Source organism: Stenotrophomonas sp. BIO128-Bstrain (assembly GCF_030128875.1).
Taxonomy (GTDB): domain Bacteria; phylum Pseudomonadota; class Gammaproteobacteria; order Xanthomonadales; family Xanthomonadaceae; genus Stenotrophomonas; species Stenotrophomonas bentonitica_A.
In genome coordinates this window covers 1094094-1151764 of sequence record NZ_CP124620.1, presented here as the reverse complement: position 1 = coordinate 1151764, position 57671 = coordinate 1094094, and the positions used below count along the sequence as shown (strand labels likewise).

At 60.2% G+C, this 57671-nt stretch carries 47 protein-coding genes and 1 pseudogene (2 of these 48 cut by a window edge); 27 read left to right on the top strand and 21 right to left on the bottom strand.

Annotated elements, in window-relative coordinates:
- A protein-coding gene (locus POS15_RS05150) for a hypothetical protein (protein WP_284129141.1) crosses the window boundary here: on the bottom strand, positions 1-496 show its 5' portion. Its footprint begins 371 nt before the window's first position; only the first 496 of its 867 coding nucleotides appear in the window; the start codon lies at positions 494-496; the stop codon falls past the left edge of the window.
- Positions 497-947: 451 nt separating this feature from the next.
- A complete protein-coding gene (locus POS15_RS05145; RefSeq protein ID WP_152663745.1) occupies positions 948-1295 on the bottom strand; it encodes a hypothetical protein in 348 nt (115 codons plus the stop codon).
- A 422-nt stretch (positions 1296-1717) separates the two neighbouring features.
- Here POS15_RS05145 and POS15_RS05140 point away from each other — a divergent pair, with 422 nt between their 5' ends.
- Entirely contained in the window at positions 1718-2584 is an 867-nt protein-coding gene (locus POS15_RS05140; protein ID WP_284129140.1) for an HNH endonuclease, read from the top strand.
- Between the two features lie 309 nt (positions 2585-2893).
- Entirely contained in the window at positions 2894-4099 is a 1206-nt protein-coding gene (locus POS15_RS05135) for a tyrosine-type recombinase/integrase (protein WP_284129139.1), read from the top strand.
- Between the two features lie 1119 nt (positions 4100-5218).
- On the opposite strand, the gene POS15_RS05130 is transcribed toward POS15_RS05135, so the two are convergent.
- The 7 genes from POS15_RS05130 to POS15_RS05100 all read right to left on the bottom strand — a co-directional run bounded on the left by POS15_RS05130 (position 5219) and on the right by POS15_RS05100 (position 14167).
- A complete protein-coding gene (locus tag POS15_RS05130; protein WP_284129138.1) occupies positions 5219-5878 on the bottom strand; it encodes a competence protein CoiA family protein in 660 nt (219 codons plus the stop codon).
- A gap of 43 nt (positions 5879-5921) precedes the next feature.
- Positions 5922-7721: an ATP-dependent helicase gene (locus POS15_RS05125; protein WP_284129137.1), complete on the bottom strand. Its 1800-nt coding sequence runs from the start codon at positions 7719-7721 to the stop codon at positions 5922-5924.
- 2 nt (positions 7722-7723) lie between these two features.
- Positions 7724-9862 carry an AAA family ATPase gene (locus POS15_RS05120; protein ID WP_284129136.1) on the bottom strand — a complete coding sequence of 713 codons (2139 nt, stop codon included), beginning with the start codon at positions 9860-9862 and terminating at the stop codon, positions 7724-7726.
- A 247-nt stretch (positions 9863-10109) separates the two neighbouring features.
- A complete protein-coding gene (locus tag POS15_RS05115) occupies positions 10110-10919 on the bottom strand; it encodes a hypothetical protein (RefSeq protein WP_284129135.1) in 810 nt (269 codons plus the stop codon).
- Positions 10920-11107: 188 nt separating this feature from the next.
- A complete protein-coding gene (locus tag POS15_RS05110) occupies positions 11108-11947 on the bottom strand; it encodes a hypothetical protein (RefSeq protein WP_284129134.1) in 840 nt (279 codons plus the stop codon).
- Positions 11944-13512, bottom strand: coding sequence for an AAA family ATPase (locus POS15_RS05105; RefSeq protein ID WP_284129133.1), 1569 nt, complete (start codon positions 13510-13512; stop codon positions 11944-11946). Before POS15_RS05105 ends, POS15_RS05110 begins: the two co-directional genes overlap by 4 nt.
- Positions 13513-13900: 388 nt before the next feature.
- Positions 13901-14167 (bottom strand): hypothetical protein, encoded by a 267-nt coding sequence (locus POS15_RS05100; RefSeq protein WP_284129132.1) that lies wholly within the window; start codon positions 14165-14167, stop codon positions 13901-13903.
- A 959-nt stretch (positions 14168-15126) separates the two neighbouring features.
- On the opposite strand from POS15_RS05100, the gene POS15_RS05095 reads away from it, so the two are divergent.
- A complete protein-coding gene (locus POS15_RS05095; RefSeq protein WP_049399710.1) occupies positions 15127-16026 on the top strand; it encodes a hypothetical protein in 900 nt (299 codons plus the stop codon).
- Positions 16027-16611: 585 nt separating this feature from the next.
- Here POS15_RS05095 and POS15_RS05090 read toward each other — a convergent pair.
- Both POS15_RS05090 and idi read right to left on the bottom strand, forming a co-directional pair.
- On the bottom strand, positions 16612-17700 hold the full coding sequence (locus tag POS15_RS05090) for a zinc-dependent alcohol dehydrogenase family protein (RefSeq protein WP_049399708.1): 1089 nt from the start codon (positions 17698-17700) through the stop codon (positions 16612-16614).
- Positions 17701-18152: 452 nt separating this feature from the next.
- Positions 18153-18725 (bottom strand): isopentenyl-diphosphate Delta-isomerase, encoded by a 573-nt coding sequence (gene idi, locus POS15_RS05085; RefSeq protein ID WP_049399707.1) that lies wholly within the window; start codon positions 18723-18725, stop codon positions 18153-18155.
- A gap of 104 nt (positions 18726-18829) precedes the next feature.
- Between idi and POS15_RS05080 the strand changes: the two genes are divergently transcribed.
- The 10 genes from POS15_RS05080 (at position 18830) to aroD (ending at position 28980) form a co-directional block, all read left to right on the top strand.
- Positions 18830-19543, top strand: a complete 714-nt coding sequence (locus POS15_RS05080) for a response regulator transcription factor (RefSeq protein ID WP_049399706.1) — start codon at positions 18830-18832, stop codon at positions 19541-19543.
- Positions 19544-19599: 56 nt separating this feature from the next.
- A complete protein-coding gene (locus POS15_RS05075) occupies positions 19600-20907 on the top strand; it encodes an ATP-binding protein (RefSeq protein ID WP_160314663.1) in 1308 nt (435 codons plus the stop codon).
- Between the two features lie 241 nt (positions 20908-21148).
- Positions 21149-22642 carry a UbiD family decarboxylase gene (locus POS15_RS05070; RefSeq protein ID WP_049399704.1) on the top strand — a complete coding sequence of 498 codons (1494 nt, stop codon included), beginning with the start codon at positions 21149-21151 and terminating at the stop codon, positions 22640-22642.
- A 12-nt stretch (positions 22643-22654) separates the two neighbouring features.
- A complete protein-coding gene (locus tag POS15_RS05065; protein WP_049399703.1) occupies positions 22655-23254 on the top strand; it encodes a UbiX family flavin prenyltransferase in 600 nt (199 codons plus the stop codon).
- Positions 23251-23967 carry a DUF554 domain-containing protein gene (locus POS15_RS05060; RefSeq protein WP_049399702.1) on the top strand — a complete coding sequence of 239 codons (717 nt, stop codon included), beginning with the start codon at positions 23251-23253 and terminating at the stop codon, positions 23965-23967. The genes POS15_RS05065 and POS15_RS05060 overlap by 4 nt, the downstream gene beginning before the upstream one ends.
- Before the next feature lie 15 nt (positions 23968-23982).
- Positions 23983-24489: a pyridoxamine 5'-phosphate oxidase family protein gene (locus tag POS15_RS05055; RefSeq protein ID WP_049399701.1), complete on the top strand. Its 507-nt coding sequence runs from the start codon at positions 23983-23985 to the stop codon at positions 24487-24489.
- Positions 24486-26051 carry a NosD domain-containing protein gene (locus POS15_RS05050; protein WP_284129131.1) on the top strand — a complete coding sequence of 522 codons (1566 nt, stop codon included), beginning with the start codon at positions 24486-24488 and terminating at the stop codon, positions 26049-26051. Before POS15_RS05055 ends, POS15_RS05050 begins: the two co-directional genes overlap by 4 nt.
- Before the next feature lie 64 nt (positions 26052-26115).
- Positions 26116-26655, top strand: a complete 540-nt coding sequence (locus POS15_RS05045; RefSeq protein WP_284129130.1) for a disulfide bond formation protein B — start codon at positions 26116-26118, stop codon at positions 26653-26655.
- A 131-nt stretch (positions 26656-26786) separates the two neighbouring features.
- The gene (locus POS15_RS05040) at positions 26787-28040 is read left to right on the top strand and encodes a carbohydrate porin (RefSeq protein ID WP_284129129.1); all 1254 of its coding nucleotides are present in this window, start codon (positions 26787-26789) and stop codon (positions 28038-28040) included.
- 31 nt (positions 28041-28071) lie between these two features.
- Positions 28072-28980 carry a type I 3-dehydroquinate dehydratase gene (gene aroD / locus POS15_RS05035; protein ID WP_284129128.1) on the top strand — a complete coding sequence of 303 codons (909 nt, stop codon included), beginning with the start codon at positions 28072-28074 and terminating at the stop codon, positions 28978-28980.
- 509 nt (positions 28981-29489) lie between these two features.
- On the opposite strand, the gene POS15_RS05030 is transcribed toward aroD, so the two are convergent.
- Together POS15_RS05030 and POS15_RS05025 are read right to left on the bottom strand one after the other, a co-directional pair.
- The gene (locus tag POS15_RS05030) at positions 29490-30440 is read right to left on the bottom strand and encodes a DUF429 domain-containing protein (protein WP_284129127.1); all 951 of its coding nucleotides are present in this window, start codon (positions 30438-30440) and stop codon (positions 29490-29492) included.
- A 470-nt stretch (positions 30441-30910) separates the two neighbouring features.
- Positions 30911-31852, bottom strand: a complete 942-nt coding sequence (locus POS15_RS05025; protein WP_284129126.1) for an SDR family NAD(P)-dependent oxidoreductase — start codon at positions 31850-31852, stop codon at positions 30911-30913.
- A gap of 372 nt (positions 31853-32224) precedes the next feature.
- Between POS15_RS05025 and POS15_RS05020 the strand changes: the two genes are divergently transcribed.
- Complete coding sequence (locus POS15_RS05020; protein ID WP_284129125.1) at positions 32225-32854, top strand: TetR/AcrR family transcriptional regulator; 630 nt, start codon at positions 32225-32227, stop codon at positions 32852-32854.
- Between the two features lie 632 nt (positions 32855-33486).
- On the opposite strand, the gene POS15_RS05015 is transcribed toward POS15_RS05020, so the two are convergent.
- Positions 33487-34071: a TetR family transcriptional regulator gene (locus POS15_RS05015; protein WP_284129124.1), complete on the bottom strand. Its 585-nt coding sequence runs from the start codon at positions 34069-34071 to the stop codon at positions 33487-33489.
- Positions 34072-34155: 84 nt separating this feature from the next.
- Here POS15_RS05015 and POS15_RS05010 point away from each other — a divergent pair, with 84 nt between their 5' ends.
- The 11 genes from POS15_RS05010 to POS15_RS04960 all read left to right on the top strand — a co-directional run bounded on the left by POS15_RS05010 (position 34156) and on the right by POS15_RS04960 (position 44789).
- Positions 34156-35049: an alpha/beta hydrolase gene (locus POS15_RS05010; protein ID WP_284129123.1), complete on the top strand. Its 894-nt coding sequence runs from the start codon at positions 34156-34158 to the stop codon at positions 35047-35049.
- A gap of 51 nt (positions 35050-35100) precedes the next feature.
- Positions 35101-36195 carry an alkene reductase gene (locus POS15_RS05005; protein ID WP_284129122.1) on the top strand — a complete coding sequence of 365 codons (1095 nt, stop codon included), beginning with the start codon at positions 35101-35103 and terminating at the stop codon, positions 36193-36195.
- Between the two features lie 61 nt (positions 36196-36256).
- Positions 36257-37045 carry an SDR family oxidoreductase gene (locus tag POS15_RS05000; protein ID WP_284129121.1) on the top strand — a complete coding sequence of 263 codons (789 nt, stop codon included), beginning with the start codon at positions 36257-36259 and terminating at the stop codon, positions 37043-37045.
- Positions 37046-37135: 90 nt separating this feature from the next.
- Entirely contained in the window at positions 37136-37981 is an 846-nt protein-coding gene (locus tag POS15_RS04995; protein ID WP_284129120.1) for an alpha/beta hydrolase, read from the top strand.
- 55 nt (positions 37982-38036) lie between these two features.
- Complete coding sequence (locus tag POS15_RS04990) at positions 38037-38435, top strand: hypothetical protein (protein WP_284129119.1); 399 nt, start codon at positions 38037-38039, stop codon at positions 38433-38435.
- On the top strand, positions 38416-39693 hold the full coding sequence (locus tag POS15_RS04985; protein WP_284129118.1) for an NADH:flavin oxidoreductase/NADH oxidase family protein: 1278 nt from the start codon (positions 38416-38418) through the stop codon (positions 39691-39693). Before POS15_RS04990 ends, POS15_RS04985 begins: the two co-directional genes overlap by 20 nt.
- Positions 39694-39794: 101 nt before the next feature.
- Positions 39795-40781, top strand: coding sequence for an MDR family oxidoreductase (locus tag POS15_RS04980; RefSeq protein ID WP_345782489.1), 987 nt, complete (start codon positions 39795-39797; stop codon positions 40779-40781).
- A gap of 77 nt (positions 40782-40858) precedes the next feature.
- Positions 40859-41689 carry an alpha/beta hydrolase gene (locus tag POS15_RS04975; RefSeq protein WP_284129116.1) on the top strand — a complete coding sequence of 277 codons (831 nt, stop codon included), beginning with the start codon at positions 40859-40861 and terminating at the stop codon, positions 41687-41689.
- 63 nt (positions 41690-41752) lie between these two features.
- Entirely contained in the window at positions 41753-42754 is a 1002-nt protein-coding gene (locus POS15_RS04970; protein ID WP_284129115.1) for an NADP-dependent oxidoreductase, read from the top strand.
- 192 nt (positions 42755-42946) lie between these two features.
- On the top strand, positions 42947-44089 hold the full coding sequence (gene dinB / locus POS15_RS04965) for a DNA polymerase IV (protein ID WP_284129114.1): 1143 nt from the start codon (positions 42947-42949) through the stop codon (positions 44087-44089).
- A gap of 13 nt (positions 44090-44102) precedes the next feature.
- Entirely contained in the window at positions 44103-44789 is a 687-nt protein-coding gene (locus tag POS15_RS04960; protein ID WP_284129113.1) for a DUF2461 domain-containing protein, read from the top strand.
- Positions 44790-44915: 126 nt separating this feature from the next.
- Here POS15_RS04960 and POS15_RS04955 read toward each other — a convergent pair whose 3' ends face one another.
- The 4 genes from POS15_RS04955 to POS15_RS04940 all read right to left on the bottom strand — a co-directional run bounded on the left by POS15_RS04955 (position 44916) and on the right by POS15_RS04940 (position 51574).
- Positions 44916-45761 carry a universal stress protein gene (locus POS15_RS04955; RefSeq protein WP_284129112.1) on the bottom strand — a complete coding sequence of 282 codons (846 nt, stop codon included), beginning with the start codon at positions 45759-45761 and terminating at the stop codon, positions 44916-44918.
- Complete coding sequence (locus tag POS15_RS04950) at positions 45758-47248, bottom strand: TolC family protein (protein WP_284129111.1); 1491 nt, start codon at positions 47246-47248, stop codon at positions 45758-45760. Before POS15_RS04950 ends, POS15_RS04955 begins: the two co-directional genes overlap by 4 nt.
- Positions 47249-47420: 172 nt before the next feature.
- Positions 47421-50549 carry an efflux RND transporter permease subunit gene (locus POS15_RS04945; RefSeq protein WP_284129110.1) on the bottom strand — a complete coding sequence of 1043 codons (3129 nt, stop codon included), beginning with the start codon at positions 50547-50549 and terminating at the stop codon, positions 47421-47423.
- Positions 50550-50560: 11 nt separating this feature from the next.
- A complete protein-coding gene (locus POS15_RS04940; protein ID WP_284129109.1) occupies positions 50561-51574 on the bottom strand; it encodes an efflux RND transporter periplasmic adaptor subunit in 1014 nt (337 codons plus the stop codon).
- Between the two features lie 297 nt (positions 51575-51871).
- Between POS15_RS04940 and POS15_RS04935 the strand changes: the two genes are divergently transcribed.
- The gene (locus tag POS15_RS04935) at positions 51872-52456 is read left to right on the top strand and encodes a TetR/AcrR family transcriptional regulator (protein ID WP_345782481.1); all 585 of its coding nucleotides are present in this window, start codon (positions 51872-51874) and stop codon (positions 52454-52456) included.
- Positions 52457-53593: 1137 nt separating this feature from the next.
- Here the strand turns inward: POS15_RS04935 and POS15_RS04930 are convergent.
- On the bottom strand, positions 53594-54625 hold the full coding sequence (locus tag POS15_RS04930) for an NAD(P)-dependent alcohol dehydrogenase (RefSeq protein ID WP_284129108.1): 1032 nt from the start codon (positions 54623-54625) through the stop codon (positions 53594-53596).
- Positions 54626-54743: 118 nt separating this feature from the next.
- Between POS15_RS04930 and POS15_RS04925 the strand changes: the two genes are divergently transcribed.
- Entirely contained in the window at positions 54744-55715 is a 972-nt protein-coding gene (locus POS15_RS04925; RefSeq protein ID WP_284129107.1) for a LysR family transcriptional regulator, read from the top strand.
- A 101-nt stretch (positions 55716-55816) separates the two neighbouring features.
- Here the strand turns inward: POS15_RS04925 and POS15_RS04920 are convergent, their stop codons facing one another.
- Both POS15_RS04920 and POS15_RS04915 read right to left on the bottom strand, forming a co-directional pair.
- Positions 55817-56722 carry a LysR family transcriptional regulator gene (locus POS15_RS04920; RefSeq protein WP_284129106.1) on the bottom strand — a complete coding sequence of 302 codons (906 nt, stop codon included), beginning with the start codon at positions 56720-56722 and terminating at the stop codon, positions 55817-55819.
- A gap of 55 nt (positions 56723-56777) precedes the next feature.
- Positions 56778-57671, bottom strand: a pseudogene (locus tag POS15_RS04915) (low temperature requirement protein A) (it continues 293 nt past the right edge of the window).

Here is a 57671-nt window from a genome sequence, read left to right as displayed (position 1 = left end):
TGGCGATGGGCGGATTGTCGAGAAACGCTTGTTTGCGTTGCTCCTTACGCTCTGCCTCTGCCTTCGCGCGAAGGTGGTTGTTAATTGTGCCATTGACATTTGCACGCATGCGGTTGATGTCACTTTTGCTGGCAAGCACTTGGAAGTCCGAATCACCAGACTCCACTTGGCGCACCTCGTAGTCCATCTGCAGACTTACTTCCCTGTCTTCCGACACAGGAATGGTGACCTTGGCGTTGCAGACGAAGGCGCCTGTGCTCTTATTCTTTTCTAGAGTCACGATCTCGGTGACCGTTCCCGCGGCAAACGCCTGAAGTGACTCAGCCGTTGGCCCGACGCCGAAGGCGTTTTCCACCATGCTCTCCATCCCCGAGGTATCGCCGGCCAGCAAGCTCAGCAGTGTCTCATGGACATCACCTGAGTTGCAGTCATGGCTGCCGCAACCAGTAAGCCCGATGGCGAACACAGCGACTAGCGCAAATCTTCCTTTTGACATATCCCGCTCCTGATGTTTCCGATGTCTGTTGTGTGCCGCCTTACTGACGAGGGGCAGTCGCCATAGCGCGGCTAAGCTCGTTAACGGCGGAGGAGGATTTAACTTTAGCTACTTCTAGGCCGGCCCGGAGCCATTCTTCGATTCGCCGCACACCGATCGAGACTCGTTGACCTGCCGCGCCCACGCCGCTCGAATCAGTTTGACTGACCGTCCCAAACGCATGCCCATGTCAACGCTTGGCAAACGCCAACGGAAGCAGAAGTAAGCGCTCACCTGCCCCGTTTGATAGGACTTTGCCAATGACACCTGATATCTATTCGGGCCCGGACTTGCTAGCCGAGACCGCGTTTCTTTCCTCTGGACTGCCGCTAAAAAAGGAGCAGATCCGCGAACTGATCGCAGCCGTCCATGGCTATCGCTCCCTTGCAGCGATGCAGGCCGAGGAACCCTTTCACGGACCGATCAAGCCCGCCACACCTTGGTGTTGATCGACAAGCGCTCGGCTTTGTTGAGAAGCGCATACCTGCTTCCTGACCATGATGCCGATCGCATCGTTGGGACCCTCATTGAGGTGCTTCAGCGCCACGCCACCCCCGAGTATTTTTACTTGCGGCACAAGGCTGACATGCCAGATGCACTCGTCGCGTCGGGAAGGATCTGCGCTTTGGCTGACCCTGCCATGGCTGGAGTAGTTCATCACTTGGAGGAACGGATCGGTGCCTCCATCGAGCAGTGGCGGCCAAGTGGCATGGGCAGTGGCTGTCCCGGCGAGGAGATCCTGCGGAAGATGCAGGGCCAACAGAGGGCCGGTCCGCATTCTTGAGAGCCAGGTGGATGATGACGTGGCCGGATTACCCGTGCGGCTTTCTGGCACGTATGCCCCATGAGAGTGGAGTGATCGATGTCCACCTTGTGTTCAAGCAGCGAACCATGCACGTGTTTGACCGCGTCACCGCTGGATCATAGTTCACGCTTGGTCGCAGTCACTGGATGGATATGGATGCCCACACTCCGGGGCTGGTCGGGCAGTGACTTCCAACGATGCAATAGCTTTTTAAGCGTGGACCCAGAACCACGGCCATAAGTGCTTTCGGAAAGTTGCTGCACCTTCTCGCGAGAGACTTCAGTCTTTCGCAGCCGAGCCGCTAACGCATTAGACAATGTCGGCGATGACCGCCTTCTCACTGAAGCTGTACGAATTGCATAGGGACGCGAAAAGCGATGGGAATCAAGGAAGAGTTCAAGAAGCATGGCGCGAAGCTGGACAACATGCGCTGGTCTGTCTCAGCAATTGCGACGAAGCCTCGGCAGGCCGTGATTACCGTCTGGGAAGACCGCTTTCCCAAGAAGGGGAACAAACGGACTTACCGCATTGACACCTCTGGGTGGACGAATCGCGCCGGACGCACTGGGACCCTCACCCATCTCGCAACTGCTTCCGAGAAGGGGCTTCCTGTCCGTATGGTGATGGTGCGGTGGGCGGACAAGCAAAAAAAGCGCAAGGTCTTCGAGGCCCGCACTGAGTGGACCGGCTACGTTCAAGAAGTGAACGAGAGCATCTTCTCCGTCGTCTTTGAGAAAACTGACGCAGAGTCCGGCGAGCCCACAATAGAGGAACGGCTTGTCTTAGCAGCCGAGGCAGGCGCTGAGTTCCTCACGCCTCCAATCGACTCGAGCGAAGATGCCCGCCAGTGGGCCCTGACCACCATCGCAATGCGCCGCGGCCAAGCTGGGTTCCGAACGAAGTTGCTCAAGGCCTATGGCGGTAGGTGCGCGATCACAGGCTGCGACGTTACGGCAACATTGGAAGCAGCGCACATCCTGCCATTCCGTGGCGACCATACGTATACCGTCAACAACGGCTTGTTGCTCCGTGCTGACATACACACCCTTTTCGATCTTGGCTTGATCTGGATTGACGCCGATATCAAGACGCAGGTCGCGACCTCGCTGATCGGCACCAGCTACGCGGATCTTCGTGGTCGAGGGCTCTCAGCGCCTGTCAAGAAGTCCAATGCCCCTCGTCAGCAGTATTTGGCAGAACATGCAGAAGCTGCGCAGGCAAAACATCCCCGTAAGTCTCTGTAGGGCATCACGCCATCCGGCGACAGCCGCATAGGGGATGCGCATGCGAGCGTTTCCTCGACATGCTTCCTGCCTTCCCGTAAACCCAAATCAGGATTTCAATTTCAAATCAATGATTTAAGGGTCATTGGCGGAGAGAGTGTCGTCCATGTATCGGTCCATAGCAGTCCGGGAAAGACTTCGATCCCGTCATTTATCCCGCTTCGTCAACACCTTACGCCCGCATGGCATCCAGTACCATCCACGCACGTGCGCGCGCGGCGGCGTACAAATGGCATACTGAATGGCATACTGAAACCACCCAAGGGCCTCATGGCACTCCTCACAGATCTCAAAGCCAGAGGCATCGCCCCCGGTAGCCATCCGGTTCCCCACGGCGGCGTAACTGGCCTGACGCTGCTCCCCTCGAAGAAGCAAAAAGGCAGCGGCAAGTGGGTACTCCGCTACGTAAGCCCCGTTAGCGGCAAGCGACGCAATGCAGGGCTGGGCGCCTACCCCGAAGTCGGAATCGCCACGGCTGCAAAGATCGGCCGCGAGATGCGTGAGCAGATCGCAAATGGGCAAGACCCACTGACTGAGAAGGAGGCCCAGGAACAGAGACAGGCAGTCCCAACCTTCCAAGGGGCTGCGATCCAAGTACACGAAGAGCTGAGGCCCGGCTGGAAGAACGCCAAACATGCTCAGCAATGGATCAACACGTTGACTGAATACGCCTTCCCCAGGATCGGCGCTATCCAGATCGATCAGCTCACTCCGCGCCATGTGGCCGACGTACTAAGACCTATCTGGCTGGAGAAGGCGGAGACAGCCTCGAGGGTCAGACAGCGGATTCATGCTGTGATGGCATGGGGATGGGCCCATGGGTTCAACAACGCGAACCCCGTCGACGTAGTGGGCCATCTTCTTCCCGGACAGCCGAGCCTAAGCATCCGACGGGAGCACCAGCCCGCCATGCCATGGCAATCACTGCCAGCGTTTGCCGCCTCAGAGCTTGACAGCGCTGCGGATCTGGACGTCACAAGGCGAGCGATGCTCTTTCTTATCCTCACTGCCGCCCGTTCCGGGGAGGTCCGCGGGATGACCTGGGATGAGGTGGATCTCCAGGGCGCAGTCTGGACTATTCCGGCTGGCCGGATGAAGGCGAAACAAGCACATCGAGTACCCCTCTCGAGGCAAGCGCTGCTCCTGCTCCAACAGCAGTTCGGCCAGCACCATCAGCTGCCCTTCCCGTCTGTTCGCGCGAGAACCGTAATGTCTGATATGACCCTAACGGCACTCTTGCGGCGGCTAGAGGCTCCCAGCGACTCAAATAGTCGAGTGGCCACCGCACACGGCTTTCGCTCCAGTTTTCGGGACTGGTGTAGCGAGCACGGATATGCCAGAGATCTTGCAGAACGTGCACTGGCCCATACTGTTAAGAGCCAAGTGGAAGCGGCCTACCATCGCACCGACCTGCTGGAGCAGCGTCGACCAATGATGCAGGCATGGAGTGATTACGTACTACCTAACTATGGGTGAGGCAAGACCCCGGGGCCAACCTCGCCGGCATCTGTGTCTTACCGGGTCGTCGACCACAACCGCGACGGGCCTTACATGGCCGGCATCCCCGATCTTGGAGCAGCGCCGGCGACCGTTGCCATTCCGGAGAACGGAGGCAACTTTCGGTGAGGGACAGACAGCACTTGCCGCCCGACTGTGGACCCAAGACGGCAAACGCTGGAGATTTCGACGAAGCAACTTTCATCTAGATCAGGTGCTAGCAGTCTTCGATCAGAAGTGGGCGTCAGCCCCAAGTGCTAAAGCCAATGCACAAGGCTGGAGCTGTCCAGGTGCCATCTGCATGCGACTACGATAGGGTACACACCCCACTCCATCATCAACAGGCCACCCAAACCCGCATGGTTAAAGGACTTGGCTGTGATCGACATGGGTCTATACCGTCGCTTTTACCGTCAGAAGCGCAGATCTTTTGCTAGCGCGGGAGATGGAGCGATTCGTGAGGAAGCGACGTCTTCGACATCATCATCAATCAGCCCTAAGGATACTGGATTCCCCTCTGGACGTCAGCTGGAGGCAGAGACAACCCTTTCACAGAGAACAGCCTACGGATGGCCCTCTGTTCGCTCTTCTTCCCAGAAGCGCTGCATTGCCTCCAATGCTCTTCGCTCGGCCTCTTGAACTCGTGTCAGATCGGCAGACTCAGGCACGGGCCGGAAGCTTGAGGAGACCTGCTCAACTTCTCTTCGAGCGGTCAGCCACGCTTGAAGCAACGGTTGCCACTGACGATCCCAGTGGGCGAACGGCCGAGAGTCCGGCGACGATACCTTGCGTAGCACGTGATGCGCGACTGCTCCCGCAGTCCGCTTCGGATCATCCCACTTGACCGGAACACTCCAACCAGCGTCGCGGACGCCACTGACGCTCCGGGAATCCGGACCGACCATCGCTACGGGTGCGCCGGCAACTGTGCCGAACCCGAACAGCTTGTGATCAATGCGGTCCCCTTCTTCAAATGGGCAGTTAGGCAGCGCCATCAATCTCTCCTATTGTGCAAATCTCGATGGGGTGCCGACTGTTCCGTAGCGCCGCCCCTCTCCACTCGCGACAAAGTCGCCACACAGTGGCCTCAATAGTTCTTCAAAGTGGCGAGGCTGGGCCACCTTGACCGCTGAAATCCGTCGAACCAGAGCCAGCGATGCGGACGAATGCTTCTTTGTCGACAATTAATGCAACCCCGCGTTTAGTCTTTGGGTTGTAGTGCGCTATACGCCAGAACCCGGCCTTGCCGAAATCGATAAAAACAGGCTTCTCGGTGTGCCAACGCTCGAAGAGCTTACTTCGACCGAACACCGCGAACTGAGCGAGCCCGTGCTCGTTAGGCTGGCTTCTCCAGTTGCTGAAATTTATCGGATCGAACTCATTCTTGCATCCGTCTATTACCCAGATCATCTTCGCGTAGTAGGCTTGACGCGCGAGAACTTCGTCAGGGTGGATGGTTGAGCGTTGGAATTCAATGACCAAACCAGCCGGCGTGCGTATGTCCGCGACATGGCGCTCGCCGGTTGAGCTTTGATGCGGGATTTCCTGCCATTCTTGCGGAAAGCGGTCCTTCCAGCTGCGGTGCCACTCTCCTTCCGACTCCCACCAAGGATCACAGTGCTCACGCGTTTTGTGCGCCCAGTGCCAGATCTTGTAGTTCCCGCACTTTGCCATTACAGGAGCACCGCAACTAGGACATTGGCCTTGCAGGCCTGGCGCAGGCGCGCGTCTCTGCCCTTCAAATAGTGCAAGCTTCATTCGATGGCCTAAATCTGAATATTAGGGGACACAGAATTTTCTCCTATGGAATATCGTCATAGCCAAAAATGCACTCAGCAAGCTTACGGGTGACTTGATATTCATCACCTGAATACTGACGAACACGATCCCGTTCCGAGATCAGGTGCAGATTTTTTCTAGCGCGCGATCCGATAACATACAGCAATTTCATCGCACTTTCTTGGCCATTCGGATCATTGAAATGCGGCACCATATCTTCCAACAAAGCATAGGCGATTACCGCATCGAACTCCGCACCCTTCACGCCGTGGATTGTGGAAATCGTAATCCCAGTTCGGTGCTGAAAAACCTTCCTGAACGTCCCAATGTCTCCTATGAATTCGCTGCCTTCACTCTTCAGCCGATCGACCCTTGCTTGCGAGCTTTCGAAGAACGCAACGTGATGTTCCTGAAGCAATGTGAAAAGGCGAAAGTCGATGCCCAGATTCACGAACAACAGCTCGAAGAATGCGCGAAGGTAGGCCAGCCCATCTGTTTCATCGATCTCGATCGCGTTGCACTCCCTCAGCAATGACTTCCGCGTGAGTTTCGACACACTCGCGCCAGCCGCCTCCAAGTCATTAAGAATCTCTCCGGCCCAGCGGAGTCTGCGCACATACATACCCGGCGATGCCTGCGTAAGTGCGATCTTCGAAAGCCTGTACCAAAAATTCTCAGGGTCTCTCGCGAAAGGAACCATGCCGGGACCATCGAATGAATACTCAGGCATGCTGGCGACTAGGCGTCGAGTCATGCTTGCCAAATGCGTCCATTGGGGCGCCAGCACGCATACCTCGTGGGGCGCAATGCCAATGGTCTCGATGTTGAACCGAATAAGCCGGATCAGTTCCGCCTCCAGGTCCGCCTTGCCTACTGTCTCGTTGAATGAAACGAGGCTTGGATACGCCTTGTCGTCGGATGCGGCTTCGATGGTAGTGGCGTGGACGTTGAAGTTTCCGAAGTAATCGATGATGCGCTCGGAGGAGCGGTAGTTCCTCGAAAGTTCGAGCTCTGCAAGGTCAATGCCCGCCATCGCCTTGAAATCCTCGAAGGCAATCGGGTATCCGCCGAGCGACTGGTAAATTGCCTGATTGGGATCTCCAACAATGAAGGCCTTAGTCGCACCTTGGCCGGACTTCAAGATGGCCGTGATGATCGAATATTGAATTCTCTTGGTATCCTGATATTCATCGACCAACACAAAAGAGAACAACTGCCCAAGGAGCTCGCTGATTGCAGGACGACTCGCAATCAGTTGGTACGCATAGTAGAGGATGAGTTCAAAGTCGATTTGCCGACTCTCACGCAACCGCTCAAAATACTGCCCAAGTATGGCGTGCAGCCCGGTATGCTTCCAATTTTGGGGGCAAGAAAGCACATAACCAGTTTCGGTGAAATAGAACTCGCAATCCCAGAATGTTATTTTTGGCTTCTGGTATGGCTTGCATAGCGCCTCCAAGATCTTCTCGCGCTCATGCTGATCAATCACGCGAAATCCGCGAGCCAACTCCTGGTGATAGATGCCGTAGGGCTTTAATATCCATTCAAGACAAAATGAATGGATCGTTCCTATCCATAGCCGGGATGTGTCCACCCCCAGACTCTCGATGCGCTCATGAATCTCGTCGGCGGCACGGTGCGTATATGTGATCGCGACAACAAACTGCTTGTTCGATTTCAGTCTGGACAGCTCATAAGCAATCTTGTAGGTCAGCGTGCGGGTCTTCCCACTGCCGGGACAAGCGATGAGAAAAACACTCCCGGGCTCCAGAATGGCGACCTCCTGCTCCGGATTCAGGTCGTCTTTGTCCCACATGAACATGATTAGAAGACCTCAAGGACGTCGTTGATGCGGTCGTCGGGGAATGTGGCAAGCATCTCGTTCCGGATGCCTACGAAGTCGATGTCTCCATTTCTGAAGGCCAGCAGCTTGGCCCTGAAATCTGCGAAGACTGCGGCCGCAGTGACGAAATCCTCTGCATCGATGTAGTTCACGCGGTAGCTCAGTACGTTGAACCAAACTTCCTTTGTGACTACGGGGTGCGCAAAAGCGATGGCGTCCAGGATGTACTTCGGGATGGCGGTCTGCGGATCGATCTTCTTTCCCAGCAAGATGGCAAACCATCCTTTCCCATAGTTGTCCGCCATGGTGAGAGCGCGTTGGCCGTATAGCGCGATGTCCGCGGCCTCAAGCTCTGCCTTGGCCTTCGCAATGGTTGGGCCATCCTTGTAGACATCAGGAAGGATGCCGACCACCTTGCGAGCATTGCCGGCAGCAACGAAGTCGACCTCAAAGGTGTGAGGGGCAAAGAAAGGAGAGACCCAGGGGTTTTCTTTGAAGGTGTCTTCCAGCAGCGTTTTCCTGGCGATCCCTTTTTCTTGGGATGTCTGGTACTTGCTCTTGCGCCTGAGCAGCCCTTCGGAGTCTCCCGCCGCCGGCGTTGTGTCAATGATCGACTTGTCGAGATCCGTCACGACGCTGCATCGCTTCCGGATTCGGTCATCGTGGAAGAGAACCGCGACGTTCTGAAAACCGGTGCTGCGGATATTGATTAGGCTGATGCCGAGTTCATCAAGGCTGATGCCCAGCACGTTTTTGACCAGGATCGGGACGAGAATTTCTTCGGCATCGCCCTCCACCAGAATGACGCTCTTGGCAAACAACAGATTGCTGCGGACAGCATCCAGATAGCGTTGGATGTTGCCGATCTCTTCTGGGTTAAGGCCCACGGCAGGTTGGTAGGCCTCACATCGGTCGCGCTCCCTGCCCAGAATGTTCACGTTCTGAACATTGCTGACCTCGGAGATATGCGTCGAATGGGTCGAATAGATGATCTGAGTGTCGTCGTACTTGAGCCTGTCGAACAGCGTCTTCTGGATGTGCGTGTGGATGTGGGCTTCCGGCTCCTCGATCAACAGGAAGTTGGCAATCGATTGCTTGGCCTTCTGATACTTGAATTCGAGCAGTTTCAGGGTGAGGAATATCAGGTTCGCTCCGCCCAGGCTCAGCTCGTGGATCGGCCCTTCGTGATCCTCTCCCGATTCGCCGACAAACAGCTTGAGCGACTGAAATAACTTGTCAGCTTCGTCCGGGAGGTCGGACTTGATGGAAAGGGACGCCGGAGAGTACGCCTCGCCAGCTGCGTCCTTGATGGTGTCTCGGATATCCGTCCGGACGACCTGCACGTCTGGCAACGCCTCAATGGAGTCATTCAACGCCTTTACTCCGTCGGTGATGGCCTTGAACGCCACGGGGTCGATATCGCCACTCTTGCCCTTTAGCAGCGAAAAGAGCGGATTGGTTCGGTTGTTGTGGAATTCCGAAACAACGTCTCGCAGAGCCTGGACGAAGGTGAAGGAAATCTCCTTGGAGACGGACAGCACGTTCGGAATTTTGGCGCCGATTGCGGGGAACTCGACTTCTTCGCAGAATCGGACATTCTCGAAGTCACCGACCACCTCTTTGTAGAAGGCTGCGTCGTTGAAGTCGGCCTCACTACGACCCGTGAAGAGGGTCTCATAGTCATCGAGAGTGACTGGATTCAGGATCGCATCGAGGCCAGCTTGGTCGCCATCGTCCAACTGAGAAAGTCGTAGCCTGATTTCCTTCTTGGGACGAAAAATGAGGTTGTAGGTGGCCTTGCCGTTGGCCTCTTCGTCGATGACGCCTGTCCCATGCCGGAACAAGGCCTGTACGGCCTCGTCTGCCGAGATTTCCTCGAACTCAAGACTGATGATGATCCAATGTCCCTGCCAGCGCCCGAGGCCGCGATGAAAATCTGTTTGCTCCAGTCTGTAGGCAGAGCGGATCATATTGTCATCGAGCAGCAGCCTGATCGCTCGAAACAGGTTGGTTTTACCGGACCCGTTCTCGCCGATGATGGTGTTGATGCCTTTTTGGAACAGCAACTTCGTATTGGCGAAGTTTCTGTAGTTGATCAGGCTGAGCTTGGAGATATGCATGGAAGGCCTTGTTTTCTTGTCGACGCAGACTCTGCTCTAGTGCCGAGTCGTCCCCTGGAACAGATACTATGTTACAAGGTGTTCGTTGGGAATCGGTCTTGTTCGGATCTTCGGCATTCCTCCAGGGGAAGGGCTGGGATGTCCGTCCCCGTTGCGCGTTGCTTGGCGCCCCCCAAAAAAAAGAAAGCCTCCGACCAGGCTGCGCCTGATCGGCCCTAAACGAAGTCACCGAAAGGCCCGTCGGTGACTACTTAGCTCCATCGCGTTCACGCTGACGGAGCCGCTTCACGTAAGGGCCATCGACCAAGTCTTCGGCGCCCAAGTCCAACACGCAACTCGCCAAGGAAGCGAGCGTGTTGTCGGTGACTTTGAAGTCGTTAGGCAGTTGGCCGTGGTTGCGCTCGCTGTTCTCGTCGATCGCTGCGAGCAGCGCCTTGATGAAATCGGCCCGGGACGGACGCGAGGCCACGGTGGCGGCCGCAGTCAAGGGGTCTGTGGCTTCCATGACCGCGTCCTCGGCATCGGAGGCCAGTTCTAGCAGGAAGTCGCTCAGCGACGGCCAATACTTCAGGTCGAACTGGCCATGAAGAGCATCGAGGCGTTCCTGGACGTACGACGTGAAAAGGTGGTTGCTCTTGGCCGCCGCCTCGATCACTTCGCACACGTGGTAGTGGGTGTCGGCGCTGAAGCCAGAGGTGTTGTGCAGATCGGAACGCTGCTGCAGCAGACCGGCGAGTTCTGCCGCCTTCTTCGCAATCTGCTGGTTGACGGTGCCGAGATCGCCGCGTGCGGCACGCGCCCGCGCGATCTTCTCCGGGCTCCAGAACGCGGCGGTGCTCAGGACAAGCCCTAGAAAGACCTGCTGCGCATGCGGATGCGCGTGGAGCTTGTCGTGCAGTTCATCGTAGGCCTCGGTCAGCTCAATGCCACGAGCAAGCAGCCGATCGGCTAAAGCGTTTTCGCTGGGCAGGATGCGGTGCTCGATGTTGTAGCGCCTCCCCCCGATGAGGATGTTTTCGCAGATCTGCTTGGGGTGATCGGATCGGAGTGCATTCATGGCCTGTCTTTGGTGGTGAAGATGCCTGGCAGCGTATTTGACCAAGCCCGGTCTGTCGGTACCTCAGTGACCGCCAACGAATCGGTGCCCAGGTACCTGCATGCCGATTCGGGTTGGGCGTCCCCGACCAGAAACGCCGCCGGTCGCGTGGTGGTGCCGCGCATCGAGCCGCCTGCGGGACGCCACACTCAACCGAATCCGCCGTTGCAAAACCACGCGCTCTCCGCGAAAGCCTCGAAAGTGATCGTCCGCCAGCCGTTAATGCGGACCGCGCTGGAACTCTGGCGACGCTCCTCCATCTCGACACGGATCATCGCGGCGCCACCAGCAGCGTGGATGATCTGGAGTTGATGGCGGATATTGAGTAGTTCATCGGCCGCTTCAGAGGCATAGAGCTTAGCCAGCCCCAGCGTACGGAAATGCAGACCAACCCGTGCGGTGAGGACTGCACCCCAGTGCGCCGGAGCATTGACGAAGAAGCGAAGCGCAGCCGGATCCTCCTCGACCACCTCGGCGTACAGCCAGCGATCGCCGGTAATATCGTCGAAGTAGGGATGCAGAGTCTCTTCGCTGGCGGTGGCAGGCAGGTTAGCCAGCTTGGCCTTGTTGCAGTCGCCGCAGGCCGGCACCAGATTGAGAGGCGCGACGGCGAGCGCCGGATAGTGCGCCTTGGGCAGATGATGATCGAGCGTTGACACCGTTCGGTGGCCGCAGAGCGGGCATTTTCCTTGAGGGGCCGACGTGAACAGCGTGTCATAGGCGTCCCGGCCGGGCGCGCCTTTCTTTGCCATCCTATTCGTGTAGACGGCTTCCATTTCCGCTCTAGTGACCAGATCGCCGACCATGGCTTCTCGCACGATCTGGTGAAGACGGTTGTGCGCTGCCGCATCAGCGAACTCTTCGGATGCTTCCACGATCTCATCCGTCACGTCCACCATGCGCTGCTTCAGATCTGGATCCCGGATGCGGCTGATGCAAGTTGCAAATAGGTCCTCGGCGTCGAGGATCGGACGATCAAGCTTGATCATTCGATGTCGCCCCCTCGCTGGCCGGGGTTGGCAATGAGCGCCCTGACAAGGGCACGTGCTTCTCCGCCTAGCTCGCTGTCGAATTTTTGCAGCACTGCGCGAAAATCGTCGTCTTCTGCAACCGCGGCTCTAAGCAATTGGTGGAATCCGGCATCCGTGACTTCAAGTCCGAAAACCTCCCGCGTGAGTACACCGACGTTTTCGCCGAATGTCTCGACTTCGGGCCGCTCCGCCTCTACGCTGCGGCCGCTGCGCTGTATCTTCCAGGCGCAACTCCGAGGAACCTCCTGAAGCACGACCGGCGAGTGAGTGGCGATGATGGCCACACCGTTGCGATTGACCAGAAGGTCCGACAGCGCGCGGACGAATGCCGACAGCAAGGGCGGATGAAGATGCGCCTCTGGTTCGTCCAGCAACACGAGTGTCCGTTCCTCTACAGTTTCAACAAGTTTCGTGATGGTCAGCAGCACGATCTTGTGACCTGAACTGAGTCCAGCAAAAAGCTTCTTCGCTTTGGCTTTGAGCTCGTCGTCCTCGAGCCCTTCTTCTGCCAAGCCTGCGACATCCGCAGTGCGAAAAATTGGATCTGCTTCAAGTTTCTCCAGTGCCCGGCGCCATCGCACAAGACGCGCGCCGTTACTGCAAAGCAGGACACTGCTACCGAACTCAGTGGACAAACGTTCCGGCGATTTCGGAGCGAGGGGTTTGCCGTCCTGGCTCGTACCCGATCGCTTGAGTCCGATATAGGCATACGGCATTCCTTCGGACTTGTCCCGCCGGTTGGGCAGCGGCTCAAATGGATCGAAAGCACTGAAGGTGACAGAAACGAGATTCGCGAACAGGTCTCCGTCATCGTCCTCGTCGTCTTCGCTCACCACGGTGAAAGATCCAACCTCCGCTGCATCAGCGCGCTTGTCGGCCAAAGACCGCGACATGTGGGTTAGTAAATGGGTCTTGCCCACACCGTTTCGACCGATCAGGACGTGGATGTTGGTCGGCGGCATGGATGCGGGCTCAACCACGAAGGACAATGTCACCGGCTCAGCCTTCGACCGTCCTGTTTTTCCGGCTGTGTAGGTGAACTCGTAGCGAGAGAGGCGCGCGCCACCTCCCGCGAGTCGTGAGTACTGTGTCTCGACCGTCTTTTTGGGGACCGATCTCAGCAATGAAATGCCCGTGACTTTTTCGCCAAGCGCCCGCCCGAAACGTTCTTGATCGATCGCTACGTCGCGCAGGCCGCGGAGAATTTGGTCTCGAAGCTCCGGCCCCAGCTCGTTAAGTTTTTCGTAGTAGCTGTCGTCCTGACCCAAGGAGAAGAACTCCTCGCCCAGTTCATCGAACTCATCGGGAATGAGCGGGCGACGCTGGCCATCGGTCATCTGAAATTGACCGATCTTGACACCACCCACTTGAAACTCGTCGCCACGCGCGTCATAGAAGATCAGCGAGTACAGCGTGCTGTAGGTGAACCAGTCGTCCCAGTTATCGGTCAGTAGGAACGCCCGGGATCGGGCTCCTTCGGGCACACGTCTGCCATTGGGTAGTACGGTGAAAAGCGCTGGCATGCGTCGTCCTTTTTATTCAGCAATGACATCCGCACAACGCGTCGGCGGGCGTTCCGTCTTGTTTCCGACAGGATAGCCGACTTCTGAAGGGGCGTCCCCGGGGCAGGCTGGGGCGCGCTGTCGTGCTGCGCATCGAACCGCCTGCGGCGTCTGGCCCCCTTGGGGCTTCCATCGTTCCCTCGCTCCGCTCGGCTGACGCCTTCGGCCCGGCTCATGAATCCGGGCCTGCGTGCTGCCCTTGCGTTGGGGGCGGCACCAAGTGCGGCCGTTGCCTTGTCCGCCATCTTCTCTGAGTCCGCACTTTGTCGGCGACCGTAGCGCAGCTTCTGCCCCTATGCCATCAAAGCGCGCCAGGCCGTGTCCTTGGCTGCGCGACTGGCCTGCGCACTCAAGGTTCAGCCTCGTCCTCCGACATGAAGTCTTGCAGCGTCGGCACCTTGTCGTCCTTGTTCAGAATCATCGTCCGTGACCATAGGACGGAGTGCTTGTAGACCGATCGACAGACCCTGTCGCCGTCCTGATCGAACCAATGCGTCGCTTCGGGCACCAGGTCGAGGGAGACGCGGTGGCGCGCGTAGGCGTTGTGAAAGAATTCGAGTTCAGCCGACCACGGCTCGCTGCCGCCCGGCCAGAGCCCGCGATAGTCATCGCTCATTACGTCCAGACAAAACGGAATACCCTCCAGCGCCCCCGGTGTCCGGAGGTAAGGTTCTCCGACCGGGTTGTCGATCTTCTCGAGGAAGGCATCGACATGGCGGTGAGGTTGGGCGAGCCGGGTAACAGCGCCTTCCTTGCGTCACGGTGCCTGGGGCATCAGCGAGTGGTGACCTGTGCTTCGCCGGCTTACCTGGCGGACTGCGGCTTGCTTGCATGCGTGTCCGATCTTGCTGCCCACGACTGCCTCACGTTCGCGAGCGCTGGCGGCGTGCTTCCTTGGACGCAGCCGGAAGGCTCGGCGGGTACTACAAGTTTGTTGATCGACGGTCGGCACACCATCAGCGACGGAGAGGCGCTACGTTCAGCCGTCCTCGATGGGGCGGGCATTGCGCAGCTGCCAACCTGGCTGGTAGCCGATGAGCTGAGGAGCGGTGCTCTTGTGGCCGTACTGGCTGCCCCGGGGTATACGAGGGACCCCGATACAGGCTATGTGGCCGTTGACACGCAATCTCGCGCCGAAAATCCGGGTGACCGTGGATGAGCTTCTGGACTGTTTGCTGCCGCTGGCCCCTTGAGATTCGAAGCCTCCAGATGTGAGACATCCATAGAGCGTTTGGTCTTCCATGAGCAACCTGCACGGCCAGGCCGCTGCGGCGGGAACATTCTGCTGTGCCGACTCGTTAAATCCAAGGCTGTAAGCAGACATCCGCCCCTACCCTCAATAACCTATCACTGATGCCCTGCCGCGCACTCGCGGGCCTCACGCCGCCTTGGCCGGAGCCCAACAGCTTCATGCCGTTGACTTCGCGAACCGCATTGCTAGAGTGAAAGAGTCGCCGCAAAATCAAACGCTGCGTTATGGAGAGCGGGTCGGTGAAGGCTTTCAGTGAACCTTCTTGCCCGCCTCTCTTCCGATGTCACGGGCATACTCTTTACATTTTGAAGGATCAACAAACCATGATCGAAATGCTCGATCATCTAAGCGCGGGGCTTCGCTTGACCGGCGACGGGCGCCACGCAGACGCTGCATCGGCGTTCAAGCAAGCAGCTGACGCCGGTTCAAAGTTGGGTGACGCCTTGGCCAGCTTGGTCGCAGGCCAGGCCGCGCGCAGTCCCTACGAGAAGACTGAGGCCTTTCAGGTCTTCATCAATGGGGGCGGCAATGTCGAACTTTACTCGGCAGTACATGCCGCGCTCGCCGAGCTGCATTTGTCGGTTGATGCGCGATCACTGCTGGACATCGGTGCCGGGGACGGGCGAGCGCTCCTGCCACCGTTGTCATCCAGCCGGAACTCTCTCGCTCGCTTGGGCGTCGTTGAGCCCACTTCGGAACTGCTGGAGGGCTTGAAAGCTGGACTTGGCAAGGTCGGCCTGAACGATGGCACCGAAGTCGAGCTGTGGCCAAAGACCCTTCAGAGCTTTCTTGAATGCCCGCACGTCGGCCCCAAGTGGGCGCTTGCTCAGGCCACCTTCTCCCTGCAATCCGTGGAGCCTGGCGAACGGACCAGGGCATTGAGGGAGCTCAGGTCCAGGATTGATAGGCTGGCAATCATTGAGTTTGATGTGCCAGATCTGGAGGCGGGCAGTGAAGAAGAGATTGCGTCAATCGCTGCTCGCTTTGAAAGCGGGCTGATAGGTTACGGCGAGCAGGCGAGTCTGGTCGCGGAGGGCTTCCTAGCACCGATGCTGCTCGGCAAGGTTCGCGATCCCAGTCAGCGTCACAACTGGGAACAGCCGGCTGATCTGTGGGTGCGGGAGTTGACGTCCGCCGGCTACGAGGTAGATGAAGTTCGGACGGTCGCGTTGTACAGCTGGTCACCCGCATTCTTGCTTGTTGCGCGCCCGCACCTCAGCTAGGCAACAAGCTCAATCCTGTCTGGCGGGGATAGGTCGATTGCCTCAAGGCAAAAGCTGTCTAACACAGTGATTTATCTCGATTACTCAAAGCGTCCCTTCCTAAGTCCGTCACCAGTGGCAGCATCCGGCCAGAAGCAGTCAGCGGGACTGCAGCGCTGCGTCACCGACTCGACCGAATACAGCTTCGGTTACACACACCTTTTCCTCGATGAGCCCGTGGTTTCGTTGGTGTCGGCGACAGGCAGCACGCCGCAAGGCAAATCTGATGTCGGCACGGACATCCTAGCGTTCTCAGCCGCCTACTACTTCTAAAGAACCGGATGGGTCCCCTCCCGCGTCCGTAGGCTGGCGGCGAAAGCCGCCAGCCGCCCTTTCGTTCGTCGCCGCGCCAAGCCGGCATCATCCCGCTATCAAGCTTCGTCAGCTTTCATAAGTGACTGCGTAGCCCTTCTTGATGCGATTGATACGCGCGAATCCCTTCTCCCCCAAGTGCATGCCGGCCACCATCAGCCATCTGCGCTGACCATGTCCAAAACCATTGAATGGGTCGCTGCCACCCGCTGCGGAAAAGCCCTCGGTTTACTGTCAAGTAGCGAAATCGACGATGACTTTCATGGCCTTCTCATCAGAAGCATGCTTAAACACGTCGTAGGCCCTCTCGATTTCCGAGAACGCGAAGTGGTGAGTCGCCAGCTTCTCCATCGGCAGCTTTCCGGAACAGCATGTCTTCAGCAGCATGTCCGTCGTGTTCGCGTTGACCAGGCCCGTGGTGATGGTCAGGTTTTTGATCCAGAGTTTCTCCAGCGCGAAGCTCACCGCCTTGCCATGGACACCAACATTCGCAAGGTGGCCCCCCTCCTTGACGACGTGCTGGCAGACGTCCCAGGTCTGCTCTATCCCAACCGCTTCAATCGCGCAATCGACGCCTCGGCCGTTGGTCAGCTCCAGGATTCGCTCAATTGCATTCTCTCGACTGGAGTTGACCACATCGGTCGCACCAAGATCTTTTGCCATCGCCAGGCGATTGTCATCCATGTCCACGACGATGATCTGACTCGGTGAATAGAGCTGGGCTGTTAAGACACAGCTCATGCCGACCGGACCCGCACCGACGATCGCCACCGTGTCACCAGGCTTGATGTTGCCATTCTGAACGCCGATTTCGTGGGCGGTTGGAAGGGCATCGGACAGCAGCACAGCCACATCTTGGCTCAGATCGTCCGGCAGGGGGTACAGGGACGTGTCAGCGAAAGGCGTGCGGACATACTCTGCCTGCGTGCCATCGATCATGTAGCCCATGATCCAGCCACCTTCGTTGCGGCAGTGCGCGTAGAGCTGCTTCTGGCAGTTCTCGCAAGTGCCGCAGCGGCTGACACAGGAAACAATGACCTTGTCACCCTTCTTGAAGCGCTTCACTGCCGTTCCAAGTTCTTCAACGATCCCGATCCCCTCATGACCCAAGATTCGACCGTCAAACGACCCAGTCTTCTTTTCAGCGACAGCGGCAATCTCCGGGTTCTTGCCCTTCCAGATTCCCAGGTCAGTACCGCAGATCGTGGTCTTTGTCATTCGGATAATGGCGTCAGTCGGCTCCAAGATCGTGGGTACCTCACGGTCCTCCACACGGATGTCGTTCTCGCCGCGGTAAACCATCGCTTTCATTGTCTTGGCCATTTCACTTCCTCTCTTTTCACTTCTTGCGGATTACCCAAGGCATCCCGATTCCTTGGATAGGCGGTGATCATCGCGGCATGCCATGCGGGCCAGTTGCAGTCCTTCAAGTGGCTGCTACACCAAGAGCTTCGACAACTTGTGTGGAAGCGTAGCGCTCACAGGGCCGCATCCTCGTCAGCGACGACCCTGTTTCGAACGAGTCATCGAAATATCCAGAGCACCTTCCCGCGCATGCTGAAATCTTCGACGGGCAGCAGCGGTGGAAGCCCTTCGCGTTGAAGCTCTGGACAGCGCTGAGCGGACTTGAGCCTCTTGCTGCAAGGCGTTCCATGACGCGTCGTCGGACGACATGATGGCGAGCTCCGGTGGGTAAGAACCTACATGACCGAGGCTAGCACGGTCAGATCGGCCCGTCTAGACTGGTCGAGCGACCTAAAAGTGTGCGCAAATGCTCAGAGTCGCGCTGAATTGGCCGGGCTGACCCGCCCTGCCCTGAGGGCTGGCCATTCCCTATGAAGCCAAGGGGAGTAGACGTCTGGCTCCTCCCTGAGCGCAGCATCCAACTCATGGCTCTTTATCCAGCGGTGGGCACAGACCTCGTTGGGGTCCACGTGCAGTTCAACATCTTCTAGAAGAGCAGAATAGACGTGGCACAGTTCAGTCTCACTGCCGACATCGAGATAGCGCGCGTGGTAAATGAAGCTGAAGTGCCACGTCAATGGCGCGGTCAACATTACACCCAGCTCTTCCCGAGCTCGGCGGGAGACTGCAATGGGCAGTTCCTCGCCCCACCGGGGGTGGGAACAGCAGCTATTGGCCCAGTAGCCCGGCCACAGTGGTTTGAGCGCGCTGCGCTGCTGTAGCAGAACCTGCCCCTGTCGATTGAATAGGAAGAGCGAGAATGCTCGGTGAAGCACCCCCTCACCGGCATGACAATCAGCCTTGCCGATAGGCCCGATCGGCTCATCATTGACCGAAACAGCAATCAGCTGGGATTCGACGCAGGCAGCTTCAAGGGTATCCATGAGCCGAACGTATCAGGGCGATCACAAGCCTTTGTGGCGAATTGTGGCGACACCGGTGCCGGTGGCTTGCTAACGTTAACATTCCCCACTGGCCGCACCCCCAAGTGACACACCTGCTGGTTGTCGATGACCACCGTTCAATCCGCGATCCGCTGGCCGCTTACCTGCGGCGGCAGGGCTTCGAGGTCTCTACCGCCAGCAACGGGGTGGAGGCACGAGCGCACCTGCTGAAGCTGCATTTCGACCTGGTTGTGCTGGATCGGATGATGCCTGGCGAAGACGGTCTTTCGCTGTGTCGACACATCGGCCAGGACTACGGCACGCCAGTGATTCTGCTGACCGCCAAGGCCGACCACGCCGACCGCATCACCGGGCTGGATCAAGGCGCCGACGATTATGTGACCAAACCCTTCAGTGTCGACGAACTCGTGGCGCGCATCCGAAGCGTGCTCCGCCGGGCCGGGGGCGTCGCCAGTGCAGGGAGCGCGGACTCTGGGCAGCTGCGCTTCGCCGGCTGGACATTGGACCTGCTGCGCCGGCACCTGCATGACCCATTGGGGGTGGAGGTGGCGTTGAGTACCATGGAGTACCGCCTGCTGCGTATCTTCCTAGAACGCCCGAACCAGGTGCTCAGCCGCGACGATCTACTCGACCTTAGCCGGCGCGACAACGTCAGCTTCGACCGCAGCATCGACAGCCAGATCAGCCGCCTGCGCCGCAAGCTCGAAGACGACCCGCGCCACCCCACCCTTCTCAAGACCATCTGGGGCGACGGCTACCTGCTAGCAGCCACAGTTGAACACGAGTCGGCCGCATGAGGTACTTGCCGCGCAGCCTTGGCGGCCAGCTAGTTCTGCTGATGCTGGGTGGCTTCGTGCTGGGCCAGCTGTTCGGTGCATTAGGGTTGTGGCAGCAGTCGGGCGTGCTTCACCCGATCGCCCGTGACCACGTGCTTTCGCGCACCCTGACTGCCTATCGCCTCGCGCAGACCCCGCCACCGGGCAATGACACATGGCTGGAAGCGTTCAACAACAACGTGGCACAACTGTGGATCAACACGCAGGCGAGCGTGGCTGGCACTTCGGAACGCGAGCAGGCATTGGCGAAAGATCTGCGCCAACGGATTCCCGACAGCCAGATTTCCGTTCGCATGCCCTGTCGCAACGATGATGCGACTCGCCTGTTGGACCCGGCCGTGGACAAGGCAGGCACCGGGCTGGAGTGCGTAGAGATCAATCTCTCTCTCGACGGGGGCCGTTGGCTGCATACCCGTCAAGCCCTGCCGGTGCAGTCGTTGTGGCGGGACAGCTGGCAGCTACTGCGTTTCTCGCTATTGGTGGGCATTCCGCCCGTGCTGATCCTCTTGTATGTATTCGTCAACCGGATCGTGCGCCCCACCACCGCACTGACCGATGCCGCCGAGCGCATGAGCCGTGGCGAGCGCATCGATCCCCTTTCGTTGCAGGGCCCTGATGAGATCCGCGAGATCGCGCGCGCGTTCAACGTCATGCACGAGCGCACTACGCGCTTCGTTGATGAGCGGACACGCATGCTCGCCGCCATCAGCCACGACCTGCGCACACCGTTGACCTCGCTGGAACTGCAGGCGGCGATGCTGCCCGACAGCGAGGAGCGCAGCGAACTGCTGCGCACGCTGGATGAGGTGCGGCAGATGGTCAACGAGACGCTGCGCTTCGCAACCCACAACGCGCGCAGTGAGGACAGCGTAGTGGTTGAACTGGATGGCCTGCTCAAGGAAGTGTGCCGACGCCTAAGCAGCATGGGGCATGTCGTCGGGCTCGACGCACCGCTGCCGGTGCTTTACCGCTGCCGCCCTATCGCGCTGCGGCGTGCGCTGGACAACCTCATCGTCAATGCACTGCGCCACGGCCAGCACGTCAGCGTGGTGCTCCGCGACTTGGGCGCAGACGGCGTATGCATCGATATCGCCGACGACGGCCCCGGCATCGCCGAGGACATGCTGGAACGAGTTTTCGAGCCGTTCTTCCAGCTTGACCAGGCTCGCCACCGGGAAACCGGCAGCAGCGTCGGCCTGGGCTTGGCAACTGCGCGCGACTGCGTCCAGGCCCATGGCGGGCACTTGGAACTGCGCAATCGCACCGAAGGCGGGCTGCAGGCGCGAATCACTCTGCCGGCCGCGCACGAGCGCTCCACCGGCTGAGCCCTCCCTGCTGGTGGCCCGGCGCCATACTTTTCCATAGTTTCCCGCGCCCGTCCGCCTACCCTGTGCCCCATCGAAAAGGCGTCACGTGTCCGCACCCAAAGGCGGCACGGGCGCCTTTGGCGTTTTGATATGTTTTCCTTTTAAATCAATTACTTGAAATGATTTAAATCAATGCAGCGGTCCCGATGGAAGCGGAGTATCGGCATCAACAGACCGAATCCCCACCGGAGACACAGTGATGAGAAAGACCCTCCCCAGCAACGTTGACGTGCATGACCTGCGCTCGGCACTGGCGCTGCTGCAGACGTACGACGGCGAATACATCGAAACCAACGAGCCGGTCGATCCGGAAGCCGAGCTTTCCGGGGTTTACCGCTACGTCGGCGCCGGCGGCACCGTGCAACGACCGACCCGGGTTGGGCCGGCCATGATGTTCAACAAGGTCAAGGGCTACCCGGACGTTCGCGTGCTGATCGGCCTGCTGGCCTCGCGCCAGCGCGTGGCCCGCATGTTCGGCGTGCCGAAAGAGAAACTTGGCTTCCTGCTGCGTGATTCGGTCGACAACGCGATCGCCCCGATCGTCATCCCTCGAGAGAAGGCGGTCTGCCAAGAAGTGGTGCATCTCGCCACGGACCCGGGCTTCGACCTGCGCACGCTGCTGCCCGCGCCGAAGAACACCCCAGAAGATGCCGGCCCGTACTTCACATTGGGCATGTGTTACGCGGCCGATCCGGAAACCGGCGAACACGACGTCACCATCCATCGCCTGTGCGTGCAGGGCAAGGATGAGATCTCCATGTATTTTGTGCCGGGCCGTCACCTCGACCAGTTCCGCATCAAGGCCGAGCAGGCCGGCAAGCCGCTTCCGATCACTATCAGCATCGGTGTGGACCCGGCCATCGAGATCGGCGCGTGCTTTGAGCCGCCGACCACCCCGCTTGGCTTTGACGAGCTGTCCATCGCCGGTGGCCTCCGCGGCCGCGCAGTGGAACTTGTAGAAGGCGTGGCCGTGGGCGCACGGGCGATTGCCAATGCGGAAATCGTCATCGAGGGCGAACTGGTGCCGAACTACCGCGTGCGTGAGGACCAGAACACCAATACGGGCAAGGCCATGCCCGAGTTCCCCGGCTACACCGGTGAAGCCAAGATGGAGGTCCCGGTGATCAAGGTTAAGGCCATCACGCATCGCCGCGATCCGATCTTGCAGACCTGCATCGGGCCGAGCGACGAACACACCAATATGGCCGGCATCCCGACCGAGGCCAGCATCCTGCAATTGGTGGAACGTGCCCTGCCCGGCTTTGTGCAGAACGTGCATTGCCCCTCACCAGGGACCGGCAAGTACGTTGCTGTGCTGCAAGTGAAGAAGCGCAGTGGCCAGGATGAAGGCCGCCAGCGGCAGGCCGCACTTCTTGCGTTTGCCGCCTTCTCCGAACTGAAGCATGTCTTCCTTGTTGACGAAGACGTGGATCTGTTCGACATGAACGATGTGGTCTGGGCGATGACCACCCGCTACCAGGGTGACGTCAGCACGGTCTTTATTCCCGGTGTGCGCTGCCATCCGCTGGATCCTTCGCAGGACCCCGCCTTCAGCCCATCCATTCGCGATCACGGGATCACCTGCAAGGCGATCTTCGACTGCACGGTGCCCTACAAGCTGAAGGCCAACTTCCAGCGATCGCAGTTCATGGATGTGGATGTGAGCCGCTTCATTCCCGGCTTCGTCAAGTAAGCGGAGATCGTCATGCAGAAGCCAAGAGTAATCGTCGGCATCAGCGGTGCCACGGGCTTCCAGTATGGCGTCAAAGCGCTCCAGCTCCTCCGGGAGCTGGGCGTGGAGACCCATCTGGTGATGTCCAAAGCGGCCGGCCTGACCAGGCAGCATGAAACCGCGTTCGACCGCGATCAGGTCGAACAACTGGCCGATGTCAGCTACCCGGCAGGAGCGGTCGGGGCAGCGATTGCCAGCGGCTCGTTCCGCACGCTGGGCATGATTGTGGCGCCCTGCTCGATGCGCACGCTGGGCGCCATCGCCAGCGGCGTCACCGACACCCTGCTCACCCGCGCCGCCGACGTGGTGCTGAAAGAGCGCCGCCGGCTCGTGCTGATGACCCGGGAGACCCCCTTGCATCTGGGCCACATCCGCAACATGGCCACGGTCACGGAGTATGGCGCCATCGTGTTTCCGCCGGTGCCTTCTCTGTACGCCGGCCCGCAGACCATCGAGGACATGATCGCGCACAGCGCGGCACGCGCCATCGGCTTGCTCGGCTTGGATCATCCCTCCCTGCCGCGCTGGGGTGAAACCCTGCCGGCCACGCTGGCCGAAGGAGAACGCACATGATCGTTGGCCCGTACATCAATGGCGCCGCTGTACTGATCGGCGCGCTGACCGGCGCGGCGCTAGCGCAACGCATGCCGGAACGGCTGCGCAGTGCCATGCCACTCACCTTCGGCGTTGCCTCGATGGCCATGGGCGTGATCCTGATCAACCGTGCGGCGCACATGCCGGTGATGGTGTTGGCAGGTATCCTCGGCGCCCTGATCGGAGAACTGGTCTTCCTGGAGCGCGGCATCGGCAAGGTCGGGGGCTTCGCCCGCGCCCTGGTTGAAAAGGTGGTGCCGGCCAAGGCTGGCGGCCTGTCCCAGGATGAGTTTCTGGAGAAGTTCGTCGCCATCCTGGTGCTGTTCTGCGCGAGCGGCACCGGCATCTTCGGCTCGATGAACGAAGGCATGACCGGCGACTCCTCGATCCTGATCGCCAAGTCGTTCCTGGATCTGTTCACCGCCGCCATCTTCGCCACCACGCTTGGCTATGCGGTGGCCACCATTGCGGTGCCGCAGCTGGTGATTCAGCTGAGCCTGGCCTTCGGTGCGGTGCTGATCCTGCCGCTGACCACGTCGGCGATGATTGCGGACTTTTCTGCGGTGGGCGGCCTGCTGATGCTTGCCACCGGCTTCCGCATCTGCGGCATCAAGGTCTTCCCGGTCGCCAACATGCTGCCCGCGCTGCTGCTGGCCATGCCGATCTCGGCCTTCTGGTCTCACTTTTTCTAGGCCTGGGGCACCGTGATGAACCCGCTTCCCGCGCTTCTGGTCGAGTTCCTGCACAGCCACAGCGTCCTTGCGCTGGCTACCAGCTACGACGACATCCCCTGGTCGGCCAGCGCCTTCTACGCATTTGATGAAGAGCAGACCCGGCTGCTGCTACTGAGCTCACTCGACACCCGCCACGGTGAAATGCTCTCCATCAACCCCCAAGCGGCCGGCACGATCACCGACCAGTTCAGCGACATCCAGCAGATCCACGGGCTGCAATACACCGGCACCGCCAAGCACCTGGATACCCCAGCTGACGCCGCTCCCGCGCTGGAACTGTATTACCGGCGATTCCCCCAGGCGCACGGCATGACCGCGCCGGTCTGGGAGATTCGCCTACTGCATCTGAAGTTCACCGACAACCGCGTGGGCTTCGGCTCCAAGACCCTGTGGAGCCGGCATGACAAGAGCGCTGACCGCGTTCTGAGCCGTGCCCCCTCCCGGTGTGACCACTTCGTCTCTCCAAGGAATGCAAGATGAGCATCACCCCCACCTGTTCACTGCTCGCACTGGCCCTGCTGGCCACCCCTGCCTTTGCCCAGAGCCTTGCCGGCCCGGCCCTGCCGCGCGGCGCCCAGACGGTGCTGAAGGTCACCAGCTACGCCGATGATGGCAGTGACGGCACCCTGCGCTGGGCGCTGGAGCGTAACAACGCCAACCCCGGGCACTACCGCATTGAGCTCAGCGCTATCGGCGCCGGCCCGTACATCATCAAGCCCACCCGCGAGCTTCCGCCCATCAAAGGCCCGGTGGTCATTGAGAATGTGGACTGGGCGCGCAATGGCACCTATGTGGCCATCGACGGTTCGGCCTACGTGGTCGGCCCGGGCACCCGGGCCTGCCCGGGTGCGGTGGAAGGCCAGTACGGCACCAACGTGCGCACTACCACCAAGCCGGGCCTGATCCTGCGCGACACCGAAGCGGTGGAGATCCGCGGGCTGGAGATCAGCAATTTCTGCATTGGCATCCTGGTCAACCGCGCCAGCGGCAACCTCATTCATGACAACCGCATCGTCGGCAACAAGGGCGGCGCCGGCATCATGGTCACTGCAGACGACGGCAAGGGCAATTCCACCGCCACCACCACGCTGCACAACCGCATCCTGCGCAACCGCTTCATCAACAACGGCGATGCCATGGAAATGACCCGCGGCGCCGCCTTTAACTTGGTTGCCGACAACTTCATCACCAGCAACGACAAGGACAACGAAGAGCCGTCGCAGGGCCTGGAAATCCTGTGGGGTAACGACAACGTGGTGGTACACAACCACTGGGAAAACCTGTCCGACGGCGTGCAGCTCAACTGGGGCAACCGCAACTACATCTCCGGCAACACGTTCACCGGCATCTCCTCGGCGGTGACGCTCAGCGGCACCGGCAATATCGTCGACGGCAACACTATGATCGGAAACCGCGTCGCGGTGTCGGTGCGCCCGCAGGCAGAGCCCGGCGCGGACGCTGCACCCGGTCGCAACCGAGTGACCGGTCCTGCAGTCAACACCATCAGTGCCAACGTGATGATCGACAACGGCAAAGACATCCGCCGCTGCTTCGCCGGTGGCTCCTGCCTGCCGGACCTCAAAGGGGCCATCGTGTTCAACGTGCCGGGGCTGGAGCACGGCAAATTCATCGGCAACCGGGGCGGCGGCGTAGAAGGTGATCCGTCCAAGCTGGAGACCATCTGCGCGCTCGACGGCCAGGTCGATGGCTGCGAGCCCTCGCCCAATCACGGCCAAGCCGCGCCGACCCTGCTCTCCACGCTGGGAGCCAGCAACGGTGGCATCGGCGTGCGTGGCGAGTTCCAAGGCATTCCAGATAGCCTGTACCGGGTGGAGCTGTTCGCCAACAGCAAGGCCGGCATGACCGAGGCCGAGCGCTACCTGGGCTTCATCCAGGTCCCGGTGGACGCCAAGGGCCACGCCAGCTTCGTGTTCCCGTTGGCATCGGTAGATGCCGGCAAGGCAGCCAACGTGACTGCCACGGTGACCACCGCAGACGGCGCCACCTCCCCCCTCAGCGCCCCGCTGAAGCTGCGCCGCTAAGCGCGGCAAACGCACCGCGCCCACCCGGCGTGGTGCCTCCCTCCTCCTTCCAAAGGCTATCGACATGCGCGGCCCGTGGACCCGTTACGCCTTCAATCCGCTGATATGGAGCTTCCAGCAGCGGTTCTTGGCCGGCCTACTCGGTTGTGCCGGGGTGCTGCTGTACGCCTTGTACACGCAATATTTTGGCGGACTGAGGCCCTGCCCGTTGTGCACCCTACAGCGCGGCGCGTTCATGGCGCTGGCCACCGTGTACTTCCTGGGCAGCCTGCATTCGCCGCGTTCCTTAGCAGTACGCGGCGGCTACATCGCCCTGAGCGTGGTCATCGCCCTGCTCGGTGCAGGTATTGCCACCCGGCATATATGGCTGCAATTGCTGCCGGCTGACCGAGTGCCCGCATGCGGTCCTGACCTGGCCAGCATGCTCGAGGCTTGGCCACTGCTCGATGTGCTCCGCCAAGTCCTCACCGGCTCAGGCGAATGTGCGGTGGTGGACTGGACCTTCTTGGGGCTGTCGATGCCTGCCTGGAGCCTGCTCACCTACCTGGTCCTAGCGCTGTGGAGTGTTATCGCGCTGCGCGCGCCGTCGCGCCGCCGCAGCTGAAACTACGCCAACTTCTTCCTTCCTCTCTCTCCTCTTTCTTCCAAGGCAAGCGCATGAACACCTGTTCCTTCCCCCGTTCCCTGCCCCGGCACTCGCCCTTGGCAACCGCGCTGGTTTGCACGGTTGCCGCGATGCTTGCGTCCACCGCCTTCGCTGAGCATGCGCAGGCCGCTGACGACCTGTACACCGGCAAGAGCATGACCGGTGACTGGGATGGCAAGCGCAGCGAATGGGCCGCCAATGGCGTGTCCTTCCGCGGTGGCTTCATCACCGAGGCCATGGGCGTGGTCGACGGCGGCCTCGATCACAGCGCACGCAACGCCTTCCAGACCCAAGTCGGTGTCGACCTGGACATGGGCAAGCTCACCGACTATTGGGGCGACGCGCGGTTCCACCTGACCGTCAACGATCGTCGCGGCCGCAGCACCTCTGGCGAACTAGCCGGCAACGACTACATGCCCATCCAGGAGATCTACAGCGACCAGTTCACCCGGCTTACCGAGTTGAGTTATGACCAGAACTTCTTCACCGGCAGGCTCAACTGGAAGGCCGGCTACTATGTGATGGGCAATGATTTTGGCATCAACCAGATAATGACCAACTTCGTGAACGCCGCACTTTGCGCCCATCCCATCTCGCTGTCCACAAGCTCGGGCTGGACCAACTGGCCACGTCCGCGCTGGGCCACACATGTGACCATGCACCCCACGCAGGAAGTGACCGTGCGCGCCGGCATGGTGCTGGTCAACACCAACTACAACCTGGAAAAGAACCGCTGGAGCCTGCATGAAAAGGGCACTACGGGCCACCTGTATCCGGTGGAAGTGGAATGGGCACCGGGCACCGCCGACCGAGGCCATTACCCGGGTCACTACAAGATCGGCTACTACTACGACACCTCAGACAAGCAGATGATCGGCAGCCGCAACGACCAGACCGCACGCCGGCGCGAAGGCGGCTACGTGATGACCGACCAGAAGCTGACCAACAACGCGGTCAACGGCGGCCTAAGCGTCTTCGCACAGTACACCGAACAGTCGCAGCAGACCTCGGTCATGCACCGCTGGGTCTCCGCCGGCATGGTCTACCAGGGGGTGTTCCACAGCCGCCCGCAGGATCGCGTGGCACTGGGTTACGTGCGCGCCTCGATCAACCGCCATTTGCTTGAGCAGCAGCTGCAACAACAAGCCCAAGGCCTGATCACAGACACCGATTGGGAGCTCAACCAGGCGGAAGAGTTGTGGGAGCTCGCCTACACCTTCCAGGTCAAGCCATGGCTGTCGCTGCGGCCCGACGTGCAATACATCACCAACCCCGGCACCTTCCGCTACAGGAACACCGACAACGTGCTCACGCTTGGCCTGCAGGCCAAGGTCAACTTCTGATTCGCATTTTCGCAACCACTGGAGTCATCCTATGAAGACCATCACGCAGCGTGCTGCCGCCTCCATCCTGCTCGCCCTGCCACTACTCGCAGTAGGTGCTCCCACCGCCATGGCAGCCGCAGCAGCAGCCACGAGCGCAGCTGCCGCGCCGGTAACACTGCGCCACGCCGATCCCTTCACCATCCGCACCACGGTGATCGGCGAAGGCGCACCGAAAACTATCGTGCCGACGACCGGTGCAAACGCTGAACAGGTACTGGCACAGGCTCGCATCATCGGCGCGAATGCCGATGCCGATCTCATCGAGTTCCGTATTGACTATCTTGACTTCGCCACCGACCCAGTCCGCATCGCCGCGCTGGGCAAGCAGGTCGCGGTGGCGGCGCGCAACAAGCCGATGATCGTGACCTTCCGCACCCAGGCAGAGGGTGGCAGCAAGCCGATCACCGACGCTGACTACAGCGCGCTTTATATCAAGCTGATCCAAGCCGGTTTCATCGACCTTCTCGATGTGGAGATGTTTCGTGCCCCGGACGTGGTGGTGGCCCTGGTGACCGAGGCACATGCCAAAGGGATCAAGGTGGTCATGTCGAGCCACGACTTCCACAAGACGCCACCGACAGCCGAGATCATCGCGCGCCTGCGCCGTCAGGATCAACTGGGTGCCGACATCCTGAAGATTGCGGTGATGCCTCAGAGTCCTGCCGACGTGCTCGTGCTTCTAGACGCCACTTCTCAGATGCGCGCCACCTATTCAGACAAACCCCAACTGACGATGTCGATGGGCGGAGTGGGCGCCATTACGCGATTGTCTGGCGAAGTGTTCGGCAGCGATCTGACCTTCGGCATGATCGGTACACCATCCGCACCAGGCCAAGTCGACGTCGGCCAGCTGAGGAAGGTGCTCGACACCGTCCACGGGGCAGTGCTAGGTAAGTGATCCCCGGCCAGCCAGAGAACCATTCAGCGCTTGCGCAATCCGGGGAGTCCTGCGAACTAGATCCTTAGGCTCCCGGACCTAGGCAGCCTCACCGCTCAGGGGAGGCTGCAACACGTGCCCGGCTGGCGTCTCCATCACCCTTCTCGCTACTGGGCTTCTTCCCAAGAACGGGGCAGGCATCTGCCTCTTCCTTTTCTGCATCTTTCCACGTCTTGCCACCAGCGCGACCGTGAAGAATTCGATGATAGAGATCCCAATCCTCATCAGTCGACACACTTTTTGTCTTCTTCCCTTCGCATACCCAACACATAGGCCGCCCACTAAGTTCGGTTGATTGGTCTATTTTATCGCCGACCTCAAGGGAGCGCCCCCACCCTCAGCGGTGACGCAATCGTCCAGTCAGCGTGTGTACCACCACTCTGTGCGCAACGGTCTCCACTTGCTCGCCCGCTCATTCGACACGGCACTCGACCAGACAGACATTTGGTCTGACACATTGACAAAGAGCCTCACTCGGCGCCCTGCTTGCCTACTGCTTGGCCGAGGATCCACCCTTCCCATTGCAACGCCGCAGCGCTTAGAAGAGGTCCCTCTGCATGCCTCCCGTCAACGACATCAAGCATTCCTAGGAGCCCGATCACTGCATCGAATCTGTCCTCAGCGTCAGATCCAGACCCAAATCCCGCATGGAGATCCGCGACAAGACCCGTTTCGGAGCGACCTGCGAAAGCCGTCAGCCAGCCCTCGATAGCCACCCCGGCGGACGCCCGACCGGCCGCCGCTGTCTTGCTCCATCTCGGCGCACGGGCGATACCCAAGCGGTGATAGACATCGGCCGGGTAGGTCTCACAGACCACGATCGCGTGCTGCTCAACCAAACCTTCAAGCGCTCCGTCGAACGGCCAGAGCGCAATTTCTCGTTGCGACGGAATCAACAACTCCTGCCAGCCGGAGATGGCCCCCTTGCCCACCTGATTGGCGCCCAAGGTCCAAAACAGCGGACAGCCAGCTGCCCGGTAGTCAGTGGAACGCTCGCACTTTCGAAGGAGCTCATGGCGACTCAGGCCTAGGCCATCTGTGAGATGGGAGAGTCGCCGTCCGCCCGGCCTGGACGGATAGAAGGGCTGTCGGAAATCAACCAGCTCTGACTCATCGCAAACGGTAAACCAGCGCTCCCAGCTGCCTCTTCCCCACTCGCTCAGGCCTTCGCGAAATCCGCTCAGACCGGTTAGCTTTCCGTAGGCCTCCGGAACTCCAATAGGGAAGTCAAAGCCCACAAGAACCGATCCCGACGTCCGCGCAGCAGCGCGCAAGCGATCAAGCATCGTCGCGGTTTGGCCGACCAAGCGAGGCCGAAGAATGGACCAGCCGGATTCTTCTTTGACCGCTATTGCCATCCATCGCTTTCGGTCGGCGATGCTCCAGTCACAATGCGCCACGACGGCGGGAACCAGCTTCATGGCTGAAAATAGAGCTTTGGCGGAAAGGTATCCTAGCTCAGGAGAGTGCGTGGAAAGCTGCTGAACGGCTCGGCAGGGTTGGCACTGCTCGCTAGGGTTGACGCGCGTCAGATCGACCAGGAGCGCATCCCGAGCAAGGAAAGGCTGGGATTCCGGATCAATCTTGGTCTAGCAAGTCCAGACTCTATGACTTGATCATCGCCACAAATATCCGTTGGTCTTTCGGATTCAGATAAGAGGCCAACCGCCACCGCCGTTACCATCCGTTACTGCTAGCGCAGGCTCTTCCATGGACCTGCTCCCCATCAGGATCTCAAGCCTTGCTTCCGCCTTCAAACCGAGCCGCATGCCCAGTTCACCCCGAAGGGCGATCTGGGCAGCGTGCTCCTGTCTTACAACACCGTTCCTGTTGGCCAGCGTGAGCAACGGTTACACGCTCGGACCTCCAAGCTGTGAAAGATCAGATCACATTACTGTGGAGCATTCTCGCGGTTTTTCATTGCCGCTTCTGTAAGAAGAGGACCTGCTTCAAGCAGCTCTGCTGGGATGAGAACATCCTCCACGCCGCCGACTGCTACGTCCCAGTTGTCGCGAAGTGTTTCGACCGTCATGTTCGCGTCGTAATAGCCTGGGACGGCGCCGGTGATCACACGGCCCACTCGCCCGGAGTAAGCACCGAAGATCTGGCCGTTGACCTTTGCAGACTCATGCGCAAGGAAAACGATCGCAGGAACCACCAGCTCTGCGGTCATCGACTTTCGCGCGAACTCGCTGTGCACGGGGTCGGTGATCACTTCTGCCTGCATCCGAGTGTAGGCTGCGGGTGCAATGGCGTTTACTGCGATGTTGAATGGGGCACCTTCGAGAGCAAGCACTTTGGTCAAACCGTTGACCGCGCCTTTGGCACTGCCGTACACGGCCTGTCCCACCATGCCCCACATGGCAGCCTCTGAAGTGATGTTGACCACTCGCCCGCCGCCTTGCTTGATGAAGTACGGCCAGGCTGCGCGTGTGACATTGACACTACCCAGCAAGTGAACGCGCCAGAATCGCTCAAACAGTTCGTTCGGCGACTCAAGCAGAGGCCAACCACCCGCAATACCTGCATTATTGACAATGACGTCAATTCGACCGAAAGCATCAATTGCCGCCTTGATCAGGTTTGCGGCGCCGGCTTCTTGTGAAATGTCATCATAATTTGCAACGGCTTCCGCGCCCAATGCGAGGAGCTCCGCTACCGCTTCTTCGGCAGGCGTCGTTGACGAACCCTCGCCGACGCGGGACCCGCCGAAGTCGTTGATAACGACTTTGGCGCCGCGACGGGCGAACTCAACGGCATAGGCACGGCCCAGCCCCCTGCCTGAGCCTGTGACCACGATGACTTTGTTTTCGAAGCTAATTTCCTTACTCATGTCTTATCTCTTTAGTAGTGAAGAGTCGTGATCCGGAGTGTGTGAGGCCGGTACCGACTCGATGTCCCGTCGCTCTTCAGACGATCAATACCGTTCAGAGTCCAAATGAAGCACCTCACTGAAGGCGTGGACGAACGGATACGAAGCAAGCCATCAGAGTCATCACGCTGCTGTCTACACCCCAAGATGATGAGCCTCCATGCGTCTCTTTCTTCAGCGTGGATGAGTGCCTGAAACGACTATCGACTGCGACACCAGGCCGTGACTCGTCAGGTGCGGCCCGAGATCGCTTGACCTCACTACCCGGACTATACTGATTGATCTCATATGAATCATCATTGATTCACTTCACCCATCTAAAGCTCAACTGGTATGATGCAGGCGCACCAAAACCACACCGCGTCAAGTGTCGAGATCATTTTCATGGCGTTGAGTAACGATGAGGCTCTAATCGAGCGGATTGCAGCCGCCTTGGCCCTGCGCCCCCGGAGCAGTTTGCAAGAACTCGCCAAGGCCGCAGGCATAAGCCGTGCGACGCTATACCGATTTGTTCCGACGCGCGAACAGCTTCTTTCGGTACTCACCGGCTACGCGGTGTCTCTGATGAAGCGCACCCTAGATGAGGCAGATCTAGAGAACGGCAAGCCATATGGCTGTCTCTCTCACGTCACTCAAGCGTTCCTGCAGCATCGCGACGTGTACAGCTTCTTCTTCACGCATAGCGTGGAAGAGGCCTTAGCCAGAGGCGCCCTCTATTTCGCAATGCCGGAATGGCGCTTTTTCGACGAGAGGATGGAGTCATTCTTTCTCCGATGCCAGAAGGAAGGCTTCCTTCGCATCGACATGCCAGCATCGTGGATGAACGAGCTCTATGGCTCTGCGGTCTACGGTGCGACTCGGGCAGTAAGCCTTGGTCGAGTGGCTCCAGTGAGTGCGCACGATCTTGTTCTGAACTCGTTCTTCAACGGTGTCAGCGCCGCTACCGCAGAGATCAATCCCTAGCGCTCCACAACCAGGACCGCGGAAGCCTCTCTTTTGAAGAGATGCCGCGTTCGACAGACTACAACCCAACCTGAACGTGCTTAAAGGTGATCTGCTCACCGCACCCCCCTCAGAGCTGATCGCAGCGAAGATCGATTTGAGATGAACCGCTCGCGACCGCTCCGGAGCCAGATCAAGTGCCGTCTGCACCGCGTGCCAGGTCAATCAGACTCGTACGCCGCTTGTTTGCTCCCCGGCACGAGCATCACTATCCCTAACCAGGGTGCGCGGCTGGGGGTGAGGGTTTGAGCCAATGATTGCAACCCATCGAACTGCAATCCTGAGATTGCTCTCCATCTGAAATCGTTGAAATCGATCCGCAACCTCCCTCGCCGACCTCTTCCGAACTGAAGGAAGGGGCTAACGGAGGTGTTCTTCCACATTCCGACGATGAATCGTGTGGTGACACCACGTGCCCGCATGGAGACGTCGTTTGGGACAGCTGACCTTCTGTCTCGGAACTGTGCAGTTGCACTGAGCCTTTGATTGATTGCTCAAGGCGTTCATCGGCTGAGTTCACTGATCCGGCTTCCTTCAAATCAGCATTTGCTGCCTTGCTTCCCGTTTACTGTTAGCAATAGCGCGAGGCGATTCTACGCACCAGCAGACGCAGATGTTCTTGAGAGAACTGCGGCGCGGCAAACATCCAGAATCTCATCGGCAAGCGGCGAATCATCAGGGCACGCCCTGGACAGCACTAATGCGCCCACAACTTGAGCAATTGTATCGATACTCTGGGCTCGCAAGTTGCGCTCGCGCCCACTGCCGTCCTGCGCGCCTACCCCGTCTGCAAGCCCATGAAGCATGCTTTCGATGCCGGCCGCAAAAGCCTCCTTGGTGGACTCCGGCTGCCGCGCCGCGTCTCCGCTCAGCGCGGCGACGGTGCAACCATCAGCACGATCGTCCCGATGCTTTCGAGACAGGTAATAGCCAACGAACGCCTGTGCATCGAAGCCCTCTGCCTTGGCGGTGCCCTGCTCAAAGCCACAGCGCGCAGCTTCCGCCATCAGGTCAGCCTTGGACCCGAAATGCTTGTAGAAGCCACCGTGAGTGAAGCCTGCGGCCCCCATCAGATCGGCGATTCCGACGCCGTCATAGCCCCGCTCGCGAAACAGATGGGAGGCCGTCTTCACGATATGCGCTCGGTTGGCTTGCATCTGCGCTTTGGTGACTTTCATGCCTTGGATCTCTCTAAATGTGCCTTTAGGTACAGCAACACTATACATTGATGTCACTCAACATCAAAGTGCTTGACTTTAAAGATGATGATCGACATCATTGCGCAACCTGCTTCCGAGAGGATTCTGCAAATGACCGACACACACCTGAGTGCGCCCACCCGCTTCATCGAAGTAGACGGTGAGAGCTTTGCCTATCGCCGCTGGGGCAACGCCAACAGCGGACAACCCCCGCTGTTCTTCGTGCAGCATTTCCGAGGTGGCTTGGACCATTGGGATCCTCTACTGACCGACGGCCTAGCTGCGGGCCGCGAAGTCATCCTCTACAACGGCCGCGGCATTGCTTCTTCGACCGGCACGCCCCGTAACCGGATCGAGGACATGGCGGACGACATCGCCTTGGTAATCCAGGCCCTTGGGCTGCCCCAGGTCGATCTACTGGGGTTCTCCATCGGCGGCTTCCAGGTGCAGGAAGTCGCGTTGCGTCACCCGCAACTGGTTCGCAAACTGCTTCTTCTCGGTACCGGCCTGCGTGGTGGCGATCCAAAGATGGAGCCCAAAGTACTGGAGGTCGCGCCCAATCCGGTGCCGACGGCCGAGGACTTCCTGTATCTGTTCTTCGGTCGCTCAGAAGCCGCCAGGCAGGCAGGCCTGGCCTTTTGGGAGCGCCGCCACCAGCGCGTTGAGCAGGATCCCCCCAGTTCCATGGCCGTCGCCCAAGCCCAGAGCGAGGCGCATGCCGCCTACCTGCAGCCGCTGCCGGGCGAAAACCCCTACGCCTTTCTCAGCGCGATCAGCCAGCCGACCTTGGTCCTCAATGGCGTCCATGACGTGATGATCCCGACTATTAACGCCTGGCATCTGTCGCAGAACATTCCCAACGCACAGCTGTTGATCTACCCCGACGCCGGCCACGGTGCCCAGTTCCAGTATCCCGAACGCTTCCTGAAACACGCGATCCAGTTCCTGGAGGAGTGATTTCATGGCACATCCTCGCCCCTCCCTGACCGCCGACACTGCAGATAAATCATGACTGACAAGACGCTTTTCGAGCCCTACACCCTTGGTTCACTCAAACTCTCCAACCGCATCGTGATGGCACCGTTGACGCGCAATCGCGCGGGTGCAGGCCTGGTTCCCAGCGAACACGCCGCCACCTACTACAGCCAGCGCGCTTCGGCCGGCCTGCTGATCACGGAAGCAACGCAGATCTCGCCGCAGGCGCAAGGCTATCAGGACACACCTGGCCTCTACACCTCGGCACAGATCGAAAGCTGGCGCGAAGTGACCGATGCCGTTCATGCCAAGGGCGGTCGGATCTTCGTCCAGCTATGGCACGTCGGTCGGGTTTCCCACGTGGATCTCCAGCCCGACGGCGCCGCCCCGGTCGCGCCATCGGCGATCCGTGCTGAGACCAAGGTCTTCGTCAACAATGGCTTTGCCGATACCTCCGTGCCGCGTGCGCTTGCAGTCGAAGAGCTTCCCGACATCGTCGAGGACTTCCGCAAGGCGGCGGCCAACGCCATCGCCGCAGGTTTTGACGGCGTCGAGGTCCACGGTGCCAACGGCTACCTGCTGGAACAGTTCATCAAGAACGGGTCCAACACCCGTACCGACGCCTACGGCGGCTCCATCGAGAACCGGGCGCGCCTGTTGCTGGAAGTCACGGCTGCCGTGGTGAAGGAAATCGGTGCCGACCGCACCGCCGTGCGCCTCTCGCCCGTCTCGCCGGCCAACGGCAGTTCCGGCAGCGATCCGCAGCCGCAATACAACTACATTGCCGAGCAACTCAGCGCCCTGGGCATCGTCTATCTGCATGTGGTGGAAGGAGCCACAGGCGGCCCACGCGATGCCGCACCGTTCGACTTCGATGCGTTGCGCAGCCGTTTCAAGCAAACCTACCTGGCCAACAACGGCTACGACCTCGATCTGGCCAGCGCCCGACTTAACCAAGGCAAGGCCGACCTGTTCGCCTTTGGTCGCCCGTTCATCAGCAACCCCGATCTGGTGGAACGACTGAAGACCGGTGCGCCGCTGGCCCCGCTGAATCCAGCCACGCTGTATGGCGGCGGTGCCGAGGGTTACATCGACTACCCGGCACTCGCCGGTTCCAGCGCCCAGTAGTGATTGCTCCATGCCGCACACCGCGGCATGGGTTCCCCTTTTCGATCAAGAGAGAAAACACATGACCACTCGAACCACAGTTCTCGTCACGGGCGCTTCAACCGGCATTGGCGCCACCTATGCCGATCGCTTCGCACGGCGTGGCCACGACCTTGTACTGGTCGCCCGCGACAAGGCGCGCCTGGAAGCTCTCGCGGCCCGCCTTCGCGAACAAACCGGTGCCAGCGTCGACATTCTCCCTGCCGACCTGACCCAACCCAGCGATCTGGCCACAGTCGAGGCTCGCCTGCGCGAGGACGCCAGCATCGAAACCCTGATCAACAACGCCGGTGCCACGCTGTCCGGTCCGTTCATCAACCAGTCGACCGACGCGGTCGCCGGCCTGGTCGCCCTCAACACCACCGCATTGGTCAGGCTGGCCAGTGCCATCGCGCCGCGCCTTGCGCAGACCGGCAAAGGTGCAATCGTCAACATCGGTTCGGTGGTCGGCTTCGCGCCCGAGTTCGGCATGTCGGTCTACGGTGCCACCAAGGCCTTCGTGCTCTTCCTTTCCCAGGGGCTGAGCCTGGAGCTTACCCCGAAGGGCGTCTACGTTCAGGCCGTCTTGCCTGCCGGAACGCGTACTGAGATCTGGGAGCGCGCGGGTATCGACGTCAACACGCTTTCCGAGCTGATGGACGTGAATGAACTGGTGGATGCTGCACTGGTCGGCTTCGATCGCCGCGAAGGCGTCACGATCCCGCCGTTGCATGATGCCGCGCGCTGGGATGCGCTGGATGACGCGCGTCAAGGGTTGCTTTCGGATCTTCGACAGGCGCACGTAGCCGAGCGCTACACACCGGCCGCTTGATCTAGATCGCTGCCGCTTCTGGCGGCATCACTCTGCGAAGCCCCGGCCGCTGGACCAGCACCCTTGGTCAACGCCTAAACAGGTAACCACATGACCGACACCCATCTCTCCTCGCCCACGTGTTTCGCCGATGTCGGCGGCACACGATTCGCCTACCGCCGCTGGGGCAATGCCGATTCCGCGCAGCCACCACTGTTGTTCCTGCAGCACTTCCGCGGCGGCATGGACCATTGGGACCCGTTGATGACCGATGGCCTTGCCCACGGCCGCGAAGTCATTCTCTACAACGGCCGTGGTGTTGCCTCGTCCAGTGGCCAGCCGCGAACCCGCATCGAGGACATGGCCGATGACGCAGCCGCCTTCGTTCGCGCGCTGGGGTTAAACAGAATCGACGTGTTGGGCTTCTCGCTGGGTGGCTTCCAAGCGTTGGACCTGACCTGGCGTCATCCTCTACTAGTGCGCAAGTTGATGCTGCTTGGCACCGGCCCGCGCGGCGGCGTCCCGGATATGGAGCCGCAGGTGCTGACCACAGCGCCACGGCCGGTTCCCACCTTCGAAGACTTCGTCTACCTCTTCTTCGGCCGATCTGAGCAGGCCAAGGACGCCGCACGCGAGTTCTGGCAGCGACGGCATCAGCGCGTCGACCAGGATCCACCGTCGTCACCCGAAGTCACCGAAGCCCAGATCGAAGCCAACATGCTGTACCTGCCCAGGCTGTCGGAAGACGACCCCTTTTCCTACCTGCGCGACATCCAGCAGCCGACCTTCATCCTCAACGGCGTGAACGATGTGATGATTCCGACCGTCAATTCGTTCTACATGGCCCGCAACCTGCCGAACGCACAGCTTTTCATCTACCCAGATGCCGGGCACGGCGCACAGTTCCAGTACCCGCAGCGCTTCCTGGACCACGTGGTTCGCTTCCTGGGCGAATGACGGCCACGACGTCAATCGCCCCTGAGTCAGGATTCCGCATTCAAAGGCCCCTGTCATGCTCAAGTTCAAGTTTCTGCTATGGGCATTCGCCCAGCTTCTGAAGAGACAGATCAAGCGCAACCCCGACTGTGCGCGCTACATCGCCGGAAAGCACGTGGTATTCCAGATCCGCACCGCATCGAACGTGGGCCGCCACTATGTGATCGGCGATGGCACGCTCCGCTCCGCGGCCGGCCTGGCAGAGAATCCTCAGTTCACACTGAACTTCACCGATGCCGCAAAGGGCTTCGCGATCCTGTCGGCCAAAGACAGCCAAGCCGCATTCCTGCGGGGTCTGGGCAGCCAGGAATTGACCATCAGCGGCGATTTTTCGGAGGTGATGTGGTTCCAAGGCCTGACCGCGTTCCTGCAGCCGCCGAAAGTCATCTCTCCTTATGATCGCACCGCGTTCTGAGCTTGCCATGCAAACAAATCTGCTTAGTCACCCCCTCCACCTGCCCAATGGCAGCGTGCTGCGCAACCGCTTGGTCAAAGCGGCTATGAGCGAGACCTTGGGCACCTATGACAATCGCCCCACACCCGACCTGGTTCGGCTTTACACAAGGTGGGCTGCGTCGGGCCTGGGGATGATCATCACAGGCAATGTCATGATCGACCGCCGCGCGCTTGGCGAGCCGGGCAACGTAGTAATCGAGGACGAGGCCGACCTGCTTGTCCTGCGGCAGTGGACACAGGCGGCGACCGGGCAAGGGACGGCCATTTGGGCACAGCTCAACCACCCAGGCAAACAATCGACCAAGGGCCTTAACGCTCACAACCTAGCCCCGTCGGCTGTGCCGTTCCGTGAGGACATGGTGGCATTCTTCGCGACCCCGCGCGAGGCCACAACGTCGGAGATCCAGGACATCGTCGAGCGCTTCGGCCGCAGTGCAGCCATCTGCAAGAAGGCCGGGTTCAGCGGTGTGCAGATCCACGGAGCTCATGGCTACCTGATCAACCAGTTCCTGTCCCCGCACCACAATCGTCGCAGCGATGAGTGGGGCGGTAGCCCCGAGAAGCGCCGCCGCTTCGTGTTGGCCGTCTATGCGGAAATCCGCCGCCACGTCGGTGCCAGCTTTCCCGTGGGAATAAAGCTCAACTCGGCCGACTTTCAACGTGGTGGCTTCACCGAAGAAGAATCGATCGAGACGATCCGCGCACTGGCCGATGCAGGCATCGACCTGATCGAAATCTCCGGCGGCACCTACGAGGCGCCCGCCATGAACGGTGCGATGCAAGGCCCCAAGAAAGCGTCTACAGAAGCCCGAGAGGCGTACTTCCTCGAGTTCGCCGAGAAGGTGCGCGCCACCGTTAAACTGCCGCTGATGGTCACTGGCGGTTTCCGTACGGCCGCGGGCATGAACGCAGCCCTTCGCTCCGGTGCGCTGGATCTGATTGGCTTGGCGCGACTGCTGGCGATCGATCCCGATGCCCCCTCGGCCTTGCTGCAAGGGCGCGACAGCCTGCAACAGGTGCGTCCGATCAAGACCGGTCTCAAGGCTGTTGACCGATTGGGAATCATGGAGATTCTTTGGTATACGCGCCAGCTCAGGCGTGTTGCAAAGGGCAAAGAGCCGCGTCCCCACGAGAGTGGGCTAGAAGCGTTCCTGAAGTCCGCGCTCAGCAGCGGCTGGGGCACGCTTCGCACGCGACGCATGCGGGCGCGCCAATGAACACCGTCCTCGGCGACGAACGCGAGTTTCCATCAGTCCTTCTGACCTCTCGGCGCGATGCGCAGGACATCACTCCCCCCTTCCATCAAGGAGACATGACCATGACATTCAAAGCACTCGTCGCCAACCAGACGGGCGAGACCATTCTGACCCACCTGGTAGATTTCAAGGAGGAAGACCAGATGCCAGGCGATGTCACCGTCGCGGTCGAATACTCGACGGTGAACTACAAGGACGCGATGGCACTCTCTGGCCGGTCGCCGGTCATCCGCAAGTTTCCGCTGATTCCGGGAATCGACTTTGCCGGCGTCGTGGAAACCTCAAGCTATCCGGGCATTGTCGCCGGCGACCGTGTTCTGGCCAATGGCTGGGGACTGAGCCAGACCCACCACGGCGGCTTCGCACAGAAGGCACGAGTGAGCGGAGACTGGTTGGTCAAGATTCCTGAAATCTTCTCGACCCGTGATGCCATGGCTATCGGGACCGCAGGCTACACAGCGATGTTGTCCGTATTGGCATTGGAACATGGCGGCCTGACACCTGAGCGCGGCGCTATCCTGGTGACCGGCGCAAACGGCGGCGCAGGATCGGTGGCAATCGCTCTGCTGTCCAAACTCGGCTATCACGTAATCGCTTCGACCGGGCGTATGAATGAAGGAGACTATCTCCGGGAGCTTGGCGCTAACGAGATCATCGACCGTCAGGTTTTGTCGACACCTGGGGCACCGATTTCCAAGGAGCGCTGGGCAGGTGCGATCGACTCGGTCGGGAGCTATACGCTGGCCAACGTGCTGGCACAGACCCAGTATCGTGGCGTAGTTGCCGCCTTTGGGCTTGCCCAAGGTGCGGATCTCCCGGGATCCGTCCTGCCCTTCATCCTGCGCAACGTCACCCTAGCTGGTATCGATTCGGTCAATGCGCCTCAACATTTGAGGCTACAGGCCTGGGCGCGTTTGGCTACCGACCTGGATCTAGACAAGCTTGCGCGAACAACCAAGGTGATTGGCTTGGCAGAGGTTCCTGAAGTGGCCAACGAGATCCTTGCGGGCAAGGTGCAAGGCCGCACGGTCGTCGATGTCAATGCTTAATTACCTAGTTCGCCCCGCCCCCTGCAAGCGCGGTGAACACGCGATGTCCCCTACCGACTAAGTAGCGAGAACTGAGCATGCGATACATCGAGTCCCCCACCCAAACCCTTGACGTCGGTGGGACCACATTTGCCTACCGGGACCTCGGACCGCGCGGCGGCATACCGCTGCTCCTGCTTAATCACTGGGGCGCGGTGCTGGACAACTTCGATCCGCGCATCGTGGATGGCCTGGCCAGCAGGCATCGGGTCATCGCCATCGACTACCGTGGCATTGGAGGATCAGGTGGCAAAGCACCGGTAACCGTCGCGGAAATGGCGCAGGACACGATCGCGCTGATTCGCACGATGGGCTTGGGCCGCGTCGATCTGCTCGGCTTCTCGCTCGGCGGTTTCGTTGCGCAGCAGGTGGTGCTGGACGCGCCCGACCTGGTGCGTCGGCTCATCCTGACCGGTACCGGGCCAGCGGGTGGCCGCGGTATCGACCGGGTGGGCCGCGTGTCCTGGCCCTTGATCCTCAAGGGCCTGCTGACGCGGCGCGATCCCAAGTACTACCTGTTCTTCACCGCCAGCGCCCGCAGCCGACAGGCGGCAACCGCGTTCCTGCAACGGTTGAAGGAACGCACGAATGATCGCGACAGGCCAGCCTCACCCGGGGCGTTCCTGCGGCAACTGAAGGCGATCACGGCGTGGGGCAGGCAATCGCCCCAGGACCTGGGCGACATCCGTATCCCGGTGCTCATCGCGAATGGGGACAGCGACATCATGGTCCCCACGCCCAACAGTGGCGATCTGGCCCACCGCATTCCCGATGCGACGCTGGTCCTCTACGACGACGCCGGTCATGGCGGGATATTCCAGTATCACGCCGAGTTCGTTCGGGACGCGCTAGCGTTCCTCGATAACTGATGCGCCCACCACATTCCCTGCCCCGCAGCCCGACGGCATCCCTCAACCAGAGACACACCGCCCATGAAAGCCTTCCTCATCGACCGTTATGGCAAAAAGGAGACCGGCCGCATCGGCGACGCCCCGCAGCCTCCGCTGCGCGATGACGATGTGCTCATCCGGGTGCACGCGGCCAGCGTCAATGCGCTGGACACCAAGATCCGCACCGGGGAGTTCAAGCTGATCCTGCCTTATCGCCTGCCGCTGATTCTTGGCAACGATATGGCTGGCACGGTGGTCAGTGTCGGCGCCGGGGTGCAGCATTTCAAACCCGGCGATGAGGTGTATGCCCGTCCCGACGATGATCGCATCGGCACGTTCGCCGAGTTCATTGCGGTCAATGCTGCCTCGGTGGCGCTCAAACCCGGCAACCTCACCATGGTGGAGGCCGCCTCGCTGCCCCTGGTCGCACTGACCGCATGGCAGGCACTGGTCGAAACCGCCCAGCTCAAACCCGGGCAGAAGGTCTTCATCCAGGCCGGCTCCGGCGGCGTCGGGACGGTGGCGATCCAGCTGGCCAAGCATCTGGGCGCCTTCGTGGCCACCACCACCAGTACCGCCAACGTCGCGTGGGTGAAGGATCTCGGCGCAGACGTCGTCATTGATTACAAACAGCAGGATTTCGCGACGGAACTGCGCGACTACGATGTGGTGCTCAACAGCCTCGGCAAGGATGAACTGACCCGCTCGCTACAGATCCTCAGGCCGGGCGGGCATCTCATTTCGATCTCGGGGCCACCCACGCCCGCGTTTGCCAGTGCGCGCGGGCTGGCCTGGCCGCTCAAGCAGGTCATGCGCCTGCTCAGCCATGGCATCCGCAGCAAGGCCAAGCAGAAGGGCGTGACGTACACCTTCGTGTTCATGCGGGCCAGCGGCCAGCAGTTGAGCGAGATCACCTCGCTGGTGGAGGCTGGTGCGATCCGTCCGGTCATCGACAGGGTTTTCCCGTTCCAGGAGACCCAGAGCGCCTTGGCCCATGTCGAGAGTGGCCGGGCCAAGGGCAAGGTGGTGGTTAATCTACAGTAGAGACGAGCCTTGTTTGCGCTGCACCTGCTTGTCCACTCGTTTGGCCACTCGCGGGGACCTCTCGGAACTGCTCGCTGTGGTGCGGGCATCAAATGCTACCCTTAGCAGGCTGAAGAGGTCGCTCAGCCGCTCGCGCATCAGCCTTGGTCATGCCCCGTGAGATCCAGTCATGTTCTTTAGCCGGTCGAAGCGATGAAGCTCGTTGAAGAGATCAAAGCTGAGATCCGCAAGATCGTCCACCTCGACATGGACGCGTTCTACGCATCCGTCGAGCAACGAGACAATCCTGCGCTGCGCGGCATGCCCATCGCCGTAACCGATCCGAAAGGCTGGGGCATCATCGCAGCAGCAAGCTACGAGGCCCGCGCGATCGGTGTTCGCGCCGGGACTAGTGCTGCATCCGCGATCGCACGCTGGCCCCAGCTCGAGATCATCGAATCACGTTTGGATGTCTATGAATCCTTGAGCGCTCAGGCACATCAGATCTACGCACGCTACAGTGGATGCATTGAGCCAATCTTTCTTGATGAGGCCTACCTAGACGTTACGGAGACGACGGAGAAGACGTCGGCTACCGCACTAGCTAAACGCATCCGAGCTGACATCTGGAAAGAGCTGGAGCTCATCGTCTCCGCTGGAGTGTCCTACAACAAGTTCCTTGCCAAGTTGGCCTCCGACCATTGCAAACCCAACGGACTGCTCGTTATCCCTCCAGGCCGCGCACAGCCGTTCATCGATCCACTCCCCGTGGGCAAGTTCCATGGGGTCGGACCGGCGACTGAGGCACGGATGCTCGCACTTGGCATAGAAACAGGAGAGCAGCTACGTGCAGCATCACTTGAATGCCTGGTGCATGAGTTCGGGAGGGGCGGCCAGTACTTCTACGACGTCTGTCGAGGTATCGACGAACGGCCCGTCAGCCCGCCTTCCGCTCGCAGATCCCATGGCATTGAAAGATCGTTCAAGCATGCTTTGCTTGACGACGGTGCGAGGCGCTCCTCCCTCGCAAAGATCTCTGCGGAGGTTTGGGCGAAGTGCGAACTCAGTCAGTCACGCCCACGGACAGTGACAGTAAAAGTTAGGTTCACCGACTTCAGTGAGGTCACCAAGAGCCACTCAGCACCAGACGCTCTCAGCTCACAGCAGGCTTTGGCGTTGATAAGCGAGCGGCTCTTGAACACGCTTGCCCGTGAGGGTACCCCTATTCGTCTACTTGGCATCTCCCTATCCGCCCTTACGCAGACTACGACACCACCTCTGGAACAACAGCAGCTTTGCCTTGATCTCCAACGAGATTCTCTGCCAACTACCATCCACACCGCCACCAGCACTTGATATCGGAGCTCACATGATCACTACTCGCACGATGAAGTTCCTGAAAGGTGTCGAGAATGACGGGACTAAGGCTTGGATTGACACACATCGAGGCGAGTACGATGCTGCTCGCGCCGAAGTACTTCAGGCAGCAATATCTCTCATCGCTGAGAGCACCAGGGTCGACGAGAGGATCCCTGACAATCAGGGCGAACCTCGCCGCTGTGTGAGCCGCCTAAACCGTGATGCACGCTTCGCTAAAGGCAAGTCAGACTACAAGAGTGAGTTCTTCATCATGCTGTATCCGATGGGAAAGGCTGCGTCGGTCGCGGCCTATTACCTGCACGTGCAGCCTGGCAGAAGCTATGCCGGCGGGGGCGCTTTCAACCCACCTCTCGAGACGTTGAACTCCGTCCGAGAAGCCATTGCCGCTGATCCTCAGCAGTTTCGCCGGCTGCTCGCTACACATGCTGTCAAGAGCAACTTTCCAGAGGGTCTGACCACCTCCGGAACGCTTCAGCAAGCTCCTCGTGGTTTCTCCGCTGAGCACCCCGCGATCGAGCTGCTTAAGCTCAAAGGATACTGCTTCAATCATCCTCTCACCGATTCGGCCTTGAAAGGCCCGAAGGCTACGAGCGAGATCGTCCAGGCATGGAAGGCAGCCAAGCCACTGGTTGACTTCATCAACCGCGCAGCACGCGACACCAACCGCCCCAAGTAGCGGGACCGATGGCCATTCACGATTCTTGTACAGCTTTGGCAGGCCGTAGAAGCATCGCCAGCTGCACGACGCAGATGCAGCCGGCGAGTGGCACTAAGCGTCAACAGAGGTTGGAGGCATACAGCGTCACGAGATGAAGAGGCTGATCGGAGTTCCGGCCAGGAATGACTGGGTCACGCCACCGAAAAGCGCCTCGACGTAACGCGAGCGTCGGCTGTAGGCTCCCAGCACGACCAGATCACACTCTGATTCGACCGCTGCGGCAAGAATGGCCTCTGTCACGCCGCCCCCTCCCGCCGCCACCTGGCGAACACTTACAGGAACACCGTGCTTCTGGAGGTAGAGCGCCAGCCCTGCACCTGGGCGCTCTTCCGACTGATCCTTCGCGAATACGGGATCCACCATGAGCAGCTCGACATGCTCGGCCCGAGCAAGAAGCGGCAGTGCATCAGCAATCGCGCGACGCGCGGCGCGCGTTCCATTCCACCCAACCAGAATCCGCCGACCAACTGGGCCTTGCGGCCGTCCGTCTGGCACCAGCAGCAGTGGCATGCCATTTCTCTCCAGAGAGAGAATGGGCGACCACATCAAGGGGGCACCAACTGCCAGGGGATGTCCAACGATCATGACGTCCGCATAGCTTGCGTGCGCTGCGGCAGCTTCTTCGGACTCTGTGTGGTCTACGACGTGCATTTCGGTAGCAACCCCAGCGCGAGCACCTGCCAGAAGCAGCGCTTGGGTGGTGGACTGCGCATGCCGAGCTTGGTCGCCTTGCCGCGCCAGGATGACGTCCCCCATCGCAGCACCACGAGCGAAGCCGGTGCCGTGACTGGACGGGTCAATTGGAAGGCTGCTCAGTCCGATCAGGGTGGCATGATTGTCTTTCGCCAGCCCTCCAGCAAGTGCAAGCAGGCTTTCGCCAGTGCTGCTCAAGTCAAAGAAGACGGCAACATCATTGAAGTTCGGCATCATGGCATGCTCCTCTCGAGGCGTGATTCAGACCATCTCGTCTTCGCAACAGGTGTGACTTGATCAGCTGCCCAATTGCCGCCGAGCGTGCGATACAAGTCGATGGCGATCTGCACCTGCCGTGACTCGGCCGAAACCAAGCTTCGCTGAGAGCTGTAGAGACCTCGCTGGGCATCGAGCAACTCCAGCTGATCGCTGATCCCTGCCTCGTACCGATCACCGATTGCATCAAGGACCTCATCTGCGGACACAACTTGATCTCGGCGAGCGCGGACTCGATCGCCGATCACTGCTTGATCGGCAAGCACGTCGGAGACCTCCCGGAAAGAGGTTTGGATCGCCTTCTCATAGTCCGCCAGTGCCCTGTCACGATCTACTTTGGCGACCTTGAGGGAAGCCCGCAGACGGCCTCCATTGAAGATTGGAAGGTGGAGTTGGGGAATGAACGACCACGCGCGAGTCCCGCCATCAAACAGGCCGGAGAGCTCCTGGCTGGCCGATCCGAAGCTTCCGGTGAGGGTGATGCTGGGGAAAAACGCCGCTCGAGCACTTCCGATGTTGGCGTTCGCGGCACGAAGCTGGTGCTCTGCGGCAAGAATGTCCGGGCGTCGGTAGAGCAGGTCTGATGGAACGCCCACGCCTGGCACCACGTCCGTCAAGATCCCGGCGATGGGTTCACCTTCCACGGTACCAAGGGGTGACCCCACAACGAGTTCCAGGGTGTTCCTGCTTCGAGCTGCCGCAGCGACTGCCTCCAGCGTCTGATCTTCGATCTCGTGAAGCTCCGTCTTCGCTCTGCGGAGCTCGACGCTCGAGCTCAGCCCTGCTGCATTGAGGCTGTTCTGCAGCTGGTAGGACGCTTGTCGACTAGCAAGGGTTTCCTGTGCCAGCTGTTGCCGCTGCAGATCCGCGCACAGCTGCACGTAGCTGCCGAGAACTTGAGCCACAACGCTTAGACGAGTTGCACGCTGGGCGGCTTCCGTTGAGAGATAGTCCTGCAGCGCCGCATCCTTCAGGCTCGCCACGCGACCGAAGAGGTCCAGCTCCCATGCAACCACCGAAAGATCGGCGGAGTACGTCCGGCTGACGCTGGATTCCCCGGAGCCATTAGGAGCCTGAGCACGCTGAGAGGAGCCGGTTCCGACACCATCAACCTCGGGCAGCAAGGCGGCGCGCTGGATTCGATACTGCGCTTGCGCCCTCTGGACGTTCAAAGCCGCAATTCGCAAGTCTCGATTCTGGACCAGCGCCAGTTCGACAAGGCTCCTCGCACGTTCACTCCGGACCATGTCCTGCCATGGGCGATCGGTGTCACTGCCCAGCTGATCTTTGGAGCCACTCTGCCAGTCCATCGCAACCGGGGCGGGGGGCAGTTTCAAATCGGGCTGCAGCGTCGAGCACCCGGTCAACGGCACTAAGAAGGCAAAGACCGAGAGCGACAATAGACGATGCGGGTGGGTGTGGTTCTGGCTGCGTGTAGTCTTCTTCATTAGTGACCTTCCAGTGAGCGACCTTGCGGTCAGCGCTCAGAATGAAATGGGCTGAGGACGCCTCGGAGAGGCGCCCTCAGCGAACCGCCAATTGGCGGCGGCTGCTCGTTGCAAGCAGCGGCTAGGCCGGGGAGCGACCTAGACGACCTGTCGGCTCAGTGACAGGAACGTTCTATGTATGGTCAACATGTTCTGAGTCCGCATCACTCTTCTTTTTTCGCGTGAAGAATCCGGTCACGGCGACGTAGAACAGCGGGATGAAGAAGATTGCCACCAGTGTTGAAGTCACCATCCCGCCAATGACGCCGGTGCCGATCGCATGCTTGCTTCCCGAGCTGGCACCAGTGGAGATAGCCAAGGGGATCACGCCCATGGTGAAGGCCAGCGATGTCATGATGATCGGGCGCAAACGCAACCTTGATGCCTCAACAGCAGCCTGTACCAGCGACCGTCCACCCTTCTCGTAGAGGTCCTTTGCGAACTCTACGATCAGGATCGCGTTCTTGGCGCAGAGTCCCACCGTCGTAAGAAGACCGATCTGGAAGAAGGCGTCGTTGTCCAGGCCACGTGCCAACGTAGCAACAACGGTGCCAATCACGCCAATCGGAATCACGAGAAGGACCGAGAATGGAATGGTCCAGCTCTCATACAGAGCCGCCAGGCACAGGAAGACCGCGATGATGGAGAGTACATAGAGTGCTGGCGCCTGAGAGCCGGAGAGACGCTCCTCGTACGACAAACCCGTCCACGCGATCTGCACGCCCGGCGGTAGCTTCGCAGCGATCTCCTCGATGGCGGCCATCGCTTCGCCCGAGCTGTGCCCAGGCGCCGGCTCACCCAGGATCTCAATTGCTGGTACGCCGTTGTACCTCTCGAGCTTGGGTGAACCATAGACCCAAGATCCGGTTGCAAAGGCCGCAAAAGACACCATCTCTCCCTGGCGATTTCGGACAAACCACCTGTTGAAATCATCCGGCGTGATCCGCGACTCCGGGATGCCTTGCACGTAGACGCGCTTCACTCGGCCGCGATCGATGAAGTCATTCACATAGGCGGAACCCCACGCGGCACTCATTGTCGAGTTGACGTCAGCCAAAGTCACACCAAGCGCTCTCGCCTTCTCATCATCGATTGCCACTTGGTACTGTGGCTCGTCAGATTTTCCGTTCGGGCGCACCATGGCGAGAGCTGGGTGTTGCGCGGCTGCTCCCAGGAACTGACCTCGTGCCTGCATCAAATGCTCATGGCCGAGCCCGCTGTAGTCCTGGATGAATAGATTGAACCCGGTTGCGTTACCAAGCTCCATGATGGCAGGCGGTACGAACGCATAGACCTGTGCCTCTTTGATCTTCGAGAAGCGCTGCATTGCCCTACCCTGCAACTCAAACACCGTTCCGTGGCGCTCCTCCCAAGGCTTGAGTCGAACAAAGAGAATGGCGCTGTTCTGCCCCCGCCCGGCAAAGCTGAAGCCGTTGGCGCCGAAAACGGAAGCGACCATATCTGCTTCGTCCTCTTTCAAGTACTTGGTCACTTCCTGCAGAACTGCTTCGGTTTGAGCAGCAGTGCTGTTGGGAGGCAACTCAAGCTGAACCATCATCTGGCCTTGATCTTCGTCTGGCAGGAAGGACGTTGGCATCAGTGGGAACAGCGCCGCTAGCGCAACGACGATGCCAACGAAGACAAAGCCATACCGCCCGCGGCGTGTCGCAATGTGCTGGACTCCACGCTCATACTTGTCCGCACCTCTGTCAAAGGTTCGGTTGAACCAGCCAAAGAAGCCCGTCTTCTGATGTGTGCCGTGCACCGGCTTGAGCATGGTCGCGCACAGAGCAGGCGTGAACACCAGCGCGACGATGACGGAGAGCGCCATCGCAGTCACGATCGTCAGAGAGAACTGGCGATAGATCACGCCGATCGAACCACCGAAGAACGCCATCGGAACAAACACGGCTGAAAGCACCAGGCCAATTCCGACCAGAGCGCCCGAGATCTGATCCATCGACTTCTTGGTTGCGGCAACGGGATCCAAGCCCTCTTCGACCATGATCCGCTCGACGTTCTCGACCACCACGATGGCATCGTCGACAAGCAGGCCGATGGCCAAGACAAGACCAAACATCGTCAGGGTGTTGATTGAGAATCCAAACGCTGCCATAACGCCAAAGGTGCCCAGCAGTACAACAGGGACCGCCAGAGTAGGTATCAACGTCGCACGCAGGTTCTGCAGGAACAAATACATGATGATGAAAACGAGGACGATTGCCTCGATCAGCGTGTGAACGACGCCACTGATCGCCTCTTTCACCACAGGCGCAGTGTCGTAGGGATAGACGACCTTGACCCCCGGCGGCAAGGTCGGCTCAAGCGTCTTCAGCGCCTCTCGAACCGCATTGACGGCTTCAATCGTGTTCCCACCACTGGCCAGCCGCAGCGCGATCGCTGCACTTGGTTTGCCGTCATACATCGAACTGATCGAGTAGCTCTCAGAGCCCAGCGTAACCTCACCGACATCCTTGATGCGGACTTGCGACCCGTCCGTGTTCACCTTCAACAGAATGTTCTCGAACTCATCGGGATGCTGATACAGAGACTTACCCAAGACGGTCGCATTGGTCGCCGCCTCAGCTGTGGAGGGGCGGCCGGCAAGCTGACCCGCAGAGACCTGTACGTTCTGCTCACCGATTGCGGCCATGACGTCACTGGGCATCAATCCGAATTCATAAAGCTTGGACGGATCGAGCCAGACGCGCATGGAGTTCTGGGCACCAAAGTTGATGAAGTCACCAACGCCTTGGGTACGGGTCAAGGGGTCTTGCAGCTGCGAGGAGACAATGTCGCCCAATGCGAAGTTGTCGAGGCTGCCGTCCTCGGAGACCAAGCCGGCAATGACCATGAAGTTGACTTGATACTTCACCACACGCAACCCGAGCTGTTGGACGGCTTGGGGAAGCATCGGGGTCGCAAGCGACAGCTTGTTCTGCACCTGGACCTGGGCAATGTCCGGGTCAACGCCTTGATTGAACGTGACCACGATAGTCACACTTCCGTCGGCGTTGCTTTCGGATCGGATGTAACGCAGTCCATCCAGACCCGCGAGCTGCTGCTCGATCACCTGAGTGACTGTGTCCTGCACGGTTTGAGCAGAGGCACCCGGGTAGGCCGCGATGATGCCGATCGCCGGGGGCGCGATCGATGGATACTGATTGACCGGAAGCCCCAGAATTGCAAGAGCGCCGCCGATCATGACGACGATCGCTAGCACCCACGCAAAGATCGGACGGTCGATGAAGAACTTTGACATGATTGCCTTTCTTATTCTGCTGCGGCTGCGGAGGGGGATGCCTTATCTGCAGTGGTCACAGACACTGTCTTGCCTGGAATGGCGTTCTGGCGACCATCGGTGATGAGCCGGTCGCCAACTTTCAGACCCTCAGAGATCAACCATTTGTCGCCAATGGCCCGCTCGACGCGAACTTTCGCCTGATGGACCACACTCTTCTCATCGACCGTGAGAACAACCGCTTGTCCCTGCGTGTCTCGAGTGATCGCCCGCTGCGGAACCAAGATGGCGTCTGGTCGGGTGCCCTCGTGCAGAGAGGCGCGCACGAACATGCCCGGCAGGAGGAGAGAGTCCGGATTCGGGAACAGCGCACGCAGCGTTACCGCGCCCGTGCCCGGATCGACGCTGACTTCAGAGAACTTCAGAGTGCCGCGGTGAGCGTAGGGCTTACCATTTTCCAGGACCAAAGAGACCTCGGACGCGCCCTCTGCATTGATGGACAGAGTGCCTGCGGCGATCTCTTCCTTCAGTCGGAGCACTTCGGTTGACGGTTGCACAATGTCAACGTAGATCGGATCGAGCTGCTGGATGGTGGACAAGGCCTGTCCCTGACTTGCAGACACCAGCGCGCCCTGGGTCACAGTGGACCGCCCTACTCGGCCACTGATAGGCGCATTGACCCGGGTGTAGTTCAGATCGATGCGCGCCGACTGCGCGCTGGCCGTAGCCTGTCGGTATGCCGATAGGGCTTCGTCCTGCGCTTGCTTGCTGATGGCCTGGCTGCCAGCAAGAGAGTCGTACCTCTGCGAAAGCAGGCGCGCAGACTGAAGGCTTGCCTCTGCGCGCGCGAGCGTCGCCTGAAAGGGCGCCGGATCGATCTGGTAGAGCGTCTGGCCGGCAGTGACCGTGCTTCCCTCCTCAAAAGTTCGCTTCTGGATAATCCCGCCGACCTGAGGGCGAACCTCAGCGACGAGGAAGGGCGCGGTCCGACCGGGCAGCTCAGCTTCGAGCGTCACTTTTTCGCTTGCCACAGTGTGAATGCTCACTTCAGGCGCAGGTGGCGCGTTTGGACTGGGCGCCGAGCCATTTCCGCAACCAGTGAGTAGGATTGCTGCGATCAAGGCAGGAGCGACCACAGCCGCCGGGTGGGGACGTCGAAAGGTCATAGAGGAACCTGAGGAGGGGGGAAGAGTGAGCAGGATGTTAGGTAGGTTGGCCGACCTAATATTCAGCGCGAATTCTAACTCGCAGGACGCTAAACGTAGGTTGAACGACCAATCTAGATTGATTGACCTATTTTTGCTATGCTTCCACGGATCATGGGCAACGATGGAGGGCCCTAAGTGCCAGTAGAGAAAGAATCAGCGAGAACACAGCAGCGAAAGGCACAGGTGCTGAAGGCTGCTGCGGATTGCTTCCGGGAGAACGGCTTCCACCGGAGCAGCATGTCGAAGATCTCCGCTCGTGCGGGCATGAGCTCAGGACACATCTATCACTACTTCGCCCGGAAAGAAGACATCGTCGCTGGCTTGGTGGCTCAGGAAGAGGGCGAACTCGCTGCCGTGGTGAACGCCGTGAAGGACCGCTTGGCAGTCACAGATGTGGTCTCGGCCATTGTCGAAGAGACCAGCAAAACTGCGGAGCGCTACCTCGCCGCCGGAAATGCGGGTCTTACGATGGAGATCCTTGCAGAAGCCGCACGCAACGAGGAAATCGCGAAGCAGGTAGCCCGCAGCGATGAGGACGTCCGCCGATCTTTCTATGAGCTCTTTGGGAGTGACTCGCCAGAGATGGCCTCTCGCTGTGAAATCGTCGCCGCCCTGCTTGACGGTCTACAGGCACGAGTCCTTAGGAATCCGAAGGTGAAAGATCAATTTGACGTGAACATCTTGAAGAATGTGCTTCGGGGCATTCTGACTCCTTGCTAGAACTCGACCGCCCAGGACATGTCGTGGAACTCACCTTGATAAGTCAGCCCGCGTTGCGTCTCCCTAGGCCTGGCCGTCGAGCTGGCAGCTCGAAGGCTCAGGCAGTTCTAAGCGCCTCCTGTCAGCACTTTGCGAGCTTTGGCTATCTTGGAACAAGGCTGGAGGACATCGCCGCCGCGGCGCAAGTGACGCGAGCGACCATCTACGCACACTTTAAGAGCAAGGAGAACCTTTTCGCCGAGTGCCTCACTGCGCTCTTTAACGAGCTCCCCAGACCCGCAGAAGTGATCGGAACTCAAGGCGGAGACGTGCGAGAGAGCCTCACACGCATCGCGAGACGACTGTTGGGAGCGGCACTTAGCCCCCCCTCACTCGGCATCTATCGAATGCTGATCGCCCCTCATCCGACAATAGTCGGGCTAACGGGCAAGTTCTGGACTGAATCTGTAGATCCGCACCGCAGGGCATTCCAGGATGCCCTGCGTCACTGGATGTCGGAGGGCCTCCTGACTATTGAGTGTCCAGCAAAGGCGACGGGACATTACTTCAGTCTCGTTCTTAACGATCCCACACTAAAGTGGCTCACAAGTACAAATGAGAACATCGCGTTCTTCGATCTCGATGCTCATGCCGAAGACGCAGTGAGTGCCTTTCTTGCTGCCTACCGACCAACCAGAGGCTAAGCAAAAAACGCTGCCGGTGGTTGCCTGAGCGTCCTCGCACAGTCGAGCGGATCCCATTCCGCACGGCCGGGCTATGCCGGCGTCGATTTGAGGTTCTTCCACCGCCGCCGGTGTCGGGAACACTCTTCTTCCACAAACCGACCGTCGCCGCATTGCCCTTGGTAGCGTCGTTCTCTCAGTTCCTTGGCGATTGGCCGATGAACAACGCTGACCTTGCGCTGTACTCCTTCGGGGCTACTCATCTGAGGCTGTGCCTGTGGATCGAGCTGGTACCATTTCCTGGAGCATCGAAGGGTTTTTTGCAGCGGCGCGGGTGCCTCCAAAACTCGACCGTAACCAAGCCCTCCATTATGCAATGCAGGCATTCTGGGACTGTGGCGACGACCGCGCGTCAGTCGCAGCCTTGGCAGAGAGTGACGGCCAACTTCCGCCGCCTGATCTAGGGCGCCCCCTGTCATGCAGTGCGAATGACCACCTTGCCGAAAGGACCTTCCTTAAGCCGGGCGAATGCCTGCGGCACCTCAGCGAAGGAAAACACCCGATCGATGACCGGCTTGATCCGGAGGACGTCGATCGCGCGATTCATGTCTTCAAAAGATCGCCGATGTCCGACGGAAACGCCGCGCAATGCGGCGCGACGGAGCTGCAGCGGAATGGCCGGCAAGCGGATGTCCGTGCCCTTCATGAAGCCGATCTGGAGGATGTTTCCCCCACCGGCCACGGCGCGCACGGACTGGGCCAGATTGTCGCCGCCCATCATCTCCAGGATTTGGTCAGCACCCTCGCCCTCTGTCAGTTCAACAACCGCGCGTCCCCAGTCCGGCGTCTGACTAGTGTTGATGGTCGCCCACGAACCAAGGCCCGCTGCCCTGCTAAGTTTGCCGTCGCTACGCGAGGTGACGATGACCCGGGCGCCCAAGGCCGTCGCAAACTGCAGGCCGAACAGCGATACGCCGCCCGTGCCTTGCACCACGACTGTCTGGCCCGCGCGCACATGGCCCGCCTCGGCCAGAGCGAACCACGCGGTAAGTGCGGCAACTGGCAGTGTGCAGGCCTCTTCGTCCGACAGGGACCCGGGCGCCGCCACGGCGACATCCTCATGGATGAGTACGTACTGGGCAAGCATGCCGGGCAGCGGCCCGCCAAGCGAGAGCCCGTGCTGGATCATGGCCGCCGGCGGTTGGCCATCAAGCCATTGCGTCCAAAAGTTGGCCAGCACCTGATCGCCGGGTTTGAATCGAGTCGTGGCCGAACCGGCCGCGACCACCTGCCCTACCATGTCAGACACCGGCACGAAAGGCATCGTAGGTGGCACCGGCAGCAGCGCGCCTTCGATGACCAGCGCATCCCGATAGTTCAGGGATACCGCAGCGACCTTCACCAGCAGCTCATTGGGCCCGGGTGCGGGTATCGGGCGCTGCACCACCTCCAAGCGCGCCATCCCCATTGCTGGCAACTGCCAGGCTTTCATCACCGTGTTCGTCATGTTCAATCCTCTGGCATCTCGCATCATCGCGGCGCACCAGTCTATTGACGAATACACCTCTCAATGACGTACATTTAGGCCATAGAATGGAAACTTCAGCTCTTCAATAAGAAGTCCTATGGCCACTTACAGCGCTTCGCGCCTTCAAGGCATCAGCATGTTCGTTCAAGCTGTGGATGCCGGCAGCTTCACCGCTGCCGCCCAACGGCTGCGCGTCACCAAATCAGCGGTCGGCAAGAGTGTTGCAACCCTGGAGCAGCGGCTTGGGGTCCGGCTGTTGGAGCGCACGACGCGTCGGTTGGCCCTCACCGAAGAAGGATCGGACTTCTACCAGAGCTGCCTGAAGGTGCTGGCCGAGTTGGACGAGGCCGAATCACGCGCAGCGTCGCGTCGACGGGAGGTGGCGGGCACGCTGCGAATCAGCCTGCCTGCGAGCTTCGGCAGGCGATGGGTGATGCCACAGCTACTCAAGATCGCAAGAGAGCATCCCAAGCTTCGGCTCGATGTGCGCTTTTGCGATCGGGCAGTCGATCTCCTAGAGGAAGGCATAGACATGGTGGTGCGGTTGGGCGAACCAGGTAACAGTGCCTTCTTGTCGTCGCGATACTTGGGACATCAGCGTGTGGTGACCTGTGCGTCGCCTGCATATCTTGCGGAGCGCGGCTCACCTTCATGCGCAGCGGATCTTGCCACCCACGACTGCCTTACCTTTGCGGCCGCGGGTGGCATCATGCCCTGGATGCTGCCGCGAGACGCTGCGAACACAACAAGTCTCATGATCGAGGGTCGGCACACCGTCAGTGACGGGGAGGCGCTCCGATTAGCGGCGCTCGACGGGTTGGGTGTTGCCCAACTGCCAACTTGGCTGGTTGCAGATGCGCTGGCCAGCGGCGCCTTAATAGCTGTCGTGGCACCTCAGGGCGTGCTGGGAACGCCGATACAAGCCTTGTGGCCAACGACCCGCGACCTCGCACCAAAGATCCGGGCCACCGTGGATGAACTGCTGGCTCAATTCCTGCCGCTCGCGCCCTGGGATTCGCCTCCACAGGCCCACCGGTCGCTCACCGCTGCCGTTGGCCCACTCTCATGAGCGGCGGTGTGGGTATCGCATGATCCAACGCGTCCATCGCTGCTGCGTCCGCAACCGGCCATGATTGGCTCCGGCCACCCCATCGCCGACCTGGCCCGGCCTCACGGGTCCAAGTGGGGTCGCACCAGGGCCTCGAACCACTCGATGAACGCGTTGAGCCGGCGCGAACGCTGCCTGCGGTTGGGGTAGACAAGCGATACCTGCATGGGCGCGGCGCGAAAGCCGGGCATGACTTCCACAAGTTCGCCCCTGTCGAGCAGGTGCTGGACATCAAACCGGGGAATCTGGATCAATCCCATCCCCGCCACGGAGCAGGCGATGTAGCTTTCGGCGTTGTTGACGATCACCCGGCTGGGTACGGCGACCAGCCGTTCCTGGCCCGACACAACGTAGTCCCAGGGAAGCTCCCGCCCGGTGGAAGGTGAGGCATAGCCCACCGACAGGTGGCCCTGGAGCAGATCATCCGGCCCGGCCGGCACGCCATGCTCACGCAGGTAGCCCGGGCTGGCGCAGTTGATCAGGGCGATATGCCCCAGCGGACGAGCGACCAGACTGCTGTCGTGCAGTGCGCCGATCCGCACGGCGCAGTCAACCCCTTCGTGCACCAGATCGATCGCACGGTCGGTCGAGCCCAATGCCAACTGAAGGCCGGGATAGCGGCGCAGAAATCCTGGCAGCGCGGGGGCGATCAGCCGGCGCGCGATGCGGCTGGGCACGTCCACGTTGAGCCGTCCGGAGATCCTGCGTTGGCTGGCATGAAACAGCTGCTCGATGTCTTCGGCGTCGCAGAGGAACAGGCGTACCCGCTCCAGCAACTGCACGCCATCGGCAGTGAGCCGCACCTGCCGCGTCGTCCGATGCAGCAGGCGCGTGCCCATGGCCGATTCGAGTTGCTGCACCGCCGCCGATACCGACGCGCGCGGTACCTCCAGCGCATGGGCGGCCTTGATGAAACTCCCCATCTCGGCAACCTGGACGAAGATGCGGTACTGATCGAGTTTGTCCATTCATCCTTTCCCACAAAACTCGCTCGCGCCGGGAACCCGCCCTAGGGGAAACGCCTCATTCCCTGTCGTTGCGACGACGCTCCCGCAGCAGGCGCCCCTCCCAGAAACTCACCACCAGCACGACCAGGGTGGTCAGCCAGCCCATGACCAGCAAATCCACGCCCCATGCCACCGGCACCAAGGCCAGCAGCATCAGCACGCCGGCCAGGTGTGACGCCGGCACCACGCCATAGACCACCCGCTTGTAGATGGCACTGCCCAGCAGGTAGATCGCCGGCCCTGCAAGCAGGATGGCCGTCTGCGCCAGGCCGGGATGGCATGGGGATGGGCGAGCACCAGGTCGTTGCCGACCGCCGAGGCGATGACCCCGGCAATCAGGATGGCATGTACGTAATGGAAATAGGCGCCGATGCGTCCGGGGTCGTCCGAGCGTGTGATGGCGGCCGTCGCACCCTTGCTCGACGTGCCGAAATACAGCCACCACATGGCCAATGTGCCGATGAAGGTGGCCAGCAGCGCCAGCACCACCGGTACATCCCAGGTGGCCGCAGCGGCAAGGGTGGCGCCGCTGGCGAGCACCGTCTCGCCCAGCGCCACAATCACGAACAGCTGGCAGCGCTCGGCCAGGTGGCCGCCCTCGATGGTCCATTCCTGCGTGTGCGAACGGCCCATCCCCGGCAGGGCAAAGCCGAACATGGGCGAGACGTATTCGCAAAGAACGGCGACCAGCCACAACAGCGCACGCGCCTCATGCTGCGCCAGTGCCCCGGCGATCCAGAACACCGCCGAGATCGACACCCAGCCCAGCATGCGGTGGTAGTTTGGCGCCAGCGGATGCCCGCCGCGCAATTGCAGCGCGATGAAAGCCGTTCTTCCAACCTGCATCGCCACGTAGGCGCCGGCGAACATCAGCCCCCGATCGGAGAATGCCATCGGGATGCTGGCCGCC

Coding starts and splice junctions, on each gene's coding strand:
- POS15_RS05140 (WP_284129140.1), top strand. CDS start 1,718: ATGGGAATCAAGGAAGAGTTCAAGAAGCATGGCGCGAAGCTGGACAAC.
- POS15_RS05135 (WP_284129139.1), top strand. CDS start 2,894: ATGGCACTCCTCACAGATCTCAAAGCCAGAGGCATCGCCCCCGGTAGC.
- POS15_RS05130 (WP_284129138.1), bottom strand. CDS start 5,878: ATGAAGCTTGCACTATTTGAAGGGCAGAGACGCGCGCCTGCGCCAGGC.
- POS15_RS05125 (WP_284129137.1), bottom strand. CDS start 7,721: ATGTTCATGTGGGACAAAGACGACCTGAATCCGGAGCAGGAGGTCGCC.
- POS15_RS05120 (WP_284129136.1), bottom strand. CDS start 9,862: ATGCATATCTCCAAGCTCAGCCTGATCAACTACAGAAACTTCGCCAAT.
- POS15_RS05115 (WP_284129135.1), bottom strand. CDS start 10,919: ATGAATGCACTCCGATCCGATCACCCCAAGCAGATCTGCGAAAACATC.
- POS15_RS05110 (WP_284129134.1), bottom strand. CDS start 11,947: ATGATCAAGCTTGATCGTCCGATCCTCGACGCCGAGGACCTATTTGCA.
- POS15_RS05105 (WP_284129133.1), bottom strand. CDS start 13,512: ATGCCAGCGCTTTTCACCGTACTACCCAATGGCAGACGTGTGCCCGAA.
- POS15_RS05100 (WP_284129132.1), bottom strand. CDS start 14,167: ATGAGCGATGACTATCGCGGGCTCTGGCCGGGCGGCAGCGAGCCGTGG.
- POS15_RS05095 (WP_049399710.1), top strand. CDS start 15,127: ATGATCGAAATGCTCGATCATCTAAGCGCGGGGCTTCGCTTGACCGGC.
- POS15_RS05090 (WP_049399708.1), bottom strand. CDS start 17,700: ATGGCCAAGACAATGAAAGCGATGGTTTACCGCGGCGAGAACGACATC.
- idi (WP_049399707.1), bottom strand. CDS start 18,725: ATGGATACCCTTGAAGCTGCCTGCGTCGAATCCCAGCTGATTGCTGTT.
- POS15_RS05070 (WP_049399704.1), top strand. CDS start 21,149: ATGAGAAAGACCCTCCCCAGCAACGTTGACGTGCATGACCTGCGCTCG.
- POS15_RS05065 (WP_049399703.1), top strand. CDS start 22,655: ATGCAGAAGCCAAGAGTAATCGTCGGCATCAGCGGTGCCACGGGCTTC.
- POS15_RS05060 (WP_049399702.1), top strand. CDS start 23,251: ATGATCGTTGGCCCGTACATCAATGGCGCCGCTGTACTGATCGGCGCG.
- POS15_RS05055 (WP_049399701.1), top strand. CDS start 23,983: ATGAACCCGCTTCCCGCGCTTCTGGTCGAGTTCCTGCACAGCCACAGC.
- POS15_RS05050 (WP_284129131.1), top strand. CDS start 24,486: ATGAGCATCACCCCCACCTGTTCACTGCTCGCACTGGCCCTGCTGGCC.
- POS15_RS05045 (WP_284129130.1), top strand. CDS start 26,116: ATGCGCGGCCCGTGGACCCGTTACGCCTTCAATCCGCTGATATGGAGC.
- POS15_RS05040 (WP_284129129.1), top strand. CDS start 26,787: ATGCTTGCGTCCACCGCCTTCGCTGAGCATGCGCAGGCCGCTGACGAC.
- aroD (WP_284129128.1), top strand. CDS start 28,072: ATGAAGACCATCACGCAGCGTGCTGCCGCCTCCATCCTGCTCGCCCTG.
- POS15_RS05030 (WP_284129127.1), bottom strand. CDS start 30,440: ATGAAGCTGGTTCCCGCCGTCGTGGCGCATTGTGACTGGAGCATCGCC.
- POS15_RS05025 (WP_284129126.1), bottom strand. CDS start 31,852: ATGAGTAAGGAAATTAGCTTCGAAAACAAAGTCATCGTGGTCACAGGC.
- POS15_RS05020 (WP_284129125.1), top strand. CDS start 32,225: ATGATGCAGGCGCACCAAAACCACACCGCGTCAAGTGTCGAGATCATT.
- POS15_RS05015 (WP_284129124.1), bottom strand. CDS start 34,071: ATGAAAGTCACCAAAGCGCAGATGCAAGCCAACCGAGCGCATATCGTG.
- POS15_RS05010 (WP_284129123.1), top strand. CDS start 34,156: ATGATGATCGACATCATTGCGCAACCTGCTTCCGAGAGGATTCTGCAA.
- POS15_RS05005 (WP_284129122.1), top strand. CDS start 35,101: ATGACTGACAAGACGCTTTTCGAGCCCTACACCCTTGGTTCACTCAAA.
- POS15_RS05000 (WP_284129121.1), top strand. CDS start 36,257: ATGACCACTCGAACCACAGTTCTCGTCACGGGCGCTTCAACCGGCATT.
- POS15_RS04995 (WP_284129120.1), top strand. CDS start 37,136: ATGACCGACACCCATCTCTCCTCGCCCACGTGTTTCGCCGATGTCGGC.
- POS15_RS04990 (WP_284129119.1), top strand. CDS start 38,037: ATGCTCAAGTTCAAGTTTCTGCTATGGGCATTCGCCCAGCTTCTGAAG.
- POS15_RS04985 (WP_284129118.1), top strand. CDS start 38,416: ATGATCGCACCGCGTTCTGAGCTTGCCATGCAAACAAATCTGCTTAGT.
- POS15_RS04980 (WP_345782489.1), top strand. CDS start 39,795: ATGACATTCAAAGCACTCGTCGCCAACCAGACGGGCGAGACCATTCTG.
- POS15_RS04975 (WP_284129116.1), top strand. CDS start 40,859: ATGCGATACATCGAGTCCCCCACCCAAACCCTTGACGTCGGTGGGACC.
- POS15_RS04970 (WP_284129115.1), top strand. CDS start 41,753: ATGAAAGCCTTCCTCATCGACCGTTATGGCAAAAAGGAGACCGGCCGC.
- dinB (WP_284129114.1), top strand. CDS start 42,947: ATGAAGCTCGTTGAAGAGATCAAAGCTGAGATCCGCAAGATCGTCCAC.
- POS15_RS04960 (WP_284129113.1), top strand. CDS start 44,103: ATGATCACTACTCGCACGATGAAGTTCCTGAAAGGTGTCGAGAATGAC.
- POS15_RS04955 (WP_284129112.1), bottom strand. CDS start 45,761: ATGATGCCGAACTTCAATGATGTTGCCGTCTTCTTTGACTTGAGCAGC.
- POS15_RS04950 (WP_284129111.1), bottom strand. CDS start 47,248: ATGAAGAAGACTACACGCAGCCAGAACCACACCCACCCGCATCGTCTA.
- POS15_RS04945 (WP_284129110.1), bottom strand. CDS start 50,549: ATGTCAAAGTTCTTCATCGACCGTCCGATCTTTGCGTGGGTGCTAGCG.
- POS15_RS04930 (WP_284129108.1), bottom strand. CDS start 54,625: ATGACGAACACGGTGATGAAAGCCTGGCAGTTGCCAGCAATGGGGATG.
- POS15_RS04925 (WP_284129107.1), top strand. CDS start 54,744: ATGGCCACTTACAGCGCTTCGCGCCTTCAAGGCATCAGCATGTTCGTT.
- POS15_RS04920 (WP_284129106.1), bottom strand. CDS start 56,722: ATGGACAAACTCGATCAGTACCGCATCTTCGTCCAGGTTGCCGAGATG.